The 56,192-nt window shown below is 61.2% G+C and carries 51 protein-coding genes and 1 riboswitch (2 of these 52 only partly in view); of the genes, 27 read left to right on the forward strand and 24 right to left on the reverse strand.

Translation table 11 applies throughout. From position 1 onward, the window contains the following. From B9Z33_RS06785 to B9Z33_RS06840, 12 genes are all read right to left on the reverse strand, one after another. Positions 1–300, reverse strand: the 5' end (the start) of a protein-coding gene (locus B9Z33_RS06785) for an ABC transporter permease (protein ID WP_108286288.1). It extends 468 nt beyond the left edge of the window; the window shows 300 of its 768 coding nt (coding positions 1–300); it begins with the start codon at positions 298–300; its stop codon lies beyond the left edge, outside the window. 14 nt (positions 301–314) lie between these two features. Then, the gene (locus B9Z33_RS06790) at positions 315–1,133 is read right to left on the reverse strand and encodes an ABC transporter ATP-binding protein (RefSeq protein WP_108286289.1); all 819 of its coding nucleotides are present in this window, start codon (positions 1,131–1,133) and stop codon (positions 315–317) included. A gap of 148 nt (positions 1,134–1,281) precedes the next feature. Beyond that, positions 1,282–2,316 (reverse strand): ABC transporter substrate-binding protein, encoded by a 1,035-nt coding sequence (locus B9Z33_RS06795; protein ID WP_108286290.1) that lies wholly within the window; start codon positions 2,314–2,316, stop codon positions 1,282–1,284. A gap of 169 nt (positions 2,317–2,485) precedes the next feature. After that, positions 2,486–4,783: an NADP-dependent malic enzyme gene (locus tag B9Z33_RS06800; RefSeq protein WP_108286291.1), complete on the reverse strand. Its 2,298-nt coding sequence runs from the start codon at positions 4,781–4,783 to the stop codon at positions 2,486–2,488. 188 nt (positions 4,784–4,971) lie between these two features. Continuing rightward, entirely contained in the window at positions 4,972–6,459 is a 1,488-nt protein-coding gene (locus B9Z33_RS06805) for a nucleobase:cation symporter-2 family protein (RefSeq protein WP_108286292.1), read from the reverse strand. Between the two features lie 201 nt (positions 6,460–6,660). Then, on the reverse strand, positions 6,661–7,503 hold the full coding sequence (locus tag B9Z33_RS06810) for a phytanoyl-CoA dioxygenase family protein (protein ID WP_108286293.1): 843 nt from the start codon (positions 7,501–7,503) through the stop codon (positions 6,661–6,663). 52 nt (positions 7,504–7,555) lie between these two features. Next, the gene (locus B9Z33_RS06815) at positions 7,556–7,831 is read right to left on the reverse strand and encodes a type II toxin-antitoxin system RelE/ParE family toxin (protein WP_108286294.1); all 276 of its coding nucleotides are present in this window, start codon (positions 7,829–7,831) and stop codon (positions 7,556–7,558) included. Beyond that, positions 7,828–8,055, reverse strand: coding sequence for a ParD-like family protein (locus tag B9Z33_RS06820; protein WP_108286295.1), 228 nt, complete (start codon positions 8,053–8,055; stop codon positions 7,828–7,830). The genes B9Z33_RS06815 and B9Z33_RS06820 overlap by 4 nt, the downstream gene beginning before the upstream one ends. Before the next feature lie 109 nt (positions 8,056–8,164). Then, the gene (locus tag B9Z33_RS06825) at positions 8,165–9,418 is read right to left on the reverse strand and encodes a M20/M25/M40 family metallo-hydrolase (RefSeq protein WP_108286296.1); all 1,254 of its coding nucleotides are present in this window, start codon (positions 9,416–9,418) and stop codon (positions 8,165–8,167) included. Beyond that, entirely contained in the window at positions 9,415–11,190 is a 1,776-nt protein-coding gene (gene uraD, locus B9Z33_RS06830; protein ID WP_108286297.1) for a 2-oxo-4-hydroxy-4-carboxy-5-ureidoimidazoline decarboxylase, read from the reverse strand. Before uraD ends, B9Z33_RS06825 begins: the two co-directional genes overlap by 4 nt. Before the next feature lie 99 nt (positions 11,191–11,289). Beyond that, positions 11,290–12,240: an allantoinase PuuE gene (puuE, locus tag B9Z33_RS06835; protein WP_108286298.1), complete on the reverse strand. Its 951-nt coding sequence runs from the start codon at positions 12,238–12,240 to the stop codon at positions 11,290–11,292. A 19-nt stretch (positions 12,241–12,259) separates the two neighbouring features. Further along, positions 12,260–12,925 (reverse strand): GntR family transcriptional regulator, encoded by a 666-nt coding sequence (locus B9Z33_RS06840; protein ID WP_108286299.1) that lies wholly within the window; start codon positions 12,923–12,925, stop codon positions 12,260–12,262. A 153-nt stretch (positions 12,926–13,078) separates the two neighbouring features. Here B9Z33_RS06840 and uraH point away from each other — a divergent pair, with 153 nt between their 5' ends. The 6 genes from uraH (at position 13,079) to B9Z33_RS06870 (ending at position 20,351) form a co-directional block, all read left to right on the forward strand. Further along, the gene (uraH, locus tag B9Z33_RS06845; protein WP_108287030.1) at positions 13,079–13,432 is read left to right on the forward strand and encodes a hydroxyisourate hydrolase; all 354 of its coding nucleotides are present in this window, start codon (positions 13,079–13,081) and stop codon (positions 13,430–13,432) included. A gap of 131 nt (positions 13,433–13,563) precedes the next feature. Beyond that, the gene (xdhA, locus tag B9Z33_RS06850; RefSeq protein ID WP_108286300.1) at positions 13,564–15,036 is read left to right on the forward strand and encodes a xanthine dehydrogenase small subunit; all 1,473 of its coding nucleotides are present in this window, start codon (positions 13,564–13,566) and stop codon (positions 15,034–15,036) included. Then, positions 15,037–17,397, forward strand: a complete 2,361-nt coding sequence (xdhB, locus tag B9Z33_RS06855) for a xanthine dehydrogenase molybdopterin binding subunit (protein WP_108286301.1) — start codon at positions 15,037–15,039, stop codon at positions 17,395–17,397. Positions 17,398–17,471: 74 nt separating this feature from the next. Continuing rightward, entirely contained in the window at positions 17,472–17,654 is a 183-nt protein-coding gene (locus B9Z33_RS06860; protein WP_108286302.1) for a hypothetical protein, read from the forward strand. A 117-nt stretch (positions 17,655–17,771) separates the two neighbouring features. Next, complete coding sequence (locus B9Z33_RS06865; RefSeq protein ID WP_108286303.1) at positions 17,772–19,001, forward strand: MFS transporter; 1,230 nt, start codon at positions 17,772–17,774, stop codon at positions 18,999–19,001. Positions 19,002–19,124: 123 nt separating this feature from the next. Continuing rightward, the gene (locus B9Z33_RS06870; RefSeq protein WP_108286304.1) at positions 19,125–20,351 is read left to right on the forward strand and encodes an MFS transporter; all 1,227 of its coding nucleotides are present in this window, start codon (positions 19,125–19,127) and stop codon (positions 20,349–20,351) included. A gap of 182 nt (positions 20,352–20,533) precedes the next feature. Here B9Z33_RS06870 and B9Z33_RS06875 read toward each other — a convergent pair whose 3' ends face one another. After that, positions 20,534–21,058, reverse strand: coding sequence for a hypothetical protein (locus B9Z33_RS06875; protein ID WP_108286305.1), 525 nt, complete (start codon positions 21,056–21,058; stop codon positions 20,534–20,536). A 129-nt stretch (positions 21,059–21,187) separates the two neighbouring features. On the opposite strand from B9Z33_RS06875, the gene xdhC reads away from it, so the two are divergent. Together xdhC and B9Z33_RS06885 are read left to right on the forward strand one after the other, a co-directional pair. Then, positions 21,188–21,964 (forward strand): xanthine dehydrogenase accessory protein XdhC, encoded by a 777-nt coding sequence (xdhC, locus tag B9Z33_RS06880; RefSeq protein WP_199220308.1) that lies wholly within the window; start codon positions 21,188–21,190, stop codon positions 21,962–21,964. A gap of 175 nt (positions 21,965–22,139) precedes the next feature. Beyond that, the gene (locus tag B9Z33_RS06885) at positions 22,140–23,351 is read left to right on the forward strand and encodes a urate hydroxylase PuuD (protein ID WP_108287031.1); all 1,212 of its coding nucleotides are present in this window, start codon (positions 22,140–22,142) and stop codon (positions 23,349–23,351) included. A gap of 45 nt (positions 23,352–23,396) precedes the next feature. Here B9Z33_RS06885 and B9Z33_RS06890 read toward each other — a convergent pair whose 3' ends face one another. Next, positions 23,397–25,130: an aldehyde dehydrogenase family protein gene (locus B9Z33_RS06890; protein ID WP_108286307.1), complete on the reverse strand. Its 1,734-nt coding sequence runs from the start codon at positions 25,128–25,130 to the stop codon at positions 23,397–23,399. Between the two features lie 23 nt (positions 25,131–25,153). Further along, positions 25,154–26,755 (reverse strand): GMC family oxidoreductase, encoded by a 1,602-nt coding sequence (locus tag B9Z33_RS06895; protein WP_108286308.1) that lies wholly within the window; start codon positions 26,753–26,755, stop codon positions 25,154–25,156. A gap of 205 nt (positions 26,756–26,960) precedes the next feature. On the opposite strand from B9Z33_RS06895, the gene B9Z33_RS06900 reads away from it, so the two are divergent. Next, positions 26,961–27,920, forward strand: coding sequence for a helix-turn-helix transcriptional regulator (locus tag B9Z33_RS06900; protein ID WP_146183836.1), 960 nt, complete (start codon positions 26,961–26,963; stop codon positions 27,918–27,920). A 6-nt stretch (positions 27,921–27,926) separates the two neighbouring features. Here the strand turns inward: B9Z33_RS06900 and B9Z33_RS06905 are convergent, their stop codons facing one another. From B9Z33_RS06905 to B9Z33_RS06915, 3 genes are all read right to left on the reverse strand, one after another. Beyond that, on the reverse strand, positions 27,927–28,667 hold the full coding sequence (locus tag B9Z33_RS06905) for an LrgB family protein (protein WP_108286310.1): 741 nt from the start codon (positions 28,665–28,667) through the stop codon (positions 27,927–27,929). A 4-nt stretch (positions 28,668–28,671) separates the two neighbouring features. Beyond that, positions 28,672–29,010: a CidA/LrgA family protein gene (locus tag B9Z33_RS06910; RefSeq protein WP_108286311.1), complete on the reverse strand. Its 339-nt coding sequence runs from the start codon at positions 29,008–29,010 to the stop codon at positions 28,672–28,674. A 66-nt stretch (positions 29,011–29,076) separates the two neighbouring features. Next, positions 29,077–30,507, reverse strand: a complete 1,431-nt coding sequence (locus B9Z33_RS06915; RefSeq protein ID WP_108286312.1) for an 8-oxoguanine deaminase — start codon at positions 30,505–30,507, stop codon at positions 29,077–29,079. A gap of 250 nt (positions 30,508–30,757) precedes the next feature. Here B9Z33_RS06915 and B9Z33_RS06920 point away from each other — a divergent pair, with 250 nt between their 5' ends. The 5 genes from B9Z33_RS06920 to B9Z33_RS06940 all read left to right on the forward strand — a co-directional run bounded on the left by B9Z33_RS06920 (position 30,758) and on the right by B9Z33_RS06940 (position 35,097). Continuing rightward, the gene (locus B9Z33_RS06920; RefSeq protein ID WP_233252759.1) at positions 30,758–32,089 is read left to right on the forward strand and encodes a glycerate kinase; all 1,332 of its coding nucleotides are present in this window, start codon (positions 30,758–30,760) and stop codon (positions 32,087–32,089) included. 103 nt (positions 32,090–32,192) lie between these two features. After that, positions 32,193–32,819, forward strand: coding sequence for a Crp/Fnr family transcriptional regulator (locus B9Z33_RS06925; RefSeq protein ID WP_108286313.1), 627 nt, complete (start codon positions 32,193–32,195; stop codon positions 32,817–32,819). Between the two features lie 80 nt (positions 32,820–32,899). Continuing rightward, on the forward strand, positions 32,900–33,229 hold the full coding sequence (locus tag B9Z33_RS06930; RefSeq protein WP_108286314.1) for a thioredoxin family protein: 330 nt from the start codon (positions 32,900–32,902) through the stop codon (positions 33,227–33,229). 46 nt (positions 33,230–33,275) lie between these two features. Further along, positions 33,276–33,454, forward strand: a riboswitch (yybP-ykoY riboswitch). Between the two features lies 1 nt (position 33,455). Beyond that, positions 33,456–34,034, forward strand: coding sequence for a TMEM165/GDT1 family protein (locus B9Z33_RS06935; RefSeq protein WP_108286315.1), 579 nt, complete (start codon positions 33,456–33,458; stop codon positions 34,032–34,034). A 22-nt stretch (positions 34,035–34,056) separates the two neighbouring features. Next, positions 34,057–35,097, forward strand: coding sequence for a DMT family transporter (locus B9Z33_RS06940; protein WP_108286316.1), 1,041 nt, complete (start codon positions 34,057–34,059; stop codon positions 35,095–35,097). 114 nt (positions 35,098–35,211) lie between these two features. Here B9Z33_RS06940 and B9Z33_RS06945 read toward each other — a convergent pair whose 3' ends face one another. Both B9Z33_RS06945 and guaD read right to left on the reverse strand, forming a co-directional pair. Beyond that, on the reverse strand, positions 35,212–35,448 hold the full coding sequence (locus B9Z33_RS06945; protein ID WP_199220309.1) for an oxidoreductase-like domain-containing protein: 237 nt from the start codon (positions 35,446–35,448) through the stop codon (positions 35,212–35,214). 24 nt (positions 35,449–35,472) lie between these two features. Further along, positions 35,473–36,807, reverse strand: a complete 1,335-nt coding sequence (gene guaD, locus B9Z33_RS06950) for a guanine deaminase (protein ID WP_108287034.1) — start codon at positions 36,805–36,807, stop codon at positions 35,473–35,475. A 167-nt stretch (positions 36,808–36,974) separates the two neighbouring features. Between guaD and B9Z33_RS06955 the strand changes: the two genes are divergently transcribed. The 10 genes from B9Z33_RS06955 to B9Z33_RS07000 all read left to right on the forward strand — a co-directional run bounded on the left by B9Z33_RS06955 (position 36,975) and on the right by B9Z33_RS07000 (position 49,499). Further along, the gene (locus B9Z33_RS06955) at positions 36,975–38,513 is read left to right on the forward strand and encodes an ABC transporter ATP-binding protein (RefSeq protein ID WP_108286317.1); all 1,539 of its coding nucleotides are present in this window, start codon (positions 36,975–36,977) and stop codon (positions 38,511–38,513) included. Next, complete coding sequence (locus tag B9Z33_RS06960) at positions 38,500–39,585, forward strand: ABC transporter permease (RefSeq protein ID WP_108286318.1); 1,086 nt, start codon at positions 38,500–38,502, stop codon at positions 39,583–39,585. The genes B9Z33_RS06955 and B9Z33_RS06960 overlap by 14 nt, the downstream gene beginning before the upstream one ends. Then, entirely contained in the window at positions 39,585–40,505 is a 921-nt protein-coding gene (locus B9Z33_RS06965; RefSeq protein WP_108286319.1) for an ABC transporter permease, read from the forward strand. Before B9Z33_RS06960 ends, B9Z33_RS06965 begins: the two co-directional genes overlap by 1 nt. 52 nt (positions 40,506–40,557) lie before the next feature. Then, the gene (locus B9Z33_RS06970) at positions 40,558–41,694 is read left to right on the forward strand and encodes a BMP family ABC transporter substrate-binding protein (protein WP_108286320.1); all 1,137 of its coding nucleotides are present in this window, start codon (positions 40,558–40,560) and stop codon (positions 41,692–41,694) included. Between the two features lie 117 nt (positions 41,695–41,811). Next, positions 41,812–42,861 carry an adenosine deaminase gene (locus B9Z33_RS06975; protein ID WP_108286321.1) on the forward strand — a complete coding sequence of 350 codons (1,050 nt, stop codon included), beginning with the start codon at positions 41,812–41,814 and terminating at the stop codon, positions 42,859–42,861. 93 nt (positions 42,862–42,954) lie between these two features. Next, the gene (locus tag B9Z33_RS06980; protein ID WP_108286322.1) at positions 42,955–44,052 is read left to right on the forward strand and encodes a BMP family ABC transporter substrate-binding protein; all 1,098 of its coding nucleotides are present in this window, start codon (positions 42,955–42,957) and stop codon (positions 44,050–44,052) included. Positions 44,053–44,149: 97 nt separating this feature from the next. Continuing rightward, entirely contained in the window at positions 44,150–44,719 is a 570-nt protein-coding gene (gene dcd / locus B9Z33_RS06985) for a dCTP deaminase (protein ID WP_019425458.1), read from the forward strand. Between the two features lie 54 nt (positions 44,720–44,773). Continuing rightward, positions 44,774–46,225, forward strand: coding sequence for a DEAD/DEAH box helicase (locus tag B9Z33_RS06990; protein ID WP_108286323.1), 1,452 nt, complete (start codon positions 44,774–44,776; stop codon positions 46,223–46,225). Between the two features lie 68 nt (positions 46,226–46,293). Continuing rightward, positions 46,294–48,519: a TonB-dependent siderophore receptor gene (locus B9Z33_RS06995; RefSeq protein WP_233252760.1), complete on the forward strand. Its 2,226-nt coding sequence runs from the start codon at positions 46,294–46,296 to the stop codon at positions 48,517–48,519. 104 nt (positions 48,520–48,623) lie between these two features. Continuing rightward, the gene (locus B9Z33_RS07000) at positions 48,624–49,499 is read left to right on the forward strand and encodes an alpha/beta hydrolase (RefSeq protein WP_108286324.1); all 876 of its coding nucleotides are present in this window, start codon (positions 48,624–48,626) and stop codon (positions 49,497–49,499) included. Positions 49,500–49,705: 206 nt separating this feature from the next. On the opposite strand, the gene B9Z33_RS07005 is transcribed toward B9Z33_RS07000, so the two are convergent. The 3 genes from B9Z33_RS07005 to B9Z33_RS07015 all read right to left on the reverse strand — a co-directional run bounded on the left by B9Z33_RS07005 (position 49,706) and on the right by B9Z33_RS07015 (position 53,036). Beyond that, entirely contained in the window at positions 49,706–50,911 is a 1,206-nt protein-coding gene (locus B9Z33_RS07005) for a M20 aminoacylase family protein (RefSeq protein ID WP_108286325.1), read from the reverse strand. A 15-nt stretch (positions 50,912–50,926) separates the two neighbouring features. After that, complete coding sequence (locus B9Z33_RS07010) at positions 50,927–51,919, reverse strand: tripartite tricarboxylate transporter substrate binding protein (protein WP_108286326.1); 993 nt, start codon at positions 51,917–51,919, stop codon at positions 50,927–50,929. 127 nt (positions 51,920–52,046) lie between these two features. Next, positions 52,047–53,036, reverse strand: a complete 990-nt coding sequence (locus B9Z33_RS07015; RefSeq protein ID WP_233252761.1) for a tripartite tricarboxylate transporter substrate binding protein — start codon at positions 53,034–53,036, stop codon at positions 52,047–52,049. 120 nt (positions 53,037–53,156) lie between these two features. Here B9Z33_RS07015 and B9Z33_RS07020 point away from each other — a divergent pair, with 120 nt between their 5' ends. Together B9Z33_RS07020 and B9Z33_RS07025 are read left to right on the forward strand one after the other, a co-directional pair. After that, entirely contained in the window at positions 53,157–54,062 is a 906-nt protein-coding gene (locus B9Z33_RS07020) for a LysR family transcriptional regulator (protein WP_108286327.1), read from the forward strand. A gap of 18 nt (positions 54,063–54,080) precedes the next feature. Continuing rightward, positions 54,081–54,812 (forward strand): sulfite exporter TauE/SafE family protein, encoded by a 732-nt coding sequence (locus tag B9Z33_RS07025; RefSeq protein WP_108286328.1) that lies wholly within the window; start codon positions 54,081–54,083, stop codon positions 54,810–54,812. Between the two features lie 61 nt (positions 54,813–54,873). On the opposite strand, the gene B9Z33_RS07030 is transcribed toward B9Z33_RS07025, so the two are convergent. Beyond that, positions 54,874–55,851, reverse strand: coding sequence for a GMP reductase (locus B9Z33_RS07030; RefSeq protein WP_108286329.1), 978 nt, complete (start codon positions 55,849–55,851; stop codon positions 54,874–54,876). A 212-nt stretch (positions 55,852–56,063) separates the two neighbouring features. Between B9Z33_RS07030 and B9Z33_RS07035 the strand changes: the two genes are divergently transcribed. Further along, a protein-coding gene (locus B9Z33_RS07035; protein ID WP_108286330.1) for a UvrD-helicase domain-containing protein crosses the window boundary here: on the forward strand, positions 56,064–56,192 show its 5' portion. Its footprint extends 2,274 nt past the window's final position; the window shows 129 of its 2,403 coding nt (coding positions 1–129); the start codon lies at positions 56,064–56,066; its stop codon lies beyond the right edge, outside the window.

The raw sequence follows: 56,192 nt of genomic DNA on the forward strand, positions 1-56,192 counted from the left end.
GTTGAAGGCGGTCATGAGCGGGTACACGGCGGCATAGGCCAAGCGCGAGCTGCCAATCACAAATCCGAGCAACACGCCGACCACGATGGCGATGCCAAAGCCCACCATGGTCACCCAGAAGGTACGCCAGGCGTGACCGGCGATCACGTCGCGGTATTCCACAGTTTGTTGTGCGATGCGCGAGGGGCTGGGGAAGACGAATTCCGACACGTTGAAAGCACGGCACAGCAATTCCCAGATCAGGATGCTCAGCACCAGCAAAGCCCAGGGGGCCCAGCGTTCGAGGGTTTTTTGGTTCATGGTCTTGTTCCCGCTCATTGGTTGATGGCCGCACCGGTCTTGCGCATGGCACCGATGTGGCCGCGCAGCTCGTGCACGATGTTGGTGAACTCGGGGGTGTAGGTGATCTCCAGATCACGCGGGCGCGGCAGGTCGATCTCGCGCTTGACAACAAAGCGGCCTGGGCTCTTGCTCATCACATAGACCGTGTCGGCCAGAAACACCGATTCGCGCAGGTCGTGGGTGACCAGAATCACGTTGAACTTTTGCTCGGTCCACAGGTCGCGCAAGATGCACCAGAGTTCTTCACGGGTGAAGGCGTCGAGTGCGCCAAAAGGCTCGTCAAGCAGCAGCATTTTGGGCTCATGGATCAAGGCGCGGCAGATGCTGGCGCGTTGCTGCATGCCGCCCGACAGTTGCCAGGGGAATTTGTCTTCATAGCCACCCAGGCCCACCGTGTTCAGCAGCTTGCGGGCGCGCTCCACATACTCGGCCTTTTTTTGCTTGAAGTTGGAGCGGTAGGGCTCGACGATCTCCAGCGGCAGCAGCACGTTGTCGAGCGTGGTGCGCCAGGGCAAAAGCGACGAAGCCTGAAACGCCATGCCGCTGATCTTGAGCGGGCCGGTGACGGGTTGACCATCAACCAGGATGCGGCCTTTGCTGGGCATTTTCAGGCCTGTAGTCAGCTTCATGAAGGTCGATTTGCCGCAGCCCGACGGCCCGACGATGGCGATGAACTCGCCTTGCTTGACCTGCAGGTTGATGTCTTCCACCGCGAAGTGGTTTTGCGCCAGCAACTCGTCGTTGTAGGCCAGCCAGACATTCTGGAAATCGACGAATGCGTCTTGGGACATGGTGTGAACTTTGAAGGGGACTTGGAACGTGAGAGTCAACGGCGACCATCGACAGGCCAGGCGGGCCGGTGTGTCGCACGAGCCGGAGGCACAGGCCCGCGTGATGTCATCGGCAGGCGAGCGTGATGCCGCCTGCCGAGTGATCGCCTTACTTCTTGCCTTTGGGCAGAATGTCCAGCTCTTTGGCGGTGGGCAGGAAAGCGCCGTTCCAGATGTCGGTGGCTTTGACGCGGGTCTTGGTGTTGAACGCGTCGGACACTTGCGAGGCCATCAGGCTCAGGCGCGGGCCGTTGACCTGACCAAAACCTTCGGCGCGGGCGTTGGGGCTGTTGATCACCGTGTCGATGGCCAGCTTCAGGCGGCGGGTTTCGAGTTCCACGTTGATGATGCCGTCGCGGGCCTTGACGGTTTCAATGGCTTTGGCCGGGTCGGCCATGACTTCTTTGGCCCCCTTGGTGAAAGCAGCCAGGAAGGCTTTGATGGCGGCGGGGTTTTCCTTGATCAGCTTGGGCGAGGCGATGATGGCGTTGCCATACAGCTTGACGCCGAAATCGGGGTATTGCATCACGACCACATCGTCGGCTTTCACGCCACGCGCTTCGATGTTGAGCAGCGAGGTGAAGGTGAAGCCGGTGATGGCATCGACATCGCCGCGCACCAGCATGGTTTCACGCAGTGGCGGGTCCATGGCGGTCCAGGCCACGTTGCTCACGTTGTTGGCCTTGGCAAAGATCGGGAAGGCACGGCGGCCGGCGTCAAACACAGGCGCACCCAGCTTTTTGCCAGACAGATCAGCAGGCGTTTTGATGCCGGATTTTTTCAGCGCCATCACCGAAGCCGGTGTGTCGTTGTAGACCATCATCACGGCCACCGGCTTGTTGGGGGCGTCGGGGTTGTTGGCGTGGAACTCCATCAGCGCGGCCAGATCGGCAAAGCCCAGGTCATAAGTGCCCGAAGCCACGCGGGTGACGGCGCCGCCCGAGCCGTTGCCCGAATCCACGGTCACATCCAGCTTGGCGTCCTTGAAATGGCCCTTGGCCACGGGCTGCAAGAAGAAAGCGGAGGGCCCCTCAAAACGCCAGTCCAACTGGAACTTGATGGGCGTGGTTTGGGCATGTGCTGTACCAAACGCGGCAGCGGCGGCCAGCACGGCAGTGGCCTTGAGTAAGAAACGCTTGTTCATGAAGGGCTCCAGGGTCAAATAAACGGTGAATCTTGTCTAGCAAAATCGGTGCCATTATCGACCATGGTTCTGACAGCTTTGTCAGGTGCATCCCTTAGAAACCCCCCTTTCAGGTGCATCCAAAAACATGGAATTGCACCAAAAAAGGGCGTTTGAGCGGCACTGAACCTCAGTGGTGGGCACCTGCTGCGGCCAATGCAGTCATGTTCAGCACCCGGCGCACAGTGGCTGCGGGCGTCAGGATGTGCGCCGTGGCGGCGGTGCCCATCAGGATCGGGCCCACCGTCACCCCACCGCTGGTGGTGGTCTTGAGCACGTTGTACAGGATGTTGGCCGCGTCCAGGTTCGGGCAGACCAGCAGGTTGGCCGAGCCGGTCAGCGAGCTGTCTTCCAGGTAGGCGCTGCGGATCTCGGGTTGCAGGGCGGCGTCGCCGTGCAACTCGCCATCGCACTCGATGTCGGGGTGCTGGGCCACGAACAGGTCGCGCGCCAGGCGCATCTTGCGGGCGGACGCCCGCTTGGACGAGCCGTAGCTGGAGTGCGACAAGAAGGCCACCTTGGGCACGATGCCAAAACGCTGAATCTCTGTCACCGCCATGGCGGCGATTTCGGCCAGTTGCTCGGCGCTGGGGTCTTCATTGACATAGGTGTCGGTGATGAACAGAGGGCCCTGGTTGGTCATCAGGGCGTTGACGGCAGCGTAATTGTTCACACCGGCACGCTTGCCCAGAATGCTGTCGATGCGCTCCAGGTGCGTCATGTAGGTGCCTGCCAGGCCGCAGATCATGGCGTCGGCGTCGCCCAGCGACACCATCAGCGAGCCGATGATGGTGTTGGAGCGGCGCACGGCGGCTTTGGCCACATCGGGCGTCGCGCCATTGCGTTTCATCAGCTGGTGGTAATGCTCCCAATACTGGCGAAAACGTGGATCGTCTTCGGGATTCACGTTGTCCACGTCCACCCCCAGGCGCATGCGCAGACCGGCTTTTTCGATGCGGGCGGCGATCACCGAGGGGCGACCGATCAGGATCGGGTGGGCCAGCTTCTCGTCGATGGCCATTTGGGCGGCACGCAAGGCGCGCTGGTCTTCGCCATCGGCATAGGCCACGCGCTTGGCACCGTTGGGCACCGCCTTGGCGGCGTTGAAGATGGGGCGCATCAACAAGCCTGTTTGCGAAACGAAGCTCTGCAGCTGTTGGCGGTAGGCCTCCATGTCGGTGATGGGGCGGGCGGCCACGCCGGAGTCGGCGGCCGCTTGCGCCACAGCGGGGGCGATGCGCAGGATCAGGCGAGAGTCGAACGGTTTGGGAATCAGGTAGTCGCTGCCAAAGGTCAGGTCTTGCCCGGCGTAGGCGCTGGCCACTTCTTCGCTGATGTCTGCCTTGGCCAGGTCGGCGATCTGGCGCACGCAGGCCAGCTTCATCGCTTCGGTGATCTTGGTGGCGCCGCAGTCGAGTGCGCCACGGAAAATGTAGGGGAAGCAGAGAACGTTGTTCACCTGGTTCGGGTAGTCCGAGCGCCCGGTGGCGATGATGCAGTCTGGCCGAGCGGCCTTGGCCAGCTCGGGGCGAATCTCAGGCTCGGGGTTGGCCAGTGCCAGGATGATCGGCTTGTCGGCCATGGTCTTGACCATGTCCACAGTCATCACGCCGGGAGCCGAGCAACCCAGGAACACGTCAGCGCCCTTGACCGCGTCGGCCAAAGTGCGGTCGTCGGTCTTTTGCGCGTAGCGGGCTTTGGACTCGTCGTAGCCACCGGGGCGGCCTTCGTAAATCACGCCCTTGGAATCACACACAAAGATGTTGCTGACCTTCACGCCCAGGCCCACCATCACGTCCAGACAAGCAATGGCCGCAGCGCCTGCGCCCGACACGGCCACTTTCACTGCGCCGATGTCTTTGCCCACCAGCTCCAGACCGTTGAGCATGGCTGCGGCCGAGATGATCGCGGTGCCGTGCTGGTCGTCGTGGAAGACCGGAATGTTCATGCGCTCGCGCAGCTTCTTCTCGATGTAGAAGCACTCGGGCGCCTTGATGTCTTCGAGGTTGATGCCGCCCAGCGTGGGCTCCATGCTGGCGATGATCTCGACCAGCTTGTCCGGGTCGCGCTCGGCCAGCTCGATGTCAAACACGTCGATGCCTGCGAATTTTTTGAACAGACCGCCTTTGCCTTCCATGACGGGCTTGCTGGCCAGCGGGCCGATGTCGCCCAGACCCAGCACGGCGGTGCCGTTGGTGATCACAGCCACCAGGTTGCCGCGCGAGGTGTATTCGTGCGCTTTGGATGGGTCGGCCGCAATGTCGAGGCACGGGTAGGCCACACCAGGGGAGTAGGCCAGCGAGAGGTCGCGCTGGTTGGACATGGGCTTGGTGGGGTTGACCGAAATCTTGCCGCGTGTCGGGTAGCGGTGGTAGTCACGGGCGGCGTCGCGCAGGGCTTGTTCGGCGGGGGAGAGGTTGTCGCTCATTGTTGTTATCTCGCTGGATCAAATGAAAGTTTCGAAAGCGTAACCCATTTGCAAAGGGATTTGAGGTGTGGATTACCTCTATAAAACGCAAAAAGCCAAGCACCTGGCTTGGCTTTTTGGGGGCTGCAGGCGTCAGCCTGTTGTCGGGCTTTTTGTGGGCATCAATCCCACAAATTGCATCCTTTGCTTCAGTGCGCCTCAGCCTGTTTGGCAGCTTCAATCGCGTCACGGTTGTCACCGCTGGCGCCGTTGAAGAACAGGTTCAGGATCACTGCGCTGATCGAAGCCAGCAAGATGCCCGACTCGATCAGCGGGTGCAGGTTGTGTGGCATCCACTGTTTGAAGTTGGGGGCGATCAGCGGGATCATGCCGATGCCGATCGAGATCGCCACGATGAGCGCGTTGAAGCGGTTGTGCTTGAAGTCCACGCCGCCCAGGATGCGGATGCCGGTGGCGGCCACCATGCCGAACATCACCAGACCTGCACCGCCCAGCACCACGGTGGGCAGCGACTCGACGAGGGCCGCCATCTTGGGCAACAGACCCAGAGCGACCAGAATCAAACCACCGGCCACGCACACAAAGCGGCTCTTGACGCCCGTGACGGCGACTAAGCCCACGTTTTGCGAGAAGCTGGTGTAGGGGAAGGTGTTGAAGATGCCGCCAATCAGCGTGCCCAAACCGTCGGTGCGCAGACCGCGTGTGAGCGCAGCCTGGTCCACCTTGCTGTCGGTCATCTCGCCCAGCGCCAGGAACATGCCGGTCGACTCGATCATCACCACGATCATGACCAGGGACATGGTCAAAATCAGCACCGGCTCAAACACCGGCATGCCAAAGTGGAAGGGGGTCACGATGCCGAACCAGTCGGCTTTGCCGACCTTGTCGAAAGTCATCAGGCCCATGGCGGTGGCGACCACGCCACCGATCACGATGCCCAGCAGCACAGAGATGTTGGCCACAAAGCCTTTGGCGTAACGGGCGATCAACAAGATCGACACCAGCACCAGTGCGGCCACACCCACACCGCCCAGGTCGGCGTATTTGGGGTTGGGCATTTTGGGCAGCAAGGCCAAATCTTTGGGGATGGCTGGCAGCGTGGAGCCGGGTGCGCCCGCCGCTGCGGTGGCGGCGTCCAGCCAGGCTTTGTGCTCAGGTGTCACCACGCTGGGGGCGGTTGGGCCGAAGGGGTTGCCAAAAATCCAGTTGATGCCGATGCGCATCAAGCTGATGCCGATCACCGCAATGATGGTGCCAGTGACCACCGGCGGGAAGAACCGCAGCATGCGGCTGACCAGCGGCGCGATGATGATCGAGATCACGCCTGCCCCGATGATGGAGCCAAAGATCAGCTGCGCCCCCATCTCGCCGGGGTTGGCGTTGGCCATGGCCACCATGGGCGCCACAGACGCAAAGGTCACGCCCATCATGACGGGCAGGCGGATGCCGAACCACTGCGTGGCACCCAGCGACTGGATCAGGGTGACCAGACCGCAGCAAAACAGGTCGGCCGAAATCAAATAAGCCACATCTTGCGGGCTCAGTTTCAGGGCGCGGCCCACGATCAGGGGCACAGCCACCGCGCCGGCATACATCACCAGAACGTGTTGCAGGCCCAAAGCGGCGAGCTTGCCACTGGGCAGTTTCTCGTCGACGGGGTGAACGGTTGAACTCATGGAGGGGGCTCCTTGCCAGTAAACAGAAGGTGAAAACCCAAAGTGGCTAGATGTGTGCCTCTTTGTGTTCCAAACTGTATACAAAATTAAATGCGGTGTGGATGCGTAAAAACCCTGTGCTTTTGGCGCAGGCGGACCAGTGGGCCAGAAAAAGCCGCCTGAACCCAGGAGGACAGCGGCCTTCAGCGCGCTGACGTCAACTCAAACCGCCATCAAGGGAAACAGCGCATGGTCCATCGGTGCGCCTGCGGGCAGCTCCTGGTCCAGCCCGGGGAAGGGCGGCGAAGTCACCCAAGGGCGGGGCGCGTGGGTCATGTCGTCACCCAAAAAGCGCACCGAATACACGCGCCTGCGGTTCGTGCCGTCCACCCCGGCCGATGCGTGCAGGCTGAGCATGTGAAAACACGCCAAATCGCCCGGCTGCAAGTCCCAGCCCAAGATGGGGAAGTCTTCGCGGTGGTTTTCGATGTTGGGCAACTCGGCCAGCGAGCCTTCAGGGAACCACTTGGCCTGGTTCGTCATGAAGGTGCGCGGCATGAGCCAGGGGCCGCGGTGTGAGCCCGCGATGAACTCCAGCGTGGAAGCGCGTGTTACCGGGTCCACCGGAATCCAGAAGCTGATGTTTTGCAGGCCGTCGACGTTGTAATACGGCTGGTCCTGGTGCCAGGGCGTGCGCTGGCGTGTGCCGGGCTCCTTGACCAGCAGGTGGTCGTGGTACAGACGCACCGTGGTGCTTTGCATCAGGCGCTGCGCCAGTGCGGCCAGAGGCGTGTCAAAAATGAAGCGCTTGTACTGCGGGATGTCTTGCCAGTTGCAAAAGTCTTCAAAAAACCGCCCCGGATCATCCGGACGACTGGCCACCATGCCACGCGGGCTGGGCTGGGCCAGGTTGGCCTCGATGCCGCTTTTGAGCAGTTCCACCTCATCCGGCGTGAACAAGTTGCGGATACACACAGCACCGTCGCGCTGGTAATTGGCCACGTCTTGGTCGGTGGTGCAGGTTTGTACGCGCTGGCGGAGGGTGGAGAGGTCTGGAGCGGTCATATCGTTGAAGGTGTTCGTCAAACGAGAAGTCGAGCGCTGTGCGACAAACTGTTCAGCGCTTGAGCTTTTGGTAAAAATTTTCGTGCGAACCCAATAGCAGCAGCATGCGCGTGCCGGGGTCGTACTCATAGGCCAGCAGCATCAGTTGTTGCTGGCTGCGGTATTTATAGACAAAAACACCCGACAAGTCGCCTTTTTTGGCTTCACCTAAGCCGGGGTCGTTCACGATGGCTTCAACTGCGCTGTCTGCATCGGCTTGCTGAGGGGCATGGAGTTTTTTGTAGGCGCGTGCAAAAGCCGCACTTTGAAGAACCTGCACCTGGCTCATGCTGCGCGCGACTGGGGCACAAATGGCGTTGCCAAAACCGGCCCCTCTGCGCGAGCGATCATGAGTTCGCGCACAAAGTCGATGGGCAAATCGGGGTTGTCCAGCGCAGCCTTGCCGACCATGGCCCAGAATTCGATTTGTCCGGCAATGGTGCGCCGTTCAGCGCTGGCGTGTGCTTTGGCCTGTTCGTAAAGCGTGTCGTCGATGCGTACGGGCATGCTCATGAGATTCACCTTGAAGTTGATTGCTACAAATGTAGCATTACAAGGATTCCCAGGTCAAGCGCCGAGAACCGCCGTTGCAGACGGTCTCAGCGCATCGACCATCAGCCGTTCAGCCCAGCAAATCCAGCAACGTGCGTGCCACCACCTTGGTGGCCCGGCGCAGGTCTTCCAGTTGCACATGCTCGTCGGCGCGTTTGGCGTTGGACTCGCGCACGGTGCGCGGCCCTGCGCCGTAGATCACGCCGGGGATGCCGCGCTCAACGTACAGCCGCACGTCGGTGTAGAGCGGGGTGCCCAGGGCGGGGATGGGCTCACCAAAGACCTGGCCGCCGTGCTTCTGGATGGCGTCGACCAGCGGCTGGTTGCCGGGCAGGGGTTTCATGGCGTTGGCCAGCAGCATGCGGCGAACGTCCACTTGCAGACCGTTGCCGCCGCGTGGGGGCTTGAAGCTGGCGGCCGCGTCGGCAATGGTCTGGCGAATGCTGGCTTCGACTTCGGCCGGGTTCTCTTCGGGGATCATGCGGCGGTCGAGTTTGAAGCTGACTTTGCCGGGCACCACGTTGGTGTTGGTGCCGCCCGAGATCAGGCCCACGTTCAAGTAAGGGTGGGTGATGCCTTCGACCTTGGACGTGACCTTCAGGTATTGCGTGTTGAGGGCGTGCAGCGCGTTCAGGATGTGCACCGCGCCTTGCAGCGCGTCGGTGCCGCTGTCCGGGATGGCTGCGTGCGCCATCTCGCCTTGCACCGTGACTTCCATTTGCAGGCAGCCGTTGTGCGCGGTGACGACCTGGTAGCTGAAGCCTGCAGCGATCATCAGGTCAGGTTTCGTCAGGCCCTTGGCCAGCAGCCAGCCGGGGCCCATTTCGCCGCCAAACTCTTCGTCGTAGGTGAAGTGCAGTTCCACGCCGCCCTTCAATGGGGCGTTGAGCGATTCCAGCGCGCGGGTGGCAAAGGTGAAGGTTGAAAAGTCGCACTTGCTCACGGCAGTGGCGCGGCCGTACATCGCGCCGTTGTGGATTTCGCCGCCATAGGGCGGGTGGGTCCAGCCTTCGCCGGGCGGCACCACGTCGCCGTGGGCGTTCAGGGCAATGGTTTTGCCCTCGCCATATTTGCGGCGCACGATCAGGTTGGTGATGGACTCCAGACCATAGGCCTTCACGTCAGCCTCGGGTACGGTGTGCTTTTCGGCCACAAAGCCCATGGGGGCCAGCAGCTCGGCGGTGCGCTCGGCGTGGGGCGCGTTGTTGCCGGGCGGGGTGTCGGTGGGCACCTGCACTAGGGCTTGCAAGAACTTGACCTGCTCGTCAAAGTGCGCGTCGATCCAGGCGTCGAGTTGTGCGTATTGTTGTGGGGTGGCGGTCATGCGGTCTCCGTCGCAAGTTGGTTCAAAACATGGGTGAAGGCGTCGACACACAGTTGCATGTCGTCGCTGGTGGTGGATTCGAGCGGGTTGTGGCTAATGCCCGCGTTTTCGCCGCGCACAAACAGCATGGCTTGCGGCATGACTTCGTGCAGCTTCATCGCGTCGTGGCCAGCGCCACTGGGCAGCTTGAACAGCGGCACGCCCAGGGCGCTCACGGCGCGTTCCCAGCGGGCTTGCCATTCGGGGGCGCTGGGGGCGGCGGCGGCGCTCATGGTCAGCTCGGCTTTGACGCGCACGCCACGGCGCTCGGCAATCTGGTCCAGTTGCGCCATCACATCGGCCACCAGCGCGTCGCGCTGCGCATCGGTGGGGGCGCGCATGTCCAGGCTGAACAGGCAGCGGCCGGGCACCACATTGATGGAGCCGTTGGGCACTTGCAGCTGGCCAATCGTCGCGACCGAGTCGCCGTCTTTCGCGGCGCGTTGCTCCATGTAAAGCGCGAGTTCCGCCACGGCGCAGGCCGCGTCGCGGCGGCGGTCCATGGGGGTGGTGCCCGCGTGGCTGGCGGTGCCGATGACCTCGCACAGGTAGCGCACGCTGCCATTGATGGAGGTGACCACGCCCAGCGGGATGTTCACTTCATTGAGCACCGGGCCTTGCTCGATGTGCACCTCGACAAAGCCCAGGTACTGCGCCGGGTCGCGCTGGATTTTGGGGATGTCGTCGATGCACAGGCCCGCGTGCTGCATGGCGGCGCGCATGGTGATGCCGTCGGCGTCTTGCTGGTCCAACCAAGCGGGGTTGAACTGGCCAATGAGCGCGCCCGAGCCGAGGAAGGTGGCTTTGTAGCGCTGGCCTTCTTCTTCGGCAAAGGCCACGATCTCGATGCCGAAGGGCAGGCGTTTTTTCTGTTTGTTCAGCTCGCTCACGCAAGCCATGGGCACGAAGATGCCCAGGCGGCCGTCGTACTTGCCGCCGTTGCGCACGGTGTCGTAGTGCGATCCGGTGAGCAGGTATTTGCCACCTGCAGTGGCCGGGTGGTAGCGGCCCACCACATTGCCCACGGCGTCGGTGTAGACCTCGTCAAAGCCGCAGTCGCGCATGTTTTGCGTGATGCGTTGGGCGCAGGCGCGGTGCGCGTCGGTCAGGTACGTGACGGTGAGCTGGTCCAGTTCGGCAAAGCCGGGGTCCGAGTGTTGTGCCAGCTTTTCTTGCCAGTCCCAGACCTGGTGACCCAGTGTCGGCTCCACGCCAAACTTGTCGTTCAGGCGGATCTCGACGATGCGGTGGATGTTGCGCAGGCACTCTTGCAATTCAAAGTCCGGGTGGCCGTGCAGGCGGCGCTCAAACGCGTCGATGATCTGCTGCTTGTTCAGGCCCACGCCACGCGGCCCGCGCACGGCCAGGATGAAGGGCCAGCCGAACTTGGCGTTGTAGTCGGCGTTGAGCTTTTGGATCCTGGCGAACTCTTCGGGCGTGCAGTCGGTCAGGCCCGCCTTGGTTTGTTCGTTGGTGGATTCGGCCGTCAGCGTTTTGCTGACCATGGCTTTGCCCGCCAGCTCGGGGTGAGCGCGGATCAGGCCCAGCTGCGCGTCGCGCCCGGCGTGCGCCAGCACCTCGCACATGGCGTGCTTGAGGTGGGCCAGCGATCTGAAGGGCCGTTCGTTCAGCGCTTGCTCGGCGATCCAGGGCGAATGCTCGTACAGGCCGTCGAGCATCTGCGCTGCGTCTTCGCGGCTGGCGCTGTTAAGTTGTTCAAGTGTCAAGGGCATGGTGTCCTCTGCGGTTGAAATCGTGTCTTGTGTGGGAGGCTGCCCCCGCGGCCGAATGTTCAAGGTGGGTATTCGGCCGCAGGGGCGACCTCCCACGGGTCATCCGGCGTAAGGGTGTGTGGCTTTCCAGTGCCGTGCAATGTCGATGCGCCGCGCCACCCACACCTTGTCGTGCGACTGGATGTGGTCCAGAAAGCGTTGCAGCGCGGTGATGCGGCCAGGGCGCCCGAGCAGGCGGCAGTGCATGCCGATGCTCATCATCTTGGGGGCGTTGTCGCCATTCGGATCACCCTCTGCATACAGCGCGTCAAAGGTGTCCTTCATGTACTGAAAGAACGGATCGGCGTGCGAATAGCCCTGCGGCAGCGCAAAGCGCATGTCGTTGCAGTCCAGGGTGTAGGGCACGATGAGTTGCGGCACATCGGTGCCGTCACTTTTGCGCACTTTCATCCAGAACGGCAGGTCGTCGCCGTAGTAGTCGCTGTCGTATTCAAAGCCACCCAAGTCGGCCACCAGGCGGCGTGTGTTGGGGCTGTCGCGCCCGGTGTACCAGCCCAAGGGGCTTTCGCCCGTTAGCTTTTGAATGATCTCCATCGCCTCGGCCATGTGGGCGCGTTCGGTGGCTTCGTCGATGTTTTGGTAGTGGATCCATTTCAGGCCGTGGCAGGCGATGTCGTAACCCAGCTCCTGGAAGGCGGCGGTCAACTCGGGGTGCTTTTGCAGCGCGGTGGCCACGCCAAACACGGTGAGTGGCAGGCCGCGCTTTTCAAACTCGCGCAGGATGCGCCACACCCCCGCACGCGAGCCGTATTCGTAAATGCCTTCCATGCTGATGTGCCGCTCGGGGAAGGACGCGGGGTTGAACATTTCAGACAAGAACTGCTCAGAGCCCGCATCGCCGTGCAGCACCGAGTTTTCGCCGCCTTCTTCGTAGTTCAGCACAAACTGCACCGCCACGCGTGCGCCGCCGGGCCATTGGGCGTGGGGCACCTGGCGGCCGTAGCCTTTCAGGTCGCGGGGGTAGGGGCGGGTGCTGTCGTAGGTGCTCATGTGAGTCGATGAAAGGGGTTCAGGCCAGGGCCAGGGAAATGTCGTGGGTGGGGACTTTACGGTCGAAGGTCAGGCTGGCTTCGACGTGCAGCAGGTGCTCGTGCATCAGCTGCACGGCTTTGTCCGAGTCTTTGGCTTCAAGCGCGGCCACGATGGCCACATGCTCGTCGGTCGAATGCTCGGCCTCGTTGCGCGACTGGTACATCAGCGTGATCAAGGCGCAGCGCGAGATCAGCTCACCCAGCACCTGGGCCAGCACATCGTTGTGCATCAGCTCGGCCATGCGCACATGAAAGTCGCCCAGCAGCTCGGTGCGACCCGTCACGTCGCCCTGGGTCACGGCTTCGCGTTCTTGCTTGATATGCTCTTTCAGCGCAGTGATTTGTTCAGGCGTGACCTGCTGCACAAAAGCGCGGGTCATTTCGGCCTCCAGCATGCGGCGCACAGCAAACACCTGCTGGGCTTCTTCCACTGAAGGTGCGGCTACAAACGCGCCACGTGCGGGCTCCAGCCGGATCAGGCGGTTTTGCGACAGCTGAAACAGCGCCTGCCTGACCAATGTGCGCGAGACGCCAAAGTGATCGGCCAGCTTTTGCTCGGCCAGTTTGGAGCCGGGCAACAAACGGTGCTCCACGATCGCCCGGGTCAGCGATTCGACAATGTGGTGCGTGGTGGAAGTTTCCATGTCTCGCGGTCCCTTTTGCGGGTGTTTTTCAGTTGTTTTTGTACCTGTGGCGCAAATGATAGCCACTAAATGCAAAATTGTATACACTCCGGTCGACCGGATTGGGCCGTGCCCAATGACCTTTCCAAAACCAGTCAAAGAAGCGAGCAAAACATGGGATTGAGCACACACGTTCTGGACACAATGCACGGCTGCCCCGCTGCGGGCATGCAGGTTGCGCTGTACACCACGCAAGGCGAGCAGGCCACCTTGGTCAAAAGCTTCACCCTCAACCACGATGGGCGCAACCCCGACGGCATGCTCTATGACCACGCCAGCCTGCGCAAAGGCACCTACCGCCTGGTGTTTGATGTGGCGGGTTACTTCAAGGCCAAGGGCGTGGAGCTGCCCGAACCCAACTTTTTGAACAAAGTGAGTCTGGACTTCGGCGTGGCCCACGAAGACCAGCACTACCACGTGCCGCTCTTGGCCAGCCCCTGGAGCTACTCCACCTACCGTGGTTCCTGAAACAATCGGGATCTGACCCCAATTAATTTAATTGGGGTCAGATCCCGATTAATCCGTCAAAAAGCCTGCCCGCCAAGGCCCTGGGTCTTTAAAATCAGCGCCTTACCGTTTATTTATCCCCCCACCGCACCATGACCCAAGTCACCAACACCGTGCGCTTTGTGCTCGACGGCCAAATTGTCGAAGCCCAGGGCGAACGCCGCACCACCACTGTTCTCGACTACCTGCGCGAACAACTCCACCGCACCGGCTCCAAAGAGGGCTGCGCCGAAGGCGATTGCGGCGCTTGTGTGGTGATGGTGGGTGAGCTCAACGCCGCAGGCACGGGGGTGGACTATGTGGCTACCAACGCCTGCATTCAGTTGCTGCCGTCGCTGGATGGCAAATCGGTCAAGACCATCGAGAGCCTGAAAAAAGCCGATGGCACCATGCACCCGGTGCAAGAAGAAATGGTCAAGTGCCATGGCTCGCAGTGCGGCTTTTGCACCCCTGGCATCGTGATGAGCTTGGTGAACCTGGTGCAGGTCTTGCCCATGCCCAACCGCCAGCAGATCACCGATTCGCTCAGCGGCAACCTGTGCCGTTGCACCGGCTACAAGCCAATCATCGAGTCGGCCACCAAGGCCTGCGCCAAGCCCGAAGCGCTCAAGATTGACGACAGCGCCGATGTGCCTTTGCTGAAAGAAATCAAACGCGCCAGCGTGCCCACCCTGAGCCTGGACGGCGACATCATCGTGCAGCCCGTGGTGCGTACCAAAAAGGGCAACGAGTTCGTCTCGCCCGCTACGGTGGCCGAAGTGGCCGACTACCTGCTCAAGAACCCCACCACCACGCTGCTGGCGGGCAGTACCGAAATCGGTTTGCAGGTGAACAAGCAGTTCGCACGCCCTGACCACATCATGTATTTGGGCAATGTGGCCGAGCTGCGTCAGGTCAAAGAGACCGACAAGGTCTGGCGCATCGGCGCGGCCGTGTCGCTGACTCAAGTCGAGGCGCTGATCGCCAAGGCTTACCCCGACTTCACCGAAGTGCTGCGCCGCTTTGGCTCACCCCCCATCCGCTCGACCGCCACACTGGCGGGCAACATTGCCAACGGTTCGCCCATCGGCGACTCCATGCCTTGTTTGCTGGCGCTGGGTGCCAACTTGGTGCTGCGCCGTGGCGAAAAGACCCGCAACGTGTTGCTGGAAAACTTCTACACCGGCATGAAGAAAAACGTGCTCGAAGCCGGTGAATTCATCGAAGCGGTCGAGCTGCCCAAGCCCGTGGCGGGCCAAGTGTTCCGCGCCCACAAGGTGAGCAAGCGTTTCGAGCAAGACATTTCTGCTACGTGTGCAGCCATCAGCTACACGCTGCAAGGCGGCAAGTTGGCTGGCGTGAAGCTGGCCTACAACGGCCTGAGCCCCTTCCCAGCGCGCGCCCCCAAACTCGAAGCTGTGCTTGAAGGCAAATCGCCCGCTGACGTGAAAGCTGCCGATCTGGACGCCGCCATTGCCGCCAGCTTCACCGCCCGCGACGGCTTGCGTGCCACATGGGCGTACCGTGCACTGGTGGCCCGTAACCTGGCCCTGGAATTCATCGAAGAACAGAAAGAGGTGGCTTGAATGAACGCTCCTACCGCACTCAAAAACCTGCTGCCTGTTTCGGGCGTTCAGCAAGGCACCGACATCGTTCACGAGTCCGCGCACTTGCACGTGACCGGCTCGGCCACTTACATCGACGATATCCCCGAGCATGCGGGCACTTTGTATGCCGCACTCATTTTGTCGCCTGTGGCGCATGGCGAGTTGATTGGCGACGGCATTGACCGCGAAGCCATCCTCAAAGAGCACGGCGTGGTGGCGGTGTACACCGCCAAAGACATTCCCGGTGAAAACAACTGCGGCCCCATCGTCCATGACGACCCCTTCCTCGCCGCTGGCAAGGTGGAGTTCGTGGGCCAGGCCGTGGCCGTGGTCGTGGCGCGCAACATGCTCTACGCCCGTGAAGCCGCACACAAAGCCAAGGTCTTGGTGAAAGAACTCAAGCCCATCTTGACGGTGGAAGAAGCGATGGAAGCCAACAGCTTCATCATGCCGGCCAAGGGCATCACCCGTGGCGATGCGGCCGCCGCCATTGCCAATGCGCCCCACAAAATCAAGGGCACGACCCGCACCGGCCAGCAAGAGCAGTTTTATCTGGAAGGTCAGATCACCTACGCGGTGCCCAAGGAAGACGGCCAGCTGACGCTGTATGTGTCGACCCAGCACCCCGACGGCAACCAGCGCGAAGCCGCGCACGCCCTGAACCTGCACACCAACGACGTCGAAGTGATTTGCCGCCGCATGGGTGGCGGCTTTGGTGGCAAGGAAGGCAACGCCAGCATCTTCAGCCAAAGCGCTGCCTTGGCCGCGTTCAAATTGCAAAAGCCCGTCAAGCTGCGTGTGAACCGTGATGACGACATGACCATCACCGGCAAGCGTCACGACTTCCGCATCGACTATGAAGTGGGCTTTGACGACAACGGCCGCGTGCTGGGCGCAGACATCACGCTCATGTCGCGCTGCGGTTACAGCACCGACTACTCCGGCCCGGTGAACGACCGCGCTTGCTTGCACATCGACAACACTTACCACTTGCCCGCGCTCAAGCTGGTGAGCCACCGCTGCAAAACCAACACGCAAAGCGCCACCGCCTTCCGTGGCTTTGGCGGCCCACAAGGCATGTTCGGCATCGAGACGGTGATGGATGAAATTGCGATGACCTTGGGCAAAGACCCCTTGGAAGTGCGCAAGCTCAACCTCTACAAAGACCCCGCCATCAGCGGTACGCCCGACACCATGACCACCCAATACAACCAGCTCATCGAAGACTGGGTGGGTGACAAGGTGATCGATCAGGTCGAACACGAATCGAAATACGCTGAGCGCCGCGCCGCGGTGCAGGCCTTCAACGCCAAGAGCAAAACCCGCAAGCGCGGCATCGCCTTGGTGCCCCTCAAGTTCGGCATCAGCTTCACCGCCACGCACCTGAACCAGGGCGGCGCGCTGCTGGTGGTTTACATGGACGGCTCGGTCAGTTGCAACCACGGCGGCACCGAAATGGGCCAGGGCCTCAACACCAAGATGGCGCAAGTCTGCGCCGATGGTTTGGGCATCAGCGTGGACCATGTGCGCATCACCGCCACCGACTCACAAAAAGTGCCCAACGCATCGGCCACATCGGCATCGAGCGGTGCTGACATCAACGGCGCGGCCATCATGAACGCCACCGCGCAAATGCGTGAGCGCTTGAAGCCTGTGGCCGCCCGCATGTTGGGTTGTGCCGAAGGCGATGTGACTTTTGCGAACAACGAAGTCCACGGCGGTGGCAAAGCAGTCAAGTGGGCCGATGTGACCAAGCAAGCGTGGCTCGACCGCGTGGGCTTGTCGGTCACCGGTTTCTACATGACGCCCGAAATCAAATACGACTTCACTACCCTGAACGGCCGTGCCTTCTATTACTACTGTTACGGCGCTGCCGTGAGCGAAGTAGAGATCGACACCCGCACCGGCGAGTGGTGGCTGAAAGCCGTGGACATCGTGCACGATGTGGGCCGCAGCATCAACCCCGCATTGGACAAAGGCCAAATTGAAGGCGCGTACGTGCAAGGCATGGGCTGGCTCACCATGGAAGAGTGCATTTGGGACAAGAAGGGCAAGCTGCTCACGCACGGCCCCAGCACCTACAAAATTCCGGTGGCGGGCGACATCCCAGAGCACTTCAATGTGTCCTTGTTTGACAACGCCAACTTGAAGCCCACACCTTTCAACAGCAAGGCCACGGGCGAGCCACCGTTGATGTTGGGTCTGTCGGCCTTCTTCGCTTTGCGCGATGCGGTGGCAGCGAGTGCCGACCACAAAGCCGTGGTCTACATGGATGCCCCGGCCACGCCCGAGCGCATCCTGATGGCGTGCGAAAGAGCCAAGGCGACTGCAGGGCTGTGAGGCTTTGAGCGGGATGCCTGAAGCGGTTTCAGGCATCCTGTCACTTTGATTGACCACCCCACAGGAGCAGGCCCATGTCAGACGATCCACGGTGCTGCGGCACTGGCACTTGCATCATCAACGCCGAAGGCCTTTGCTGGTGCGGCCAGCGCTGGGATGGCGAGAAGATGTGCTTCATGTCCGAGCCTGCGCCAGCGCCAGCCCAATCTCAAAACGCCGAGCGCTCCAATCCGCCTTCTCAGGCTGGGCAAAATTGAGCATGGCCCCAGCATGACCCGCAGCCCATTCCCGCTTGAGGTTTTGCAGCCTTTGAAGCAGGGCACAAGGCCGCCCCGTTGACCTCTTCAATCGCCCCTGCACCATCCCCACCCGCCATGCACTGGCGCGACCCGTTCCGGGTGCGAAGTTTTCGCTTCCAGTGGCCCGCCGACCTGGCCACCTCCTGGGCTTTCGAGATGGAGTCCATTGTGTTGGGCTGGTTCATCCTGGTCGAGTCGGGCTCGGTGATGATGCTGGTGGTGTTTGGCTCCTTGCAGTATTTGGGCTCTTTGGTCTCGCCCATGTTTGGCGTGGTGGGTGACCGGCTGGGGTACCGCCGCATGCTGGTCTTGTCGCGCGCCCTCTATGCAGCGCTGGCCACCAGCTTCATGCTGCTGGCTTGGTTACAAGCCCTCACGCCCATGATCGTGCTGTTCATGGCGGCCTTGGCGGGCTTGGTGCGCCCCTCGGACATGATGATGCGCAACGCCTTGATTGCGCAGACCTTGCCACCCCGACATTTGTTGGGCACCTTGGGCATTTCACGCATCACCTCGGATTCGGCCCGCATTGCGGGAGCATTGGCCGGTGCAGGCGTGGTCGCTTGGCTCGGCATGACCTGGGCTTACGCGCTGATCACCGCGCTTTACACGCTCAGCTTTGTGCTGTCTCGCGGTGTGTCGGATGTGCCCGCCCCAGCCCATGACACCGTGCGCGTGTCGCCCGTGCGCGACTTGCAGCTGGCTTTTGGCTATGTGTGGACGCGACCGGTGCTGATGGCGGCCATGGCCTTGGCCTTCTTGGTCAACCTGCTGGCCTTTCCCTTCTCTTTGGGCTTGCTGCCCTATGTGGCCAAAAACATTTACCTGACCGATCAGACGGGTCTGGGCTGGCTGGGTGCGAGTTTTGCCTTTGGGGGACTGGTGGGTTCGGTGGTGCTCAGTTCGCACCGCTTTGCGTTTCGCGCTGCGCAAACCATGGTGCTGGCGGGGGCGGTGTGGTTTGCGGTGGATGTGCTGTTGGCCTTCAGTACCCATTTGGGTGTGGGCATGGCCTTGCTGTGGGTGGCGGGCCTGGCACAAAGCCTGAGCATGACGCCCTTGGCTGCCGTGATGTTGCGCGCCACAGAACCTGCTTACCGCGGCCGGGTGATGGGCATGCGCATGCTGGCCATTTGGGGTTTGCCTTTGGGCCTGCTGCTGTCGGGCCCGCTGATTGACCGCTGGGGCTATGCCGCCACAGCTGGCATGTATTCGGCCTTAGGACTGCTCTTGACCGGGGCCATGACGGTGTATTGGCGAGTGCACATTTGGGACCGCAAAGCCCCGGCTAACGAGCCCCTTTAACAGGGCTGTTTGGCTCATGGCCCCCTGTGACGCAAGCGACAGCGCCAAACTGACCTTGGGCGCACATTATTGGGGCACTTTGGCCCAGCGAATCACTGTCTGGCCTGCCAGCGAAAACCGACCATGACGACCTCAACTTCTTCATCTGCCCCAGCTTCCCATTCCGAGGCCGACCACCCCCGCGTCGTGCGGGGCCTGCTCAACATCGCGCACGCGCTGGACCATTTGTTTTTGCTGATTTTTGCGGCGGCAGTCAGCACCATCGCGGCCGACATGGGCCTGGCCCAATGGCAAGACCTCATGCCCTATGGTGCGGGGGCGTTTTTCATGTTCGGACTGGGCTCATTACCTGCGGGGCGGCTGGGCGATTTGTGGGGCCGGCGCAGCATGATGCTGATTTTCTTTTTGGGCATTGGCGCAGCCGCCATCTTGACGGCGTTCGCGCAAACGCCCTGGCAGCTGGCAGCTTGCCTCACGCTGATCGGCGTGTTCGCCTCCATCTACCACCCGGTGGGCATTCCCATGCTGCTTGAGCGCGCGTCCAACCCCGGTGCCACCATCGGCTTCAATGGCCTGGCGGGTAATTTGGGTGTGGCCGTGGCCGCTTTGCTCACGGGCTTTTTGATCCAGTGGCAGGGCTGGCGTGCGGCCTTTGTGGTGCCGGGAGTGTTGGCCTTGGTCTGCGGCTGGGTGTTTGCCCGCGCTTGTCCGCAAGAGCTGTCGTCGCCCGCCAAGCGCAAAGGCGGTGCCAAAGTGACCCTGCCTGCGCCCATGTTGGCGCGTGCTCTGGTGGTGATGACAGCGGCGGCCATCACCAGCAGCGTGTTGTTCAACTTCACCACCAACGGCAACGGACCTTTAATCACCGAGCGCTTCAAGGGGGTGATGGAAGACCCCGCCGCTTTGGGCCTGTTGCTGGCCGTGGTCTATGCGGTCGCGTCTCTGGCTCAAGTGGTGGTGGGGCACCTGATCAACCGCTTCCCGCTCAAGCGCTTTTTCATGTTCATGGTGATGGCGCAGATCCCCATGCTGGTGCTGGCTTCGCAGGCGCAGGGCTGGTGGCTGTTTGCCGCGCTGATCGGGGTGATGGTGTTCATCTTCGGGGCGATTCCGTTCACCGATTTCATGATCGCCCGCTATGTGGACGACCGCCTGCGCTCGCGCGTGTCGGGCATGCGCCTGGGTGTGTCGTTTGCGGTCAGCTCCTTGTCGGTCTGGGCCTTGGGGCCAGTGGTCAAGGCCATGGGCTTTGGCAGTTCGCTTTTGCTGTTGGCGGGCTTTTCGGTGGCCACGACCTTGATTTTGACTTTGCTGCCTGGCGCAGCGCACGAGCAAACGTCTGCCGCATGAAGCTGCCAGCCGTTTTAGATTCGGCACGCTGAAGTTTGGAGTTTTTTGCACCGTCAACCCGTAGGTCGGTAGCTTCAGCTCCGACGATGCTGGTTTCGGCGCAGGCCCCTGTCAGGGCTGAAGCCACCGATCTACAAACCCCTTGAAGATTGAAAACTTCAAGGGACTGAATCAATAGCGCTTCAGTCCTGGCCTTCGGTCAAGGTGTCCAGCTGGAATTTGCCGCTTTTGTGCCAAAGCCAAGTGTCGGTGTAGGTCACCTGGCTCAGGTGCCGTGGGACAGGGTAGGGGGCGGCAGCTTTGACCATGCGCTCAATTTCGGCCATGACCTGCGGAACGTGTTTGGGGGCGCGCATCCAGTTGACGGCTTTCACGGCACCTTTTTGGTCAATGTCCACATTCAACACGCCGACGGCTTCCAGCAACGGCGGCATGCGCCCTTTGTAAATGCGTTGGGCATTCATGCCGTACAAATGCCCTGCCGCATCTTTTCGGTATTCTTTGCTGTTGCGAGCAAGTGAGGCGAGGCCTGTTGGCGTGTTCACGACCTCCGGCACTTTGGCAACGGGCGGCGGTGGCGTTGCTGCAGGAGGCTTTGCGACTGGCGGTGGCGTGCTGCATCCGCTCAAAAAGCCCAAACCAATGGCCCCCAGACACAGCAATGTGTGGGTGAGCGCATGCTGAAACTGATGCAAATGTTTGTTCATGGCAAGCTCTTGTCCTTGGCATACTCTGCGGTGGCCATGATTGTGGCACCGACAAAGTCCGGTGGGCAAACAAATGACAGGTAAAAACCCTTTGAATGGACAGCCAAAGTGAATTGGATTGAGCAAGCAATGCAGCGCTTGAAGTCAGAAAACGCGGTCATGGTGACCGTGTTGTCGACGCAAGGCTCGGTGCCCAGGGGGCCGGGCACCCGCATGGTCGTTTTTGCGCAGGGCGAGTGCGGCACCATTGGCGGTGGGCATTTGGAGTTTCAGGCCATTGCCCACGCCCGCCAATGGCTGGCAGGTCAGACGCGTGAAGCCACACTGCGCCAGGTGCTGGGCCCCAGTTTGGGGCAGTGCTGCGGTGGTGCAGTCGAGCTGGCTTTTGAGGCCGTGAGCGCAGCCGACCTGCCGCGCCTGCGCGAGCAGCTCATGCCACCCCGCACGCCGCTGGCCTTGTTTGGCGGGGGCCATGTCGGCAAAGCCTTGGTCAACACCTTGGCCCCTTTGCCGTTTGCTGTGCGCTGGGTTGACAGTCGCGACGAGATTTTTCCGTCCGATGTGCCCGATGTCGTCGAATGTGAACACTCCAACCCGGTGCAAGCCGCTGTGGCCGATCTGGCCCCCGGCAGCCGCGTGTTGATCATGAGCTTCAGCCATGCCGAAGACCTCGACATCGTGATCGCCTGCCTCAAGCGTCAGCGCGACCAAGGGGACCTGCCTTTTGTGGGCTTGATCGGCAGCAAGACCAAATGGGCCACCTTTCGGCATCGCCTGGAGGACCGGGGTTTCAGCGCCGAAGAGATGGCACACATCACCTGCCCGATTGGCGTGCCGGGCATCGTGGGCAAAGAGCCCGAAGTCATCGCTGTGGCCGTGGCGGCACAACTCTTGCAAACGCTGTAAAGACAAGTTCTGGTTTCTACGGATGTTACAGAGGCCTCCAGGGCTGGATTTGGATGCATAAACTGTATACACTTCGGTGCACTGGTCGCAGCGGCGCAAGAACCCCCGGGTTCATGTTCGCGACCGAATGACCGCTCACAGGGCCCGCGGTGGTGAGCTGGTTGGAGAATCCTTCATGGAAACGTATCTGCTGGAATGGGCCAATTTGTTGCTGCGCTGGGTGCATGTCATCACCGCCATCGCCTGGATTGGTTCTTCGTTTTACTTTGTCTTTCTGGACAACAACCTGCAAAAACCCAACTCACCCGACCTGCTTGAAAAAGGTGTGGGTGGTGCGATGTGGGCCGTGCACGGCGGTGGTTTTTACAACCCCCAGAAATACATGGTGGCCCCCAAAATCATCCACACCAAGCTGCACTGGTTTTATTGGGAGAGTTATTCCACATGGCTCAGCGGTTTTGCGCTGTTCACTGTGCTGTACCTCTACAACGCGGGCACCTTCCTGATCGACAAATCGCTGATGGACTGGACACCGGTGGTGGCCGGTTCGGCCGCATTGGGTTTTTTGGTGGCGTTCTGGTTTGTTTACGACATCATTTGCCGTCTGTTTGGCTTTCGCAAAAACGGCGAACTGATCGTGGCGGGCCTGATGATTGTGGTGATTGCCTTCGCTTCGTGGCTGGCCAATCAGCTGTTTGCAGGGCGCGCCGCTTTCTTGCTGGTGGGCGCGATGATCGCCACCAGCATGAGCGCCAACGTGTTTTTCTGGATCATCCCTGGCCAGCGCAAGGTCGTGGCCGCCATGACCAGCGGCGAGGCCTATGACGCCAACGCCCTGGCCATCCACGGCAAGCGCGGCAAGCAGCGCAGCGTGCACAACACTTACTTCACGCTGCCCGTCATCTTTGCGATGCTGAGCAACCACTACAGCTTCTTGTACACGCACGAACACCGCTGGGTGCTGCTGTTTGTGATGATGTTTGCCGGGGCTTTGATTCGCCAGTTTTTTGTGCAGCGCCACGGCTACCACCTGGGCCGCGCAGCCAACCCCTGGCCCTTTGCCGCCGTGGGTGTGGTGCTGATTCTGGGCGTGATCATTGCCCTGCGACCTGCAGCGCCCGTGGCATCCGCCGTACCCGCTGCGCCTGTGAGCTTTGCGCAAGTCAAAGCCGTGCTGGAGCAGCGTTGCTACATGTGCCATGGCGAACAGGTGCAGATGAAAAACGTGCGCCTGGACAGCCCGGAGTTGGTCAAACAAAACGCCCAAAACGTGTACCAGCAAGTGGTGGTGACCAAACAAATGCCCATGAACAACGCCACCGGCATCACCGACGACGAGCGTGACCTTATCGGCCGCTGGTTTCAGGCAGGTGGCAAGGTCGATTGATGGCTGAGTGCTGGCAGCGCGGCCTCTGACAGGTCGCCTGGCCATTTAGCCCAGTAACGCGTTGAGGAAAATGCGCGGCATCTTCAGCAAACTGGGGCGGTGCTGAAACGCCACCAGAAGTTTGCCCAAAATGCCCCCCTTGCGGTTGGTCACGAACCAGGGTGGGCGCGGCAGCAAGGTGAACGACAAGCTCAGCAGGTTGCGCGGGAAGGGGCGAAACGGGGCCTCGACCACGGCGCGCTGAGGCTTGTCAAACAGCAGGGTGTTGTGCACCACGCCCATGCCGCTTTGCACGTCGGCCAGCGTATGACCCGGGAATGCACCCCAGGGCGACTGCGCAGACAAAAATCCCAAGCCTGTCCAGGCATTGATGGCGATGGTGCCGTAGTGCAGATCGGCCAGGATTTCTTCGAATCGTTGGCGTCCGATTTGGGCGATCGTTTTCGGGTGGATCACGATGTTGGCACCCAAGGTGCCGTACAACTGCTCGTTGGCAAACGCAATCGCTTGCACCAGATAGGCCTCGGCATCGACCCCGCTGATCTCGAGCAAATTCAGTGCTGGCGCAAACACCTCGGTGGACCGGGCGCGGGCATTGCCGATGTCCAGTGTGGATATCACCATGTCCTGTGAGCCAGGTCGGCGGATGGTTTTGAAGGTTGGATTGTGGGTGCAGAACTCCGCCAAGCGCTCTTTGGCACCGGGATAGTAAAGACCGCGTGGTGGCGCATGGCTGACCACACTTTCAAGAGCGCCCATAAATGCCGTTTTTTGCGCCCAGTCTTTGGGCATCACCAGAACCTGACATGCCACGCAATTGAAGCCGGAGTTGTGCAGTTTTTGCGTGGCCACTTGCTCGGCCTGAAACCGGATGTCGGCCGCCGACCAAGGGCCTGGCACCACGATGGTGGGGCACACCGCCCCCAGCTCCGAGGTGATTTGCCGGGTGTTGATCGGCGTGTTGGTGACCTTGTTGGCGCGGCCCTGTTCGCCGGGGCCCCACACGATGGCGTCGTGCGATGCGCCCGCGCCGGTGATATGCAAGGTCTCTACCAACGGGTGATTGCACAGGTATTGCCCCACGTCGGTGCCGCCCCGCACGATGCGCACAAAACCCCGGTCGATCAGCGGTTTGAGTGCGGCATTCAAGAACTCGATCAGGTAATCGTTGACCGGATTCATCTTCAGAATGGCCACTTCGTTTTCTGCAAACAGCTTGTGAAACACGTCCAGCGGCGCAATGGCTGCGATGTTGCCCGCGCCCAACACCAGGGCCAATTTGCCGGTTTTGTGCTGCGGGCTGGCGGGGTCGTAAATGGCAGCCGTGTGCTCGGCCAGGTGGGCGCGGGTTACGCCCGGCTGCATCCACACATCGAGCTTGACGCCGCTCAGCAGCAGGTGGTCCCACAGCGAATGCGGCAACACGCGGGCGGCCAGTTGGCCATTGGGCAACTCGCGCACCGGCAAATCGTCAAGGTGGTGTTTGCCTTGCACCTTGGACAGCGTGGCCATCATCTGATTGCAATAAGCCATGACGGTGTAGGGCCCGGAGAGCCATTCCTCGCCTTCAAGCGGCGAGCCCTTGGGAATGCCTTTTTGGCGCGAAGCCGTTTCGGCCCAAGCCTGCGCCACGGGCAGCAGGGCGTCCTTGATTTCGTTCAGGATGGCGATGCGCTCGGCCACCGAGGTTTGTACCCAGCGGTTGCGGTGGTCGGCCAGGGTTTGCAGGTCGCGGTCCAGGCTGGCTTGGCACTCGGTCAGGGAGGGTAGTTTTTGCATGTTGGGCGCTCTTGCTTGGGGTTTCAGGCTTGGCGAATCAGGTCAGCAGCTTTTTCGCCAATCATGATGGTAGGCGCATTGGTGTTGCCGCTGGACACGGTGGGCATGATGGACGCGTCCACCACGCGCAGGCCTTGCAAGCCGTGCACCCGCAGCTGGGCATCGACCACGGCCAGTGGGTCACTGGCTGGGCCCATCTTGCAGGTGCCTACGGGGTGGTATTGCGTGTCGGCGCGGCGGCGGATGTCGGCCGCGATGGCGGCCTTGTCGTTCTTGTCCACCGGGTAAAGCATCTTGCCGCGAATGGCGTCAAAGGGCTTGGACTCGATGATGGCTTGTTGCATCTGCACGCCTTTGACCAGCAGGTCCAAGTCGCGCTCGTCGCCCAAAAAATTGGGGTCGATGACCGGGGCTTGGCGCACATCCGGGCTGTTCAGTGTCACGGTGCCTCGGCTGTGCGGGCGGATCACGTCGACGTGGCAAGAAAAGCCATGGCCCAGGTGCATTTTGCGGCTGTGGTCGTCCACGATGCCGACCACAAACACCAGCTGGAGGTCGGGCGATTGCACCTCGGGTGAGGACCGTAAAAACGCGCCCGACTCGGCAAAGGTGCTGGTCACCAGGCCGGTGCGTTGTTTCTTCCACTCGCCAATGGCTTTTGTAACCTTGACGGTGCCCGTCGCCGACACGCCAAAGGTCTCGGAGTTGCTGGGCGCACGCCAGGTCTGCACATGGTCGATGTGGTCGTGCAGGTTTTTGCCCACGCCTTCAAGCGCATGTACCACCGGGATGCCATGGCGCTGCAGCTCGGCCGCTGGCCCCACGCCCGAGGCCATGAGCAGTTGCGGCGAGCCAAAAGCCCCGGCCGACACAATCACCTCGCGGCGTGCGCGCAGTTCGCTCACCTGGCCGCCTTGGTCAATGCGCACACCCACCGCGCGCGTGCCTTCAAACAAGATTTTTGTGGTGATGGTGTTTGTCTTGACGCTCAGGTTGGGGCGCGACAGATGGGGCGTGATGTAGGCCTTGGCCGCGCTGTGGCGTTCGCCGTTTTTGTGGAAGACCTGGTACATGAATGAGCCAAACTGCTCGGCCCCGTTGTAGTCGGGGTTGTACGGAATGCCGTGCAGGGCGCAGGCATCGAGGAACATTTTGTTGACCGCGCTGGGGCTGCGCAGCTCGGCCACGTTTTGCGGGCCGCCCGTTCCGTGGTATTCGCTGTCGGTGTGGGTTTCGTTGTGCTCGGCTTTTTTGAAGTAAGGCAGCACATCTTGGTAAGACCAGCCGGTGTTGCCCAGCTCGGCCCAGTGGTCGTAATCGTGGCGGCCGCCCCGCACGTACAGCATGGCGTTGATGGAGCTGGAGCCGCCCAGCACCTTGCCGCGTGGCTGGTAACCCTGGCGACCGTTCAGGCCCTTTTGCGGCACGGTTTTGAAGGCCCAGTTGTTGAACGGAATGGGCAGCATGGCCACGACACCAGCAGGCGCGTGGATGAAAATGCTCTTGTCCGGTCCGCCCACTTCCAGCAGGCACACGCTCACGTTGGGGTCTTCGCTCAGGCGCGAAGCCACCACGCAACCGGCCGATCCGCCGCCCACCACGATGTAATCGAATTCAGTGCTCATCAGGGTCTCCTGTTTTTATCGATGAAAGACCCTTGCAGTCTAGAAATCGGCCAGGCGGCTGACTATCCAGATTTCGGCAAATGGGGTGCTGCGCGATGGGTGTTTACCCTTGCATCGCGGGTTGGTGCAGGCCGCCACATGCGGGTCACGGCGGATTGACAGAAGTTGCACCAAAGCATCCAATTTCGGCTTGCCTGCCCAAACCATGTCTTTGCCCACACCTACTTCTGCCGGCTTTGTGACCCAGCTGAACGCCTTCGATCCGCAGGCGTTGGTGCTGGCTTTGCAAGAGGGTTTTTTGGAGCATGTGCAGCTGCAGCCCGGTCGCTTTGGCGGGCAGATCGTGCACAGCATCAGCACCCAATGCCGCACCGACTGGGGCCAGTACAACCTGGCCTTGCTGGCGCGCGGCGACCTGTCGCGGCAATGGTTGTCGGTGGGCATTTTTCTGCAAGGCCAGGACAGCTGGCGCGTGCAAGGCAAGGCGCTGCGCAATGGCGACCTGGTGGTGTACGCCCCGGGCAGCGACATGTGCATCAGCTTGCCGCCGCAGGCGCAGTGGATGGGCATGCAAATTCCGATGGCGCGGCTGCAGGCGCTGGGCTTCGAGATGCCGCAGGGCCTGAGCGCCTTGCACTTGCCGGGCGAGCTGTCTGCCGAGTCGGCCACCCGGCTGGCCGAGCTGTCGTGCGTGCTGGGCCCCGATCGATTGCAAGCACCGGGCTGCGCGGCCATGGAGCAGGCCCACGAACAACTGGTGCAAGTCATCTGGCACGAGTTGGCCCGCCGCTGGCACCATCCCTCGCCGCACAGTATCACGCAGTTGCAAACGCGTGAGCGCTTGGTGGAGTCGGTGCAAAACTGGTGCGAAGACCACAGCGCCGCGCCGCTGCGCATTGACGCGCTTTGCCAAGACATGGGCGTGCCCGTTTGGGAGTTGGAGCGTGCTTTCCAGCACACCTATGGCATGGCCCCGCAGCGCCTGATCACCCTGCAGCGCCTGGCCAAGGCGCGGCGTGCCTTGCTGACCCAAAATGCCAGCGTGACCGACATCGCCATGGGCCACGGCTTTTGGCATCTGGGGCGGTTTGCGGTGCTCTACAAAAACTATTTTGGCGAAAGCCCCTCACACACCCGCCGCTGCGCCAGTGCCGCTCAGGCCTGAGCGGTTTTAAAACCACCAGCCCACGGCGTACGGAATCAGCACCGCCCCTGCAATGCCGTGCAGCCCCATGCCCAAGCTGGCATAGGCCCCGGCCTCGGCATTGACGCTGAAAGCGCGAGAAGTGCCAATGCCGTGCGCGGCCACCCCCAAAGCAAAGCCGCGCTGCCACCAGGCCGTGACGCGCAAGGCGTCCAGCACATAGCGGCCCAACACCGCCCCCAAAATGCCAGTGCTCACGGCAAAGATGGCGGTCAGGGTGGGCGAGGCCTGCACGCGTTCGGCGATGCCCATGGCAATCGGCGCGGTGACCGACTTGGCCACCAGGCCGCGCACCAAGGCTTCGTCCACCCCCAGCCAGCGCGCCACGCCCACTGCCGTGAGCACCGAGGTCACGCCGCCCGCCACCAGCGACAGCATCAACACCCCCATGCGCCCCTTGAGCGAGGCAAAACCTTTGTAGATGGGAATGGCCAGCGACACCGTGGCCGTGCCCAGCAAGAAGTGCACAAACTGCGCGCCTTCAAAGTACTGGGCATAAGGCATGTCGAGCACGCTGATGCTCAGGCACACCAGCACCACCGCGATCAACACCGGGTTGGCCAGCGGGTTGCGCTGGCTGCGCTCGTATAGGGTTAGGCCGATCAAGTAAGCGCTGAGCGTGAGCACCAAAGCCAGCAGCGGGCTGCCTGAGAGGTAGACCCAAATCTCGGAGATGGCGGGCAGGTCGGAGCGTGTCATGGTGTTCATGGCCTCAGTCCTTGGGGGCCAGCAGCTTGAGCACAAGTGCTGTCACCGCCACCGTGGCCAGCACACTGATCACCAGCGCCGCGCTGATGGCCCAGGCATTGGCCCGCAGCACTGGAAAATAAAGCACCACGCCCACTGATGCCGGAATGAAGAGCAGCCCCAAGTGCTGCAAGATGCTGCTACCCACCATGTCCATAGAGGCTGGCACATGGCCACGCAGCCCCAAAAACGCCATCAACAGCACCAGACCCAGCACCGGGCCGGGGATGAAGGGCAGGGCGAACTTGGAGAGCAGCTCGCCCAGGGCTTGGAAGATGAAGAGTTGGACGAGGCCTTGGATCATGGGCTCAGTGTATGCAAGGGTCTGAAGGATGGCGAGTCTCAACAGTTGTGACTCGCATCAAGGTAGTCACTTCGCCCCCAAAGCCAGCTGCATCGCCAGCTGGTTGTGCCGCTCGATCAGCGGCCCCATGTCCACCGTCGCGATCTCGCCCTGGCGCACCACCACGCGCCCGTTGACGATGGTGTAGTCGGCGTTGTCGCTGGCGCAAAGCAAGAGCGAGCCCACCGGGTCGTGCACCGCGCCGCCCGCCATGCTGAGCGTGTCGGTGCGGAACATCGCGATGTCGGCGCAATAACCCTCTTTGATCTGCCCCAGCTCGTGGGCGCGGCCCAGCACTTCGGCGCCGCCGCGTGTGGCCAGGCGCAGGGCGTCGCGGGGTGTCATCTCGGCGGGGCCGTGGTCACAGCCGTACACGGTACGCCCGTCTTCGACGCGCGGTGGTTCCATCGCCCTGCCCACACGGGCCAGCAGCATGGCTTGGCGGGCTTCGTTCAGCAGGTGCGCCGCATCGTTGCTGGCGCTGCCGTCGACGCCCAAGCCAATGGGCACGCCGGCGTCGAGCATTTTGCGCAGGGGCAAGATGCCGCTGGCCAAGCGCATGTTGCTGCACGGGCAGTGGGCGATGCCAGTGCGCGTGCGGGCAAACAAATACGTGCCTTCGTCGTCCAGCTTCACGCCGTGCGCGTGCCACACGTCGTGGCCCACCCAGCCCAGGTCCTCAGCGTATTGCGCGGGCGTGCAGTTGAACTTCTCGCGGGTGTAAGCGATGTCGTGGTCGTTTTCGGCCAAGTGGGTGTGCAGCCGCACGCCGTGGGCGCGGGCTAGTTTTGCCGATTCGCGCATCAGGTCCTGGCTCACGCTGAAGGGTGAACAGGGCGCCACGGCCACATGCGTCATCGCGCCGTAGCTGGCGTCGTGCCACCGTTCTATCAGGCGCTGGGTTTCTTTTAAAATGGCGGGTTCTTTTTCGACCACGCTGTCGGGCGGCAGGCCGCCTTGCGACTGCCCCACGCTCATGCTGCCGCGAGTGGCCGTGAAGCGCATGCCCATGGTGCGCGCGGCTTCAATGCTGTCGTCTAGCCGCACGCCGTTGGGGTAGATGTAAAGGTGGTCACTGCTGGTGGTGCAACCACTTAACAGCAGCTCGGCCATGGCCACCTGGCCAGAGACACGCACCATCTCGGGTGTCAGGCCCACCCAGATGGGGTACAGGCCTTGGAGCCAAGAAAACAGCTCGGCGTTTTGCACCCCGGGGATCGCCCGCGTGAGCGATTGGTACATGTGGTGGTGGGTGTTGATCAGGCCCGGCACCACCACATGGCGGCGGGCGTCGATCACTTCATCCACCTGCTTGACCAGTTCATCGGTGTTTTCAGTGGTGGGAATGATCCGCTCGATGCGGCCGTCGCGGATCAGCAGCGAGGCGTCATTAAGTTCTGTGTTCGTATCGTCTTGTGTGGCGATGCAGCGGGCGCGGTGGATCAGCAGCGTGGTCATGGACTTGTCCTGGGCTAGGGGTGAAACAAGTCGCGGCCGAATCCCCTGATGTCCGCACAAAGCGGGGAGGGCGAGCACCGCGCTGCCGAGCGTACCGGGCTGTGCTGGGGGTGGGTGACAGGCACCCGATCCGGGCGTGATTGTGCCCGAGTTGACGCACTCTTGGCGCTTGAGCAGGTACAGTCAGGCGAGTGTTTTTATTCGTTCACGGCGACCACTTGTCTCCAACCCCTTCTAACTGCCCTCAGACATGACCACAGCGTTTCAGACCGAATCCGTCAGCACCGCACAAGCCTTGGCTTTGTTGCGCCAGCTCTACAACGTGGCCGTGCAGCGGGCGTTGCCTCTGCACAACACGGCCGCCCATTTGCCCCCGCCACCGAAAGGCCGCACCTTGGTGCTGGGCGCTGGCAAAGCGGGCGGGGCGATGGCGCAGGCGGTAGAGGCTTGGTGGCCCAAAGACGCGCCGCTGTCGGGTCTGGTGGTCACGCGCTATGGCCACACGCCGCCACGTCCAGCGGGTTTGTCCGAGCGCATCGAGGTGGTGGAGGCTTCGCACCCGGTGCCCGATGCGGCGGGTCTGCAAGCGGCCGAGCGGATTTTGGAATTGACAAAAGGCCTGACAGCCGATGACCTGGTGCTTTGCCTGATTTCGGGCGGCGGCTCGTCGCTGCTGACTTTGCCTGCAGAGGGCATCAGCCTGCAACTCAAGCAAGACATCAACCGCCAGCTGCTGGCCAGCGGAGCCAACATTGCCGAGATGAATTGCCTGCGCAAACACCTTTCGCGCATCAAGGGCGGGCGTCTGGCGGCAGCTTGCGCGCCGGCTCGGGTGGTCACTCTCACCATCAGCGATGTGACGGGCGATGACCCGTCCATCATCGCCAGCGGCCCCACGGTGGCCGACGCCACCACCTGCGCCGACGCGCTGGCCATCTTGCAATGCTACGCGATTGCTGTGCCGCCCGATGTGTTACAAGCTTTGCAGGCAGGTACATGGGAAACGCCCAAACCCGGCTCGCCCGTGTTTGCGGGCCATGCCCTGCACATGATCGCCACGCCCCAGCAGTCGCTGGAAGCAGCGGCCGAGGCAGCCCGGGCCCAAGGCTTGAACGCCTACATCTTGAGCGACGAGATCGAGGGCGAGTCGCGCGAGGTGGGCAAGGTGCACGCCGCACTCGCGCGGACGGCAGCCAAAGGGCAGGGGCCATTTCAAAAGCCTTGCGTGATTTTGAGCGGTGGTGAAACCACCGTGACCATCAAACCCCAGCCTGCGGGCACGCCACGTGGACGCGGCGGTCGGGCGGGTGAGTTTTGCATGGGCCTGGCCCAGGCCCTGCAAGGCCAGCAAGGTGTGTGGGCTTTGGCCGCTGACACCGATGGCATCGACGGCATCGAAGACAACGCGGGTGCGCAAGTGACGCCCGACACTCTGGCGCGGGCAGCCGCGCTGGGTCATAAGGTGGACGAACATTTGCAGCGCAACGATGCTTATGGCTTTTTTGAACCCTTGGGTGATCTGGTCATCACGGGCCCCACGCACACCAATGTGAATGATTTCAGGGCGATTTTGGTGGTCTGATTTGAGGAAAATCGGACGACCGCCACAAGTCGCGTGAAGGCAAGCGGGGTATTGATGTGCGTCAAACCTGCAGGCCCTGTGCTCTGGCACATTCAGGGCCATCATGTTGGATACTTCTTTGCCCCTTTTGTCCGAAGCCGCTGCCTGTCAGGAGGCCGGTACCGTCTTGTTGCGCCGTGGCGATTCGGTCGACCGCATCGTGCACGTGATGCAGGGTCGGGTGGTTTTGGGGGTGATGACGCAAGGTGAAATAACCCACCAATTGGGTGTGGTCGAAGGGCCTTTTTGGCTGGAGGCCGCTTCGGGCTTGTTGGGCTTGCCGCACGCGTTAGACGCTGTGGCCGAAACACCTGTGCAGCTGCAATATGTCAGCGTGCCCGACTTCGTGGCCCAAGTAAAAGCCTTGCCTGAGGCTTCGCAAAACCTGTTGATGGACATGGCGCGCTCGCAGCGCCAACAAACCGAGCTGGGTGTGAGCCGCCTGGCCAAGGACGCCGATGCGCGCTGCGCTGAATGGTTGCTGCGTCATGCCGAGACCAATGCGCTGGCCGGTGGTCTGGCCGTCACCTTGCGTGAACGCAAACGCACCATCGCGGCCCAATTGGGTATTGCGCCAGAAACTTTTTCGCGGGTGCTGCGCCATTTGCGTGAGCGGCAGCTCATCAGTGGTGGTGGGCGTGTGCTGGGTTTGCCCAATCCGCAAGCCCTGCGCGATTTGGCTGGGGTCTGACCGCATTTTGCAAACCGGGGCGACGCTGACCCAAGCCAAGCTTGCAATACCATTGCGGATCAACGCTTTGTCAGTTCAACATGCCAGCCCCTTACCTCAGTGAAATTGAAGCCCCCAGCCGCGCCGATGTGGACGCTTTGCGTGGCTTGACCCTGCTCGAATTTGGCACCAATTGGTGCGGCCATTGCCGCGCTGCCCAGCCTGTCGTGAACCAAGGGCTGGCAGACCACCCCCAATGGCAACACCTCAAGGTGGAAGACGGCTCGGGCCGTGCGCTGGGGCGTTCTTTTCGCGTCAAACTTTGGCCCACGCTGGTTTTCTTGCGCGACGGCCAGGAAATTGCCCGGCTGGTGCGGCCCACATCGTTGACTGAATTGAATGCTGTTTGGGCTGACCTGAACAGGGTTTGATCGCTGGCGTGTTGGCCCTTTTGGGGCACACGCGCATGATAAGATCGCCGCCGTCACTGGGGAGTAGCCGCTCTTTCACCCAAGAGGCTTGCGTCAACATACTTGGTCTTTTTGGACCATGGCGCAAGCAGCACCGTGCCTGGCAAGACCTTTGACCATGATGCCTCCGTTCAGGCCGGAGATGCGTCGTGGTCATTCGTTTTTTTGATCCGGCCTTGGAGTCTTCATGGAATCCCTTCTCGTCTCAACTGGCGTTGTGGCACTCGCTGAAATTGGCGACAAAACCCAGCTTCTCGCGTTCATCCTCGCAGCGCGCTTCAAAAAACCCCTTCCCATCATCGCCGGCATTCTGGCGGCCACCATCGTCAACCACGGTTTGGCCGGTGCTTTGGGTGCCTGGATCACCTCTGCCATCAGTCCCGAAGTGCTGCGGTGGGTGTTGGGTGCTTCTTTCATCGGCATGGCCATCTGGACGATGATCCCCGATGAAATCGAAGAAGATGAAACCCAGGTGGCCAAGCGCTTCGGTGTTTTCGGTGCCACGCTGATCACCTTCTTTTTGGCTGAAATGGGCGACAAGACACAGATCGCCACGGTGGCCATGGCGGCACACTACGCATCCCCCGTGATGGTGGTGATCGGCACCACACTGGGCATGCTGATTGCCGACGTGCCTGCGGTCTTTGTGGGTGACAAACTGGCCAACAAGATTCCAATGAAACTCGTGCACTCGATTGCTGCAGGTGTCTTTGCCATTTTGGGTGTGGCGACGCTGCTGGGCGCTGGTGCCCGGTTTGGTATCTGACACAGCAACTGAGGATCGGTTCATGCGCCACAGTGTTTTATTTGCCCTGAGCGCTGCCGCTTTGTTTGGTGTCAGCACACCGGTTGCCAAACTGCTGGTTGGAGAAATCTCTCCGCTTTTGTTGGGCGGGCTGTTGTATCTGGGCAGCGGCCTGGGTCTGGCTGTCATCAGGCTGGTGCGTGACCGAGGTTGGAAGACCTCAGGGCTCTTGGTGCACGAATGGCCATGGCTTTTGGGGGCCATTGTGTTTGGTGGCGTGTTGGGTCCGGTGGCGCTGATGGTCGGCCTGACCTACACCAGTGGTTCGGTGGCCTCTCTTTTGTTGAACCTCGAATCCGTACTCACGGCGGTGCTGGCCTGGCTGGCTTTCAAGGAAAACGCCGATCGGCGCGTGGTGTTGGGCATGTTGGCCATCGTCTCAGGCGGGTTGGTGTTGTCGTGGCCTCTTGGGCAGATGGGCTCAGCGCACTGGATGGGGCCCGCCGCCATCGCCTTGGCGTGTTTGTGTTGGGCCATCGACAACAACCTGACCCGCAAAGTCTCTGCGTCCGATGCCTTGTTCATCGCGAGCACCAAAGGCTTGATGGCGGGCGGGGTCAACACCACGATCGCGCTGGCGATTGGCTTGGCCTTGCCCGACGCGGCCACGCTCTCGGTGACCTTGTTGGTCGGGTTGGTCGGTTATGGCCTCAGTCTGGTCTTGTTTGTGTTGGCTTTGCGTGGCTTGGGCGCCGCACGCACAGGGGCCTATTTTTCAACGGCGCCGTTCATGGGGGCGGCTGTGGCGGTGCTCTTTTGGGGTGAAGCAACATCGCCCTTGTCTTGGTTGGCCTGTGTTTTGATGGGGCTTGGCGTCTGGTTGCACCTGAGCGAGCGGCATGAGCATGAACACACCCACGAGCCGCTAGAACACATGCATCAGCACCGGCATGACGAACACCATCAACATGCGCATGACGTTGCTTGGGATGGCGCGCAGCCGCACAGCCACTGGCATGTTCACCAAGCCATGTCGCACAAACATCCGCATTTTCCGGACATTCACCATCGGCACAGCCACTGAGGTTTGACTTGTTTCGCCGCCCCTCACAGCGCGTCGCATTCAGGGGGCGATTTCCAGACTGTTGGGTTGGCGTGTCTGGGGCTGTGACGTGCAGACTCGGCTGCAAGCCATGCTTTACCCCGCCAACAAAGCACCTGCATCCTCGTACCAAAACATCAGCGCTGCGTCGTAGCTCTCCCACACGCAGCCGTTGCAGCCGCGTCCGCAACACGATGTGGGCTCGGGTGGTGGTTCCCTGAAGTCGTGGCCTGCCGCTTGCAGGCGTTCCTGAAATTGCGCAATGCCCCGGCGCACGGAAGCGCGCTGGGCCTGGTAGGGGTCGATGATGGGGTGCTCGTTGCCTTCGGTCATGTCCAATTGTCGGTCAGCGCCGACCTACCGATCGACGTTCACGGCTTGCCCTTGCACCACCGTGTGTGCAATCAGGCGCTCGTCGCCCAGCACGATCATGGCAAACAGCCACTCCGCCAGGGTTTCGGTTTGTGCGCTGCGGCGTGCCAGCAGGGGCGTGGCTTTGGGGTTGAGCACCACAAAGTCGGCTTCGCAGCCGGGCAGCAGGTTGCCCACTTGCCCGCTCAAGTCGAGTGCAGCGGCTGCACCCGCTGTGTGTTGCCACCACAGGTGCTCGGGAGTCAGGCTGATGCCCGGGCGGCCCACACTCTGCCGTGCCACAGTGTAGGCCGCGTGCATGGTGTGAAAGGGGCTGAAGCTGGTGCCGCCGCCCACATCGCTGGCCAGGCCATAGTGCAGACCTGCCGCATCGGATGCCACATAGTCAAAAAAGCCACTGCCCAAAAACAGGTTGCTGGTGGGGCTCACGGCCGCGGTCGCGCCGACTTCGGCCATGCGCCGGCGATCAGTCTCGTCCAGGTAAATGCAATGCGCGTAGACCGAGCGTTGGCGCAAGAGGCCTGCGCGGTCGTACACGTCCAGATAGCTGCGCGCCTCAGGGAACAGTTCATGCACCCAACGGATTTCGTCCAGGTTTTCGGCCACATGCGACTGCACCCACACATCGGGGAATTGCTGAGCGATCTCGCCCGCGCCGTGCAATTGCGCCTGTGTGCTGGTGGGGGCAAAGCGCGGCGTGATGGCGTAGCCCAGGCGGTCTACACCGTGCCAGCGGCGGATCAGGTCTTCCGTCTGGCGCAAGCTCAAGTCGGTATCGGTGTCGCGCAGGCCGTCGGGGCTGTGGCGGTCTTGCAGCACTTTGCCGGTGATCATGCGCAGGCGGCGCTTTTGCGCCACGCTCATGAAGGTATCCACCGATTCGGGGTGTGCCGTGGCAAAGCACAGCGCGGTGGTCACGCCGTGGCGCATCAGTTCATCCAGAAAAAAGCCCGTGACCTCGGTCGCATAAGCCGGGTCGGCAAACTGCTTTTCGTGCGGAAAGGTGTAGTGCTCCAGCCAGGGCAGCAGGCCGTCGGCGGGTGAGCCGATCACATCGGTTTGCGGGTAGTGGATGTGCAAATCGACAAAGCCCGGCGCGATGCACAGGCCGGGCCAGTGGGTGACGGGCAGGTCGGGGTAGTGCGGCGCGAGGTCGCGGTAGGGACCGATGGCTTGGATGCGCACGATGCCGTCGGACTCGCGGGCAGTGACCAGCAGGCCGTCGGCTTCGTGGCGGGCTTTCGGCTGGGCCGGGTCGGCAAACCACAGCAAGCTGGCTCGCCAGCCTTGGCGTTCGGTCAGTTGGGCGTCGTGGGGCATGGGGCGGTTGTCGGGCAATCAGGGGTGAATACGGGGATAAACACCCGGGAAAAGGGGGTGTTTGCAGTGGTACATTGTGCGGCAATCTCCTGGCTTGCAAGGGGGGTGCCAACGCTTCAGGCACAGACTTTGCAAGAGACTTATTCAGTTCCTCCATCGCACCCGACATGACCACCCCCCTTTTGTCTTTGCAGGGCATCACCAAACGCTATCCCGGCGTGGTGGCCAACCAGGGCGTGTCGCTCACCGTGATGCCCGGCCAGGCGCATGCCGTGCTGGGCGAAAACGGCGCAGGCAAATCCACGCTGATGAAAATCATTTATGGCTCGGTCAAGCCCGACGAGGGCCAGGTATTTTTCAAAGGCCAGCCGGTCAGCATCCGCAACCCGCAAGAAGCGCGCAAGCTGGGCATCAGCATGGTGTTTCAGCATTTCAGCCTGTTTGACACGCTCACCGTGGCCGAAAACGTCTGGCTGGGTCTGGACAAAACCCTGAGCCTGGCCGAGGTGACGCGCCGCATCGAGGCCAAAGCGGCCGAATACGGCCTCAACATCGAAGCCGCCCGCCCGGTGCACACGCTGAGCGTGGGCGAGATGCAGCGCGTCGAGATCATCCGGGCGCTGCTGTCGGAGCCGCAACTGCTGATTCTGGACGAACCGACCTCGGTGCTGACGCCGCAAGCGGTTGAGAAACTCTTTGTGGTCCTGCACAAACTGGTCAGCCAGGGCGTGAGCATTTTGTACATCTCACACAAGTTGCACGAGATTCGCGCCCTGTGCAGCGCCTGCACCGTGCTGCGTGGCGGCAAAGTCACCGGTGTGTGCGACCCGCGTGAAGAGACCAACGCCAGCCTGAGCCGCCTGATGATCGGGGCCGAGCCGCCTGCGCTGGCCCCCACCCCCCGCACGCCGGGCGAGGTGGTGTTGTCGGTCAAGGGCCTGCAACTGCACAAGCAAGACCCGTTTGGTGTGGACCTGCAAGGCATCGACCTGCAAGTGCGCAGCGGCGAGGTCGTGGGCCTGGCCGGGGTCTCGGGCAATGGTCAGCGCGAACTGATGTGGGCCTTGTCGGGCGAAGACACCCGTGCGCCTGCGGCGGCCATCACGCTGGCGGGGCAGGGTGTGGGCCACTGGGCCCCGCGTGCGCGGCGCAGCCTGGGCCTGCACTTTGTGCCCGAAGAGCGCTTGGGCCGGGGGGCGGTGCCGTCCATGAGCCTGGCGCACAACCTGTTGCTCACGCGCAGCGAGGCGCTGGGCGCGGGCGGCTGGATCCGCATGGGCGCACTGGCCGATCAGGCGCGCAGCATCATCGGGCGCTTCAAGGTCAAGGCCTCGGGGCCCGATGCCGCAGCGCGTTCGCTGTCGGGCGGCAATTTGCAAAAGTTCATTGTGGGGCGCGAGATCAGCGCGGCCCCGAAGCTGCTGATCGTTTCGCAACCCACCTGGGGTGTGGATGTGGGTGCAGCGGCGCAGATTCGCGCCGAGATATTGGCGCTGCGCGACGCGGGTTGCGCGGTGCTGGTGGTGAGTGAGGAGCTGGAAGAATTGTTTGAAATTTCCGATCGATTGCATGTGATCGCCAAGGGCCGCCTGTCGCCCTCGTTGCCCCGGGCCGAGGCCACGGTGGAGCGGATTGGTGAATGGATGAGCGGCCTGTGGCCTGACGCGTCCGAGATGGCACAAGGAGTGCAACATGCTCAAGCTTGAAGCCCGTCCTCAGGCTTCGCGCCTGTGGACCTATGCCTCACCGGTGCTGGCCCTGGTGCTCACCGTGGTGTTGGGTGTGATTTTGTTCATTGCACTCGGCAAAGACCCGGTTCGTGCCTTACAGATGTTTTTCTGGGAGCCGATCAAATCGGGCTATGCCCTGGGTGAGCTGATGGTCAAGGCCACGCCGCTCTTGCTGATCGCGCTGGGGCTGGCGGTGTGCTTTCGCTCCAATGTGTGGAACATTGGGGCCGAGGGCCAGTTTGTCATTGGCGCGGTGTGCGCCGGGGGCGTGGCCATGCTGGCGGGCAAAGACACGGGCCGCTGGGTGGTGCTGGCCATCATCGCAGCGGGTGTGCTGGGCGGCATGCTGTGGGCGGGCCTGACGGCTTTGTTGCGCGACCGCTTCAACGCCAGCGAAATTTTGGTCAGCCTGATGCTGGTCTATGTGGCCGACATGGTGCTGAGCTATCTGGTTTATGGCCCCTGGAAAGACCCGGCGGGCTACAACTTTCCGCAGACCAAAACCTTTGAGGCCGTGACGCAGATCCCGCGCCTGATGAGCGGCTCGCGCGTGAGCGTGGGCCTCTTGATCGCGCTGGCGGCGGCGGGGGCCTTGTGGGTGTTTTTGTTCCGCACCCGGGCGGGCTTTGCCCAGCAGGTGGGCGGGCTGGCACCGGATGCGGCGCGGTATGCGGGCTTTTCTTCGCGCAAGGCGCTGTGGGTGGCTTTGCTCACCTCGGGCGGTGCGGCGGGTTTGGCGGGCGCGCTGGAAGTGGCGGGGCCGATTGGGCAGCTGACGCCTTATGTGCCTGCGGGCTACGGATTTGCCGCCATCATCGTGGCCTTTGTCGGGCGCTTGCACCCGGCGGGTATGGTGCTGTCGGCGGTGCTGATGAGCATGTTTTACATCGGCGGCGAGCTGGCGCAATCGCGTCTGGGCCTGCCCAAGTCGATCACGGGCGTGTTTCAGGGCTTGCTGCTGTTTTGCCTGCTGGCGTGTGACACGCTGGTGGCCTACCGCTTGCGTTGGGTCGCTGCCCAGTCTGCGGTCCAAGGAGGGAAAGTCTGATGGAATCGTACGCACTGTTGGTGGCCGCCACGCTGAATGCGGGCACCGTGCTGGCGCTGGCCGCTTTGGGTTTGCTCATCAATGAAAAAGCCGGGGTGCTCAACCTTGGGGCCGAGGGCATGATGCTGTGCGCGGCCATCGCCGGGTTTGCCGCCGTGATCCACACCGGCAACGACTGGATCGGGTTTGCCGCCGGCATGGGCGCGGGCGCTGTGCTGGCCGCCATCTTTGGTGGGCTGGTCATTTGGCTGGGCACCAACCAATACGCGACCGGCTTGGCGCTTAGTTTGTTCGGCGTGGGTTTTTCGGCCTTTGCGGGCATTGGCTATGTGCAGGAGAAGCTGCCCGAGCGGGCCTCGCACGCCATTCCATTCCTGGCTGACATTCCGCTGGTGGGTCCGGCCTTCTTCCGTCAGCACCCGCTGGGCTACATCACGATCGCACTGGTTTTGGGCCTGATCTGGTTTTTGTACAGAAGCCGCCCCGGTTTGGTGCTGCGCTCGGTGGGCGAATCGCCCGAGTCAGCCCATGCGCTGGGCTATCCGGTGCGCCGCATCCGCCTGCTGGCGGTGGTGGTGGGCGGGGCGCTGTGCGGCTTGTCGGGGGCCTACATCTCGGTGGTCTACACCCCGCTGTGGGTCGAGGGCATGGTGGCCGGTAAGGGCTGGATCGCGCTGGCGCTGACCACTTTCGCCACCTGGCGACCGGCACGGGTTTTGCTGGGTGCTTACCTGTTCGGTGGCGTGACCATGTTGCAGTTTCACTTGCAAGGCGCAGGCGTGGATGTCTCCAGCCAGCTGCTCACGGCGCTGCCGTATGTCTCGACCATCGTGGTGCTGGCTTTGATTTCCCGCAACCCGACCTGGATCCGGATCAACATGCCAGCGTCGCTGGGGAAAACTTTCCATCCCGGTTCATAATGAGTTTTTTCAACCCCCCCTGTAACCCTGTTCAATAACAAAAGGAACTGACATGACAGACATCTCCAAGCGCACCGTCGTCAAGATGGTGGCCCTGACCGCTGTGGCTGCCGCCGCACTGGTCGGCTGTGGCAAGAAAGAAGAAGCCCCCAAGGCCGAAGCGCCCGCTGCGGCCAAGGCCGAGCCCCTGAAGATCGCGTTTGCTTATGTTGGCCCTGTGGGCGACGGCGGTTGGACTTTTGCGCACGACAACGGCCGCAAAGCCCTCGAAGCCGAGTTCGGCGATAAGATCGTCACCAGCTTCGTTGAAAAAGTGCCCGAAAGCGCTGACGCCGAGCGCGTGATTCGCGACATGGCCGGCCAAGGCAACAAGCTGATTTTTGGCACCACCTTCGGCTACATGGAGCCCATGCTCAAAGCCGCAGCGGACCTGAAAGACGTCAAGTTCGAGCACGCCACCGGCTACAAAACCGCCGAGAACATGCGCACTTACGACAGCCGCACCTACCAGGGTGCGTACATGGCTGGCGTGATCGCAGGCAAGATGACCAAGACCAACACCGTGGGTGTGGTCGGTTCCATCCCAATCCCTGAAGTGATCCGCAACATCAACAGCTTCACGCTGGGTGCTCAGTCGGTCAACCCCAAGATCAAGACCAAAGTGGTCTGGGTGAATGACTGGTTCAACCCACCAAAGGAAACCGAAGCCGCTACCGCCCTGATCAACGGCGGCGCTGACGTGCTGATGCAAAACACCGACTCGCCTGCCGTGTTGCAGACCGCCGAGAAGATGGGCAAGCGCGCCTTCGGCTGGGATTCGGACATGACCGCCTACGGCCCCAAGGCCCACCTGGGCTCGGCCGTGATCAACTGGGGCCCTTACTACATCAAGGCCACACGTGACGCCCTCGAAGGCAAGTGGGCCACCGGCCAAAGCTGGTGGGGCGTGAAAGAAGGCGCGATTGACTTTGTGTCGGTGGCCGCTGACGTGCCTGAAGATGCCAAAAAGAAACTGGAAGAAGTCAAAGCCGGTCTGAAAGACGGCACTTTCGAAATCTGGAAAGGCCCGATCGTGGGTCAGGATGGCAAAGAAGTGCTGGCCAAAGACGCCGTGGCGGACGACAAGTTCTTGGGCGGCATCAACTTCTACGTCAAGGGCGTGGAAGGCAAGATTCCAGGCGGCAAGTAAGCGCTTGTATGAACGGCCTTCTGGCCGTTCAAACCTTTTCAAAAGGCTGCTTTCGGGCAGCCTTTTTTCGTTCTGCGGGCTTAACATCAAGGCTCATGTCTTCATGGGGAAATTGAAATGTTCAAAGTCCACGGCATTGCTTCTCATCGCTTGCCCGAATTGCTGAGAGTCATGCCCAAGGCAGAGCTGCACATCCACATCGAAGGCTCTTTGGAGCCCGAGCTGATCTTTGCTTTGGCCAAGCGCAACGGCGTGCAACTGCCCTATGCCGATGTGGCCGCCTTGCGCAGCGCCTACGCCTTCACCAACCTGCAAAGTTTTCTGGACCTGTACTACGCCGGTGCCAGCGTGCTGCTGCACGAGCAGGACTTTTACGACATGGCTTGGGCGTACTTTGAAAAAGCCGCTGCCGATCACGTCGTGCGGGCCGAGCTGTTTTTTGATCCGCAAACCCACACTGAACGCGGCGTGGCCATGGGCGCGGTCATCGAAGGCCTGCACCGTGCCTGCCGCGATGCGCGCACACGATTGAACATCAGCGCCGATTTGATCTTGTGTTTCTTGCGTCACTTGTCTGAAGAAGACGCTTTGGCCACGCTGGAAGAAGCCATGCCTTGGCGTGAACATTTCATTGGCGTGGGGCTGGATTCGAGCGAAGTGGGCCACCCGCCCGAAAAGTTTGCCCGCGTGTTTGCCCGTGCCCGCGAGTTGGGTTTACATGTGGTGGCCCATGCGGGCGAAGAGGGGCCGCCCGCTTACATCTGGAGCGCACTCGATGTGTTGAAGGTCGAGCGCATCGACCACGGTGTGCAAGCCATCCACGATGCTGCGCTCATGAAGCGGCTGGCCGATGCACAAATGCCACTCACCGTGTGCCCGCTGTCCAACCACAAATTGTGTGTGTTCAAGACCCTTGCCGACCACAACCTGGGCCAGATGCTGGACGCGGGCCTGCGCGTGACCATCAACTCGGACGACCCGGCCTACTTTGGCGGCTACCTGAACGAGAACTACCTGCAGACCTTTGCTGCCCTGCACCTGAGCGCCCAGCAGGCCTACAAGCTGGCCGCCAACAGCATCGAAGCGAGCTTTGCGCCCGAGGAAGACAAGCACCGCTGGATGCACGAGCTGAAAGCCTGTTTTCAGGGCTTTTCGGAGCAGGACTGAGGGTCTCGGGTCTCTTGATAAAATCCGACCCCGAAGCCCGCTGCCCCGGCGGGCTTCGTTTTGTGTATCACCGGGGCCATGTAGAGGACTACCATGTATAAAAACCTCGCTGCCACGCTCGTGGCCGCCTGCTTTTTTGTTTCGGCCGCACAGGCTCAAATTCCAGCGCAATCTCCCACCAAAATCACCGAGCCCATCAAGGCAGGTTTTGTCTATGTCTCGCCCATCACCGAGGCAGGCTGGACCAAACAGCACGACGAGGGTCGCAAGGCGGTCGAGCGGGCTTTGGGCGATCAAGTCAAGACCACCTTTGTGGCCGATGTGCCCGAGGGCGCAGACGCCGAGCGCGTGATCCGCGACCTGGCCCAGCAGGGCCATCAGATCATTTTCACGCCCAGCTTTGGCTACATGGAGCCCACGCTCAAGGTGGCCAAAGAGTTTCCGAATTTGAAGTTTGAATCGGTCACCGGGTTCAAGACGGCACCCAATGTGGCTGCATCGAACGCCCGTTATTACGAAGGCCGTTACCTGGCGGGCATCGCCGCTGGACGCATGACGAAGTCCAACGTGGCCGGTTATGTGGCGGGTTTCCCGATCCCCGAGGTGCTTCAAGGCATCAATGCCTTCACCTTGGGCATGCGCTCGGTCAATCCGAAAGCCACAGTCAAAGTGGTCTGGCTCAACGCCTGGTTTGATCCACCGAAAGAGCGCGAAGCGGCCATGGCTTTGTTCAATCAGGATGTGGATGTGATCGCGTTCCACACCGGATCGACTGCGGTGATGGCGGCTGCGCAAGAGCGCGGCAAGATGGCCGTGGCCTACCACTCGGACATGCGCAGGGTGGGGCCGGATGCCCAAATCATCGCCGTAACCCACCAGTGGGGTGACTATTACACCGCCCGCGTGAAGGCGGCCATGGCGGGTACTTGGACTTCGGGCAGCGTGTGGGGCGGGGTGAAGGAAGGGATGATCCGCGTGGGCGACTTTGGCCCGAAGGTGCCCAAAAAAGTCCAGGATGAGATTGCAGCCAAGCAAAAAGCGGTGGGTGCGGGCAAATTGCTGCCATTCGCCGGCCCGATCACCGACAACGAAGGCAAGGCGGTTTTGCCCGCAGGGCAAAGCCTGAGCGATGCCCAGATCTTGAACATGAATTACCTGGTGCAGGGTGTGGTGGGGCGCATCAGCCGCTGAACCTGCAGGCTTGGCCCCGGCTTGTGGCGCTGGGTGCCAGTCTGGTCCAGGCCCGGCGGGAGCCTCTAAAATAACTGAATTGACATAAAGGCACACCATGAGCATCAAGAGCGACAAATGGATCCGCCGCATGGCAGAGCAGCACGGCATGATCGAGCCGTTTGAGCCCGGCCAAATTCGCCAGAACGCCGCAGGCCAGAAAATCGTGAGCTACGGCACCAGCAGCTATGGCTATGACATCCGCTGCGCGCCCGAGTTCAAGGTGTTCACCAACATTTACAGCACCGTGGTGGACCCCAAAAACTTCGATGAGCGCAGTTTTGTGGACATTGAAGGCGATGTTTGCATCATCCCGCCCAACAGTTTTGCACTGGCCCGCACGGTGGAATATTTCCGCATTCCGCGCAATGTGCTGACCATTTGCCTGGGCAAAAGCACTTACGCCCGCTGCGGCATCATCGTCAACGTGACGCCCTTTGAGCCCGAGTGGGAAGGCTACGTGACCCTCGAATTCAGCAACACCACGCCACTGCCCGCCAAGATTTATGCCGGTGAGGGGTGTGCCCAGGTTTTGTTCCTGGAAAGCGATGAAGTGTGTGAAACCAGCTACAAAGACCGGGGCGGCAAGTACCAGGGGCAGGTCGGTGTCACGCTGCCCAAAACCTGAGGTCCAAAACCCGGTTTTTGGCCTGTCAGCCCAAAATGCGACAATAGCGGGTTAATGACCGACTCTTTTTCCAATTTATCGCTGGCGCCCACGCTGGCACGAGCCGTAGCCGAAATGGGCTACGAATCCATGACCCCTATCCAGGCCCAAGCCATTCCGGTGGTATTGACAGGCCAGGATGTCATGGGCGCAGCCCAGACCGGCACCGGTAAAACGGCGGCTTTCTCGCTGCCATTGCTGCAACGCCTGCTCAAGCACGAAAACCCCTCCACATCACCCGCCCGGCATCCGGTGCGCGCCCTGGTGCTTTTGCCCACGCGTGAACTGGCCGATCAGGTCGCCCAGCAGATTAAGATGTACGCCAAGTACACCCAGCTGCGCAGCGCAGTGGTGTTTGGTGGCATGGACATGAAGCCCCAGACGCTGGAGCTGAAAAAAGGCGTTGAGGTGTTGGTGGCCACGCCTGGCCGTTTGCTGGACCACATCGAAGCCAAAAACGCGGTGTTGAACCAGGTGGAATATGTGGTGCTGGACGAAGCCGACCGCATGCTGGACATCGGCTTTTTGCCGGATTTGCAGCGCATCCTGAGCTTTTTGCCCAAGCAGCGCACCACGCTGTTGTTCTCGGCCACGTTCTCATCTGAGATCAAGCGCCTGGCCGGCAGCTACCTGCAAAACCCCGTCACCATTGAGGTGGCGCGTCCCAATGAGACCGCGTCCACCGTCGAGCAGCGTTTTTACGCCGCGCAAGACGATGACAAGCGCCGCGTGATCCGCAAGGTCTTGGACGACCGGGGCATCAAGCAGGCGTTCATCTTTGTGAACAGCAAGCTGGGCTGCGGCCGTCTGGCCCGTTCTTTGGAGCGTGAAGGCTTGCGCACAGCGGCTTTGCACGGCGACAAGAGCCAGGACGAGCGCCTGAAAGCGCTGGAAGCCTTCAAAAAAGGCGAAGTCGATTTGCTGGTGTGTACCGATGTGGCCGCCCGTGGTTTGGATATCAAGGACGTGCCTGCGGTGTTCAACTTCGATGTGCCCTTCAACGCCGAAGACTATGTGCACCGCATTGGCCGCACAGGCCGCGCTGGTGCGTCGGGCTTGGCGGTGACTTTGGTCAGCCCGTCCGATACCCGCTTGGTGGGTGACATCGAAAAGCTGATCAAGAAAAAGCTGGAAGTGGAAACCTTGCCGCTGGACACACGCCCTGCTGGCCCCGCGCCAGAAAAGTGGGGAACGCGTTCGGAAGACCGTCCTCGCGGGCGGGCCTCAGAAGGTCGCCGCCGGGAGCACGATCCTCGTGATGCACTGGATGCACCGAACGAGCGCCGTGGTGGCTTCCGCCCTGCGCCGATCAACCGTGATCCGTTTTTCCAGAAGCCTTACGAGGCCACCGTGTCGGAAACTGCGCCCAGCTGGGAGCCGAGCGGCCCCAAAACGGTTCGTTCCTCGATCTCGGCCAATATCAAGCCGAAACGCAAGGTCGCGGCCTTGTTCAAATCGGGTCATTGATCGGGTTTAAAGCCCGGTCTTTACCTGGGCTTCAAACCTTCGTCACTTGACGCTGTCAAAATCAGCGGATGCGTGACATTTCCTCCCATTCCCCATTTTTCTCGGCACCCAACCCTGTGGTGCCTTTGCCTTTGCGGAGCACAGCGGCGGCCGCCATTTTGGTTGCGGCTTCCGGCTTTGTCTCGGCACAAACGGCATCGCCTGCGCCCGTTGCCACAGACCTGGGACAAGTTGAGATCCGGGGCAACCGCAACAATGACACCGAAGTGCGGCGCGAGTCCACCGCGTCCAAGATCGTGATCGGTCGTGAAGAGATCGAGAAACAAGGCGATGCAACCCTGGGTGAAGTCCTCAAGCGCCTGCCCGGCGTGACCGTGCAAGGCGCACCCGGACGAGGTGGCGCCATTCGGATGCGTGGCCTGGGCGGTGGGTATACCCAGATCCTGCTCGATGGTGAGCGCATGCCACCCGGGTTTTCTGTGGATTCACTCACCCCTGAGCAGGTCGAGCGCATTGAAATTTTGCGTGCACCGACCGCTGAGACGGGGGCTCGGGCCATCGCTGGCACCATCAACATCGTGCTGCGCGAAGGGCAGAAGGCCAATCCGGACGATTTGAAGCTCACGGGCAGTACCGAGCACGGCCATGGCTCGTCCCAGCTCAATTGGGTTCATAACCTCAATACCCAACCCTTGAGCGGCACTTTCACCTTGTCGGCGATGGACAGCCACCGGGCTGATGAGAGTGCGACGGAGATCCATTCGACAGTTCCTTTTGTTCCCGTTGATCAAGTGCGTTTGTCTGAGTCAGTGGGGCATCGCCAGGGCGTGCATGCCAACGCCCGTTTGCAATGGAAAGGCGAGCAGGGCAAAAGCTTGACCTTGACGCCATTTCTGATTTATTCCGAATACGCTGCCCAAGGGCGCATCGATGCCCGCCGACTGACGTCGGCCGCCATCACCGACACCGCTTTGACCGACAACCAGAGTCGTTATGCCGCCGCCCGTTTGAATGGCCAATGGGCCCAGCGCTTGGCTGCCGATGACCGATTGGAAGTGCGTTTCGGATTGGGTCAGTCTAAATACGACCAGCACATCACCCAGTCTGTCGTCAGCACCACCGGGCTTTTGTCGGGTGCTGTGGACGAGCAACGCTTCACCGACCGCAGCACCAGTCTGAATGGCAAATGGACGCGCGTGCTTGAGAACGGGCACCAGCTGGTGACTGGTTTGGAGCATGAAGGCGTGCGCCGTGTCGAAGAGGCCAGCGCAGGATCGGGTGACGACAGCGGCAACCTGAAGGCCCGCACAGCACGCTGGGCGGCCTACACGCAAGACGAGTTCAAGATCAACCCCAATTGGTCGGCCTATGCAGGTGTTCGCTACGAAAGCATCTTGACCGAGGGCCAAGTGAGCGAGGACCTCAAGCGCAACAAAAGCCAGGTGTGGACCCCGTTGCTGCACGCCTTGTGGAAGCCAGACCCGGCCAAGCGCGACCAGGTCCGCATGAGCCTGACCCGCAGTTACAAAACCCCAACACTCTACAACTTGGTCGCACCGCTGAGGTATTCGCGTGACTATCCTGTCTCTGGAGGCAACGTGCCCACCCAGCCTGACCGAGGGGGTAACGCCGATTTGCGACCTGAGTTGGCCTCAGGCATTGACATAGGCTTTGAGCGCTATCTGGAGGGCGGGGGTGTGCTCAGCGCCAACTTGTTCCACCGGAACATCCAGGACTTGATCCGTTATCAGACGAGCTTGCGCAGTGTGTCCTGGTCAAACCAACCGCGCTGGGTGTCTACCCCCCAGAACGTGGGCGATGCCGTCACGCAGGGCATTGAACTCGAAGCCAAATTTCGTTTGAACCAAGCTTGGGCCGAGGCTTGGCCTGTGGACATCCGCAGCAACATCAGCTTTTTCCGCTCCAAAGTCAAAGAGGTTCCCGGCCCCGATAACCGCCTGGATCAGCAGCCCAGCATGACCGCCAATCTGGGCGCGGATTACCGCTTGCGCAGCTCGCCCCTGACCTTGGGCGGCAACGTCAACTGGAACCCGGATTACGACACGCAGCGCAGTCAGGAGCAGCGGTCTTACCAAGGCATCAAGCGCGTGGTCGATGTGTATGGTTTGTGGCGTTTTTCTGCCGCCACGGCCTTGCGCCTGACGGTGAGCAACCTGATCCCGCGCGACTACCAAACCGCCACCACCTTCAGCAACGGCACCCTGAGTGAGACTGCCAAAACCACAGACCGCAACTGGCGCAACATCCAGCTGCGTCTCGAGATAAAAATCTGACGGCGCGGACCTCTGCGGCCCATTGGGTGCGAGGAGGCTGTCGCCTGTTGGGCAGAGTGGCCCTTGGGCTTGTGCCAAGATACAGGCCTACTTTGGAGACTTTCATGCCCATCAAAGACGCTGCCTGGCACGACCGCATGTACAACAACCGGGCGCTGGTGCCCGACTTTGCCGACCACTTCGCGCATTGGAAAAACGCCTCGGTGCAGGCCCGTGAAACACTCAAGCCTCTGCTGGATGTGCCCTATGGCCAGGGGCCCAACGAAACGCTCGACATTTTCCCCGCGGCCAAAACCAATGCCCCCGTGGTGATCTTCATTCACGGCGGATATTGGCGCAGCCTCGACAAGTCAGACCATTCGTTTGTGGCCCCGGCTTTGCGCGACATGGGCGCTTGCGTGGTGGTGGTCAATTACGCGCTGTGCCCCGGCACCGAAACGCAAGCGGTGACGGTGCCGGACATTGCCCTGCAAATGGCACATGCCACCGCTTGGGTCTGGCGACACATTGCCGCGCACGGTGGCGATCGCAGCAACATCACGGTGATCGGCCATTCGGCCGGTGGACACTTGGCTGCCATGCTTTTGGGTTGTGACTGGAAAAAAGTGGGGCGCGATTTGCCTGCCGGTCTGGTGCGCAAAACCATGTCGATTTCGGGTCTGTTTGATCTGGAGCCCGTGCGCAAAACACCGTTTGTGCAGGGCGATCTGCGCATCACCCCCGCGCATGTGCGCATGGCCAGCCCGGCCAAATGGCAACGCCCCCGCAATGGCGTGCTGTACACGGTGGTGGGGGGCGACGAGAGCCCGGAGTTTTTGCGCCACAACCGCTTGATTTACCAAGCTTGGGGTCCCAAGACCGTGCCTGTCTGCGAAGACTTGCCGGGGTTGAACCACTTCAGTGTGGTGACGGCGCTGACGCGAACAGGCAGCCGTTTGAATGCATTGGCCAAAACCTTGATTCAGCAGAAACCGGCATGAGCCAGCTTGACCGCCCATGATGTGGGTGAATGCAGTAAACCATTGTGGGAGTGGGCCCCTGCTCGCGAATGCGTACTGGGGCACAACAAGCATTCGGCCGCAGGGGCAGCCTCCCACAAAAATCAAAACCGCATCAGCGACGCACAGAAGCCCCTGACATCTCTGGCTGTGGGAGCGCGCCCCTGCGCGCGAATGCGTCTCTGGTTTTACGCGGGTAAAAACCGCTCCACCAGCAGCGACCAGAACGCCGAGCCAATGGCCACGTTCTTGTCGTTGAAGTCATAGCCCGGGTTGTGCACCATGCAGGCGCCGTGGCCGTCGCCCGAGCCGTCGCCGTTGCCAATGAGCAAGTAGCTGCCAGGCACCTCTTCGAGCATGAAGGCAAAGTCTTCGCTGCCGTTCAGGGCGCGGCCTTGGCGCACCACTTTGTCCGCACCCACCAGTTCCTCGGCCACATCACGGGCAAAGTCGGTTTCGGCCAGGTGGTTGACCAGAACAGGGTAGCCGCGTTGGTAGTCGATTTCGGCACTCACTCCATAGCTCTGGGCTTGTCCGTGAACCAGCTCGCAGATGCGTTTTTCGAGCAGGATGCGGATATCGCGGTCGAGTGAGCGCACGCTTAAGCGGAGTGTCGCGGTCTGCGGGATCACGTTGTTGGCCACGCCCGCATTGAAGGCGCCCACGGTGATGATGGCCATCTGCTGTGGGTCGATGTTGCGGGCCACGATGCTTTGCAAGCCCATGACGATGGCCGATCCGGCCACCACCGGGTCAGCGGCCACATGCGGCATGGCACCGTGTCCGCCCTTGCCGTGCAAGGTGATGGTCACGTTGTCCGACGACGCCATGGCCGAGCCATCGCGCAAGACCAGGTGGCCTTGTGGGTGGCTGGGCATGTTGTGCATGGCAAAGATGGCATCACACGGGAACTTTTGGAACAGCCCGTCTTCCATCATTTTCTTGGCACCGCCCAAGCCTTCTTCGGCGGGCTGGAAGATCAGGTTCACGGTGCCCGAAAACTCACCTTTTTGCGCGATGTGCTTGGCCGCAGCCAGCAGCATGGCGGTGTGACCGTCGTGGCCGCAGGCGTGCATGATGCCCACATTGCAGCTGGCGTAGGGCAGGCCGGTGGCCTCGTCAATCGGCAGCGCGTCCATGTCGGCGCGGATGCCGATGCTTTTGCTGCCTGTGCCTTTTTTGAGTTGACCCACCAGACCGGTGCCACCCAGGCCGCGCGTGACCTGGTAGCCCCAAGCGCTCAGCTGCTCGGCCACCAGATCGCTGGTGCGGTACTCCTTGTAGCCCATCTCGGGGTGCTTGTGGATGTCGCGGCGCACCGCGATGAACTCGTCGGCCTGCGCGTGCAGGGCTTGCAGTTTGTCGTGCAGAAAAGCGTCGGCTGGGGCGTTCATGGCTGACCTCCTTGCTTACTGGGGTTGCAGGTTCATGGCTTTGGCAATGCCGCGGTAGCGGGCGGTGTTGTCACTGTAGACCTTGGTCAATGCAGGCAGCGCCTGAGGACGTGGCACCACCATGGCCTGGGCTTCAAGTGAGCCACGAATGGCCGGGTCGTTGGCGACTTCACTCAGCGCTTTGTGCAAAGCCTGAACGATCGGCTCCGGGGTGTCCTTGTGCACGAAATAGCCAGACCAGGTGTCGAACACAAAGCCCTTGAGTGCTTTGCTGTCGTTCAAAGAGGGGGCTTTCTTGAGCAGTTCCTGGCGTTCTGCCGACAGCACGCCAACCACCTTGATCTTGCCATCGTCCACCAGGGCCACCTGGCCTTTGCCGAAAGGCGAAATGAAAATGTCCACCAGACCACCCATCAGATCTTGTTGGGCCGGGGCACCGCCCTTGTAGGGCACATGCGTCATGGGCAAGCCGGTCAGTTTGGACATGTGTTCACCCAGCAGGTGGTACATGGAGCCTGGGCCCACGCTCGCATAAGTCAAGGGTTTGCCTTCGGCGGCCGCCTTGCGGGCGTAGTCGATCAACTCGTCACCGTTGTTGGCAGGTAAATCCTTGCGGCCGAACATGGCCATCGGGTTGATCGAAATCATCTGCACCAGGCGGAAGTCCTCGCTCTTGTACTTGATCGCGGCATTGGACAGCGGGGCCAGGATCAGCTCATTGGGGGAGCCCTGGAAAATGTAATAGCCATCGGCAGGCGCTGACAGCACTTTCTGCGCCGCAATGCCGCCACTGGCACCGCCCAGGTTTTCCACCATCACGGGCTGGCCCAAGTGCTTGGCCAGGCTGGTGTTGATGGTTCGCGCGATCACATCCGACAGGCCGCCCGCAGGGTAGGGCACCATCAGGGTCACGGGCTTGGCGGGAAACGACTGGGCTTGTGCAGATGCCAAAGTCAGACCTGCCAATAAGGCGGTCAGCAGTCGCTTGAGGAAGGGGGTGGTTTTCATGGTTTTTGTCTCCTGGATGAAATGAGGATCTCTTATCGTGAAGTCATCTTTTTTTTGCAGGTGTTGCAGCTTGAGCTGTCATTTTTATTCATGCGGCGGATTGACGTCACGAGCGAGATGTTTTGATTTATTGAGGTTGCAAATTGATGTTGCGGGCAATTGTGCGGTAACGCTCAATTTCAGAATTGTAAATTTTTGACAACTCTGCCGGTGTACGGGTTTTTAACACGACGTTGCCCGTGGCCTCAAACGCTTTGCGTATTTCTGGATTGTCCAAGGCGGCATAGAAGGCCTTGTTGATGGTGCTGATCACCGCATCGGGCGTGTTCTTGTGAACTGCCACACCCGCCCAGATGTCGAATTCCATGCTTTCCATGCCCGGCATGGCAGCCAGTGCTGGAAACTGTTTGAACAAAGGATGGGGCACTTTGGATGTCACGGCCAGACCGGTCATTTTGCCTTCGATGATGGCGGGTGGAATCGGTCCTCCTACGGGTAAAAAAGCCATGTCGATCTGTCCGCCCATCAGGTCAGACATCAGGGGTGCGATGCCCTTGTAGGGCACGTGCAGCATGTCTGTTTTGGTCAGTTGGGCGAATTTTTCGCCAATGAGATGGTAAAGCGAGCCTGGGCCCACGCTGCCGTAGCTCAAGGGTTTGTTGGGGTTTTTCTTCATGTAGGCCAGCAATTCCTCGACTGTCTTGATGTTCAAGGAATTGCGCACGGTCAGGATGGTGTTGGTGGTGTTGATTTGGGCCACCAGTTTGAAGTCTTCGGATTTGTATTTCACGCCTTGGATGGCCATGGGGGCCAGCACCAGTTCCATCGGACTGGCCAAAGCAAGGGTGTGACCGTCAGCGGCTGCATTGACCAGCTTGGCCATGCCAATGGCCCCACCTGCACCGCCAATGTTGTCGATGATCATGGTTTGGTGTAACTTGGCTGCTGCATCAGGTTGGATCTTGCGAGCCACAAAGTCAGACGGGCCACCAGCCGGGTAGGGCACGATCAGGCTGATGGTTTTGCTCGGGTAGGTTTGGGCCATGGCACCGTGGGTCAGCATCATGGTGGACAGCCCAGCGGCCAGCAGGCCCTTGAGTAAGGTGCAAAATTTCATGGGGTTGTCTCCTCTTGAGGGTTTTGAAAGGTCCGAATATGGGCCTTTGACGCATCTTAGAAATCGGCTTAGGATGTGTCCAATGCATTATTTTTCTTGTTTTCATTCATTTAAAGAATAGTGAACCTCAAACATTTGGCCCATTGGCTGGCGCTGGCCGAGACTGGATCGTTCAGCCGTGCCGCAGAAAAGCTCCACATCACCCAGTCGGCATTGAGTCGCAGCATCCAAGTGCTGGAAGAAGACTTGGGTGGCCCCCTGGTCGACCGGGTGGGCAAAAAGAATGAACTGACGCCGCTGGGCCGATCGGTGCTGGAGCGGGCGCAGCGCATCGTGCATGAGGCACAAGAGCTCAAACAGGGCGCCGCGCTGTTGCAGCAAGGGGGCATGGGCAGCTTGCGGGTGGGCCTGGGGTCAGGGCCGGGGGCCATGCTCATGACGCCCTGGCTGCGTTACATGGCCGAAAACCACCCGACGGTGCATGTGGCCGTTTCACGCGGCTCCACCGAGTTGCAACTGGTGCAGTTGCGTGAGCGCCAGCTCGATGCGCTGGTGGTGGACGTGCGCCGGGTCGCCATAGCGGCTGACCTGAGGATGGAGCACATCGTGGAGATGCGGGCCGGATTTGTGTGTCGCCGGGGGCATCCGATTCGGGGTCAATTCCCCGACAAAGTGCCTTTTGATGCCTTGCTGGCTTATCCGATGGCGTGTACCCCTCTGTCGCAAGAGGTGGCCCGCATCATGGTGGATCATTACGGTCCGCGCGCAAATCCGGCCCAAATGACCACTTTGCAGTGCGAGGAAATTCCCAGTCTGATCGATGTGGTGCAGCAGACCGATGCCATTTATCTGGGGATTTTGGGGGCAGCACGGCAGGGGCTGGCCAGCGGTTCTCTGGTGGATCTGGCCATGGACCCGCCTTTTCGTGGTGGAGCACTTCTGGCGCTGATCACCTTGGCGGGCCGCACGGAATTGCCCATCATGTCGGTCTTCAGGGACTTTGTGACCCGCCAGCTCACCGATTGAGAACAACGAGGACTTCACATGCTGGAATGGTTTTACCCCATCGGGGTGGTTTTGTTGGGTTACACCGTGCTGGGCCTCACGGGCTTTGGTTCGTCTTTGGTGGTGGTACCTCTATTGGCCTGGAAATGGCCTTTGCCTGCCGTGGTGGCACTCGCTTTGCTGATGGACGTGCCCGCTTCGGCTTTTCACAGTGGGCTGAACTGGCGGCAGGTGCAGTGGCGCGAGCTGCGCCGCCTCTTGCCGGGCATGGTGCTGGGCACGCTGGTGGGCTTGTGGCTTGTGCAGCACATGAACAGCCGCTGGCCCTTGCTTTTGTTGGGGGTCTATGTGGCGGGCGTGGGGATCAATGCCTTGCGGCCCAAGGCGTCCCAAGCGTCAATCTCACTACCTGTCTGGGCTTGGCCAGCTGGGGCGGCCATTGGGTTGGTCGAAATGATCTTCGGCACGGCCGGTCCCTTGGTGGTCGCTTGGCTCAGTCGCCGCTTGTCAGATGTGCAGCAATTGCGGGCCACCACGCCCTTGGTCATTGCGGTGGCTGCGGCCACTGTGCTGATCGGCATGACCTGGGAAGGGCGCTTGTCCAACAGTTGGATCTGGCAGCGTTGGATAGTGCTGATCGGTGTGGCGCTGGCGGGCGTATGGCTGGGCCACCGCTTAGCCCACCGAGTACCGGTAGCGCGTTTGCGTCAGATCATCTGCGGCTTGCTGGTGGTCAGTGGTGTGATGCTGGCTATGGGGGCCTTGCGCTGAGGGTTTTGAAGTCAAAAAAAGGGGAGCCCATGGCTCCCCTTGCTGTGAACGCTGCGATGGTTTACATCAACAAATGCTCACCCGCGTTGTCACCGCCCAGGGTCACATAGTTCACCTTGCGGATGTCCATCAGTTTGGTGCCGCCCGCGTAGCTGATCGAGCTTTGCACGTCCTGCTCCATCTCGATGAGCGTGTTGGCCAGCTTGCCCTTGATGGGCTCCAGAATGCGCTTGCCTTCGACGTGTTTGTACTCGCCCTTGTTGAAGTCAGACGCCGAGCCGTAGTATTCCTTGAACATCTCGCCATCGACCTCAACCGTTTTGCCGGGCGACTCTTCGTGGCCTGCAAACAGCGAACCGATCATGACCATGCTCGCGCCAAAGCGGATGCTCTTGGCAATGTCGCCATGGCTGCGGATGCCGCCATCGGCAATGATGGGCTTGGTCGCCACACGAGCGCACCACTTGAGGGCCGACAGCTGCCAGCCGCCCGTGCCAAAACCGGTCTTGAGCTTGGTGATGCAGACCTTGCCGGGGCCCACGCCCACTTTGGTCGCGTCCGCGCCCCAGTTTTCCAGATCGATGACGGCTTCGGGCGTGGCCACGTTGCCTGCGATCACGAAGCTCGTGGGCAGTTTGGCCTTGATGTAGCCGATCATGTCGCGCACGCTGTCGGCGTGGCCGTGGGCGATGTCGATGGTGATGTATTCGGGCACCAGGTTTTCGGCGGCCAACTGGTCCACCGTGGCTCGGTCAGGGGCTTTGACGCCCAGCGAGATCGAGGCGTAAACGCCCTTGCCATGCATGTCGCGCACGAACTGGACGTTGTCCAGGTCAAAGCGGTGCATCACATAAAAGTAGTCGTTTTGTGCCATCCAAAGGCAGATGGACTCGTCCACCACCGTTTTCATGTTGGCAGGCACCACCGGCAGGCGGAACTTGCGGCCACCCAGTTCGACGCCAGCGTCGCACTCCGAACGGCTTTCCACGCGGCACTTGCGTGGCAGCAACAAGATGTTGTCGTAGTCAAAAATTTCCATGAGAAAACCAAGCTCCAAAAAGGAATCGTTAAAAGGAACGAATGAGCGCTTGGCTTGGCCGGTTTGATCCGTCTACTGACAGGTCCGTTGCAGACCTCAGACGAAAAAAAACCGGGCGCAAGAATCTTGGGCCCGGTGTCTGATTCTACCCGCATTCCCTGACGCTCCATTCAGGGCATTTTGTCGGGGTGGGGCTCCTACAATCTCCCACTATGTTGTCAGACACCCCACCGAATACTTCCTCCCCGTTGCTCGCCCAGCTCAACGACGAGCAGCACCGTGCCGTAGCCCTGCCGCCCGAGCACGCTTTGATATTGGCCGGTGCCGGTTCGGGCAAGACG

The sequence above is a fragment of the Limnohabitans sp. T6-20 genome, from assembly GCF_003063505.1.
Lineage (GTDB): Bacteria > Pseudomonadota > Gammaproteobacteria > Burkholderiales > Burkholderiaceae_C > Limnohabitans_A.

Bases quoted from the DNA above. Each gene is read 5' to 3' on its own strand.
- B9Z33_RS06795 (WP_108286290.1), bottom strand. From the start codon at position 2,316: ATGAACAAGCGTTTCTTACTCAAGGCCACTGCCGTGCTGGCCGCCGCT.
- B9Z33_RS06825 (WP_108286296.1), bottom strand. From the start codon at position 9,418: ATGACCGCCACCCCACAACAATACGCACAACTCGACGCCTGGATCGAC.
- B9Z33_RS07000 (WP_108286324.1), top strand. From the start codon at position 48,624: ATGCCCATCAAAGACGCTGCCTGGCACGACCGCATGTACAACAACCGG.
- B9Z33_RS06975 (WP_108286321.1), top strand. From the start codon at position 41,812: ATGTTCAAAGTCCACGGCATTGCTTCTCATCGCTTGCCCGAATTGCTG.
- B9Z33_RS06925 (WP_108286313.1), top strand. From the start codon at position 32,193: ATGTTGGATACTTCTTTGCCCCTTTTGTCCGAAGCCGCTGCCTGTCAG.
- B9Z33_RS06815 (WP_108286294.1), bottom strand. From the start codon at position 7,831: ATGAGCCAGGTGCAGGTTCTTCAAAGTGCGGCTTTTGCACGCGCCTAC.
- B9Z33_RS06960 (WP_108286318.1), top strand. From the start codon at position 38,500: ATGCTCAAGCTTGAAGCCCGTCCTCAGGCTTCGCGCCTGTGGACCTAT.
- B9Z33_RS06940 (WP_108286316.1), top strand. From the start codon at position 34,057: ATGCGCCACAGTGTTTTATTTGCCCTGAGCGCTGCCGCTTTGTTTGGT.
- B9Z33_RS06890 (WP_108286307.1), bottom strand. From the start codon at position 25,130: ATGCAAAAACTACCCTCCCTGACCGAGTGCCAAGCCAGCCTGGACCGC.
- B9Z33_RS06935 (WP_108286315.1), top strand. From the start codon at position 33,456: ATGGAATCCCTTCTCGTCTCAACTGGCGTTGTGGCACTCGCTGAAATT.
- B9Z33_RS07010 (WP_108286326.1), bottom strand. From the start codon at position 51,919: ATGAAAACCACCCCCTTCCTCAAGCGACTGCTGACCGCCTTATTGGCA.
- B9Z33_RS06970 (WP_108286320.1), top strand. From the start codon at position 40,558: ATGACAGACATCTCCAAGCGCACCGTCGTCAAGATGGTGGCCCTGACC.
- B9Z33_RS06920 (WP_233252759.1), top strand. From the start codon at position 30,758: ATGACCACAGCGTTTCAGACCGAATCCGTCAGCACCGCACAAGCCTTG.
- B9Z33_RS06915 (WP_108286312.1), bottom strand. From the start codon at position 30,507: ATGACCACGCTGCTGATCCACCGCGCCCGCTGCATCGCCACACAAGAC.
- uraH (WP_108287030.1), top strand. From the start codon at position 13,079: ATGGGATTGAGCACACACGTTCTGGACACAATGCACGGCTGCCCCGCT.
- B9Z33_RS07005 (WP_108286325.1), bottom strand. From the start codon at position 50,911: ATGAACGCCCCAGCCGACGCTTTTCTGCACGACAAACTGCAAGCCCTG.
- B9Z33_RS06820 (WP_108286295.1), bottom strand. From the start codon at position 8,055: ATGAGCATGCCCGTACGCATCGACGACACGCTTTACGAACAGGCCAAA.
- B9Z33_RS06885 (WP_108287031.1), top strand. From the start codon at position 22,140: ATGGAAACGTATCTGCTGGAATGGGCCAATTTGTTGCTGCGCTGGGTG.
- B9Z33_RS06900 (WP_146183836.1), top strand. From the start codon at position 26,961: ATGTCTTTGCCCACACCTACTTCTGCCGGCTTTGTGACCCAGCTGAAC.
- B9Z33_RS06995 (WP_233252760.1), top strand. From the start codon at position 46,294: ATGCGTGACATTTCCTCCCATTCCCCATTTTTCTCGGCACCCAACCCT.
- B9Z33_RS06980 (WP_108286322.1), top strand. From the start codon at position 42,955: ATGTATAAAAACCTCGCTGCCACGCTCGTGGCCGCCTGCTTTTTTGTT.
- B9Z33_RS07025 (WP_108286328.1), top strand. From the start codon at position 54,081: ATGCTGGAATGGTTTTACCCCATCGGGGTGGTTTTGTTGGGTTACACC.
- B9Z33_RS06805 (WP_108286292.1), bottom strand. From the start codon at position 6,459: ATGAGTTCAACCGTTCACCCCGTCGACGAGAAACTGCCCAGTGGCAAG.
- B9Z33_RS07015 (WP_233252761.1), bottom strand. From the start codon at position 53,036: ATGAAATTTTGCACCTTACTCAAGGGCCTGCTGGCCGCTGGGCTGTCC.
- B9Z33_RS06870 (WP_108286304.1), top strand. From the start codon at position 19,125: ATGACGACCTCAACTTCTTCATCTGCCCCAGCTTCCCATTCCGAGGCC.
- guaD (WP_108287034.1), bottom strand. From the start codon at position 36,807: ATGCCCCACGACGCCCAACTGACCGAACGCCAAGGCTGGCGAGCCAGC.
- B9Z33_RS06865 (WP_108286303.1), top strand. From the start codon at position 17,772: ATGCACTGGCGCGACCCGTTCCGGGTGCGAAGTTTTCGCTTCCAGTGG.
- xdhA (WP_108286300.1), top strand. From the start codon at position 13,564: ATGACCCAAGTCACCAACACCGTGCGCTTTGTGCTCGACGGCCAAATT.
- dcd (WP_019425458.1), top strand. From the start codon at position 44,150: ATGAGCATCAAGAGCGACAAATGGATCCGCCGCATGGCAGAGCAGCAC.
- puuE (WP_108286298.1), bottom strand. From the start codon at position 12,240: ATGAGCACCTACGACAGCACCCGCCCCTACCCCCGCGACCTGAAAGGC.
- B9Z33_RS06905 (WP_108286310.1), bottom strand. From the start codon at position 28,667: ATGAACACCATGACACGCTCCGACCTGCCCGCCATCTCCGAGATTTGG.
- B9Z33_RS06965 (WP_108286319.1), top strand. From the start codon at position 39,585: ATGGAATCGTACGCACTGTTGGTGGCCGCCACGCTGAATGCGGGCACC.
- B9Z33_RS06955 (WP_108286317.1), top strand. From the start codon at position 36,975: ATGACCACCCCCCTTTTGTCTTTGCAGGGCATCACCAAACGCTATCCC.
- B9Z33_RS06840 (WP_108286299.1), bottom strand. From the start codon at position 12,925: ATGGAAACTTCCACCACGCACCACATTGTCGAATCGCTGACCCGGGCG.
- B9Z33_RS07030 (WP_108286329.1), bottom strand. From the start codon at position 55,851: ATGGAAATTTTTGACTACGACAACATCTTGTTGCTGCCACGCAAGTGC.
- B9Z33_RS06910 (WP_108286311.1), bottom strand. From the start codon at position 29,010: ATGATCCAAGGCCTCGTCCAACTCTTCATCTTCCAAGCCCTGGGCGAG.
- B9Z33_RS06990 (WP_108286323.1), top strand. From the start codon at position 44,774: ATGACCGACTCTTTTTCCAATTTATCGCTGGCGCCCACGCTGGCACGA.
- B9Z33_RS06875 (WP_108286305.1), bottom strand. From the start codon at position 21,058: ATGAACAAACATTTGCATCAGTTTCAGCATGCGCTCACCCACACATTG.
- xdhC (WP_199220308.1), top strand. From the start codon at position 21,188: ATGCAGCGCTTGAAGTCAGAAAACGCGGTCATGGTGACCGTGTTGTCG.
- B9Z33_RS06800 (WP_108286291.1), bottom strand. From the start codon at position 4,783: ATGAGCGACAACCTCTCCCCCGCCGAACAAGCCCTGCGCGACGCCGCC.
- B9Z33_RS06945 (WP_199220309.1), bottom strand. From the start codon at position 35,448: ATGACCGAAGGCAACGAGCACCCCATCATCGACCCCTACCAGGCCCAG.
- B9Z33_RS06860 (WP_108286302.1), top strand. From the start codon at position 17,472: ATGTCAGACGATCCACGGTGCTGCGGCACTGGCACTTGCATCATCAAC.
- xdhB (WP_108286301.1), top strand. From the start codon at position 15,037: ATGAACGCTCCTACCGCACTCAAAAACCTGCTGCCTGTTTCGGGCGTT.
- B9Z33_RS06895 (WP_108286308.1), bottom strand. From the start codon at position 26,755: ATGAGCACTGAATTCGATTACATCGTGGTGGGCGGCGGATCGGCCGGT.
- B9Z33_RS06930 (WP_108286314.1), top strand. From the start codon at position 32,900: ATGCCAGCCCCTTACCTCAGTGAAATTGAAGCCCCCAGCCGCGCCGAT.
- B9Z33_RS06810 (WP_108286293.1), bottom strand. From the start codon at position 7,503: ATGACCGCTCCAGACCTCTCCACCCTCCGCCAGCGCGTACAAACCTGC.
- uraD (WP_108286297.1), bottom strand. From the start codon at position 11,190: ATGCCCTTGACACTTGAACAACTTAACAGCGCCAGCCGCGAAGACGCA.
- B9Z33_RS06790 (WP_108286289.1), bottom strand. From the start codon at position 1,133: ATGTCCCAAGACGCATTCGTCGATTTCCAGAATGTCTGGCTGGCCTAC.